General features: G+C 63.3%; 46 protein-coding genes and 1 pseudogene. 19 read left to right on the forward strand and 28 right to left on the reverse strand.

Translation table 11 applies throughout. The annotated features are described in order from the left end of the window. Positions 1-222, forward strand: a 222-nt coding sequence (locus tag LO50_RS25055) for a hypothetical protein (RefSeq protein ID WP_336434160.1), incomplete at its 5' end; no start/stop codon positions are given. Between the two features lie 18 nt (positions 223-240). Here LO50_RS25055 and LO50_RS03575 read toward each other — a convergent pair. Next, positions 241-1,086, reverse strand: a complete 846-nt coding sequence (locus LO50_RS03575; protein WP_044314128.1) for a GNAT family N-acetyltransferase — start codon at positions 1,084-1,086, stop codon at positions 241-243. Between the two features lie 155 nt (positions 1,087-1,241). Between LO50_RS03575 and LO50_RS03580 the strand changes: the two genes are divergently transcribed. Next, entirely contained in the window at positions 1,242-3,179 is a 1,938-nt protein-coding gene (locus LO50_RS03580; protein ID WP_044314129.1) for a sodium:solute symporter family protein, read from the forward strand. A gap of 271 nt (positions 3,180-3,450) precedes the next feature. Continuing rightward, a pseudogene (locus tag LO50_RS25630) lies at positions 3,451-3,967 on the forward strand (hypothetical protein). 112 nt (positions 3,968-4,079) lie between these two features. On the opposite strand, the gene LO50_RS03590 reads toward LO50_RS25630, so the two are convergent. From LO50_RS03590 to LO50_RS03600, 3 genes are all read right to left on the reverse strand, one after another. Further along, complete coding sequence (locus LO50_RS03590) at positions 4,080-4,871, reverse strand: SIR2 family protein (RefSeq protein WP_044314130.1); 792 nt, start codon at positions 4,869-4,871, stop codon at positions 4,080-4,082. A gap of 6 nt (positions 4,872-4,877) precedes the next feature. Next, positions 4,878-5,426 carry a non-canonical purine NTP pyrophosphatase gene (locus tag LO50_RS03595; protein ID WP_042925699.1) on the reverse strand — a complete coding sequence of 183 codons (549 nt, stop codon included), beginning with the start codon at positions 5,424-5,426 and terminating at the stop codon, positions 4,878-4,880. Between the two features lie 185 nt (positions 5,427-5,611). After that, positions 5,612-6,052 (reverse strand): group II truncated hemoglobin, encoded by a 441-nt coding sequence (locus LO50_RS03600; protein ID WP_044314131.1) that lies wholly within the window; start codon positions 6,050-6,052, stop codon positions 5,612-5,614. A 135-nt stretch (positions 6,053-6,187) separates the two neighbouring features. On the opposite strand from LO50_RS03600, the gene LO50_RS03605 reads away from it, so the two are divergent. Next, positions 6,188-6,619 carry a universal stress protein gene (locus LO50_RS03605; RefSeq protein WP_003299314.1) on the forward strand — a complete coding sequence of 144 codons (432 nt, stop codon included), beginning with the start codon at positions 6,188-6,190 and terminating at the stop codon, positions 6,617-6,619. 21 nt (positions 6,620-6,640) lie between these two features. Here the strand turns inward: LO50_RS03605 and LO50_RS03610 are convergent, their stop codons facing one another. Together LO50_RS03610 and LO50_RS03615 are read right to left on the reverse strand one after the other, a co-directional pair. After that, on the reverse strand, positions 6,641-6,985 hold the full coding sequence (locus LO50_RS03610; RefSeq protein ID WP_003299313.1) for a YajD family HNH nuclease: 345 nt from the start codon (positions 6,983-6,985) through the stop codon (positions 6,641-6,643). 93 nt (positions 6,986-7,078) lie between these two features. Continuing rightward, positions 7,079-7,777 carry a YebC/PmpR family DNA-binding transcriptional regulator gene (locus LO50_RS03615; RefSeq protein WP_014819936.1) on the reverse strand — a complete coding sequence of 233 codons (699 nt, stop codon included), beginning with the start codon at positions 7,775-7,777 and terminating at the stop codon, positions 7,079-7,081. 215 nt (positions 7,778-7,992) lie between these two features. On the opposite strand from LO50_RS03615, the gene LO50_RS03620 reads away from it, so the two are divergent. Next, the gene (locus tag LO50_RS03620) at positions 7,993-8,877 is read left to right on the forward strand and encodes an O-acetylserine/cysteine exporter (protein WP_014819937.1); all 885 of its coding nucleotides are present in this window, start codon (positions 7,993-7,995) and stop codon (positions 8,875-8,877) included. Positions 8,878-8,915: 38 nt separating this feature from the next. Here LO50_RS03620 and LO50_RS25015 read toward each other — a convergent pair whose 3' ends face one another. From LO50_RS25015 to LO50_RS03635, 3 genes are all read right to left on the reverse strand, one after another. After that, on the reverse strand, positions 8,916-9,182 hold the full coding sequence (locus LO50_RS25015) for a hypothetical protein (protein ID WP_041013570.1): 267 nt from the start codon (positions 9,180-9,182) through the stop codon (positions 8,916-8,918). A 186-nt stretch (positions 9,183-9,368) separates the two neighbouring features. Further along, positions 9,369-10,082: an MOSC domain-containing protein gene (locus LO50_RS03630; protein ID WP_044314132.1), complete on the reverse strand. Its 714-nt coding sequence runs from the start codon at positions 10,080-10,082 to the stop codon at positions 9,369-9,371. Continuing rightward, positions 10,079-10,276: a hypothetical protein gene (locus tag LO50_RS03635; RefSeq protein WP_014819940.1), complete on the reverse strand. Its 198-nt coding sequence runs from the start codon at positions 10,274-10,276 to the stop codon at positions 10,079-10,081. Before LO50_RS03635 ends, LO50_RS03630 begins: the two co-directional genes overlap by 4 nt. Positions 10,277-10,383: 107 nt before the next feature. Between LO50_RS03635 and dgt the strand changes: the two genes are divergently transcribed. Both dgt and LO50_RS03645 read left to right on the forward strand, forming a co-directional pair. Beyond that, entirely contained in the window at positions 10,384-11,880 is a 1,497-nt protein-coding gene (gene dgt, locus LO50_RS03640) for a dGTPase (protein ID WP_044314133.1), read from the forward strand. 280 nt (positions 11,881-12,160) lie between these two features. Next, on the forward strand, positions 12,161-13,369 hold the full coding sequence (locus LO50_RS03645) for an ammonium transporter (RefSeq protein ID WP_014819942.1): 1,209 nt from the start codon (positions 12,161-12,163) through the stop codon (positions 13,367-13,369). Positions 13,370-13,403: 34 nt separating this feature from the next. Here the strand turns inward: LO50_RS03645 and LO50_RS03650 are convergent, their stop codons facing one another. Further along, complete coding sequence (locus tag LO50_RS03650; RefSeq protein ID WP_044314134.1) at positions 13,404-14,336, reverse strand: 2-hydroxyacid dehydrogenase; 933 nt, start codon at positions 14,334-14,336, stop codon at positions 13,404-13,406. 117 nt (positions 14,337-14,453) lie between these two features. Between LO50_RS03650 and LO50_RS03655 the strand changes: the two genes are divergently transcribed. Then, a complete protein-coding gene (locus LO50_RS03655; RefSeq protein ID WP_014819944.1) occupies positions 14,454-14,690 on the forward strand; it encodes a DUF2789 domain-containing protein in 237 nt (78 codons plus the stop codon). Positions 14,691-14,746: 56 nt separating this feature from the next. Here LO50_RS03655 and LO50_RS03660 read toward each other — a convergent pair whose 3' ends face one another. After that, positions 14,747-15,142: a DUF3597 domain-containing protein gene (locus LO50_RS03660; RefSeq protein WP_014819945.1), complete on the reverse strand. Its 396-nt coding sequence runs from the start codon at positions 15,140-15,142 to the stop codon at positions 14,747-14,749. A gap of 143 nt (positions 15,143-15,285) precedes the next feature. Between LO50_RS03660 and LO50_RS24890 the strand changes: the two genes are divergently transcribed. From LO50_RS24890 to LO50_RS03675, 4 genes are all read left to right on the forward strand, one after another. Continuing rightward, positions 15,286-15,438, forward strand: a complete 153-nt coding sequence (locus tag LO50_RS24890) for a hypothetical protein (RefSeq protein WP_156924008.1) — start codon at positions 15,286-15,288, stop codon at positions 15,436-15,438. A 91-nt stretch (positions 15,439-15,529) separates the two neighbouring features. Then, positions 15,530-16,348 carry an inositol monophosphatase family protein gene (locus tag LO50_RS03665; RefSeq protein WP_023443781.1) on the forward strand — a complete coding sequence of 273 codons (819 nt, stop codon included), beginning with the start codon at positions 15,530-15,532 and terminating at the stop codon, positions 16,346-16,348. Positions 16,349-16,536: 188 nt separating this feature from the next. After that, positions 16,537-16,797 (forward strand): hypothetical protein, encoded by a 261-nt coding sequence (locus LO50_RS03670; protein ID WP_044314135.1) that lies wholly within the window; start codon positions 16,537-16,539, stop codon positions 16,795-16,797. A 311-nt stretch (positions 16,798-17,108) separates the two neighbouring features. After that, on the forward strand, positions 17,109-17,522 hold the full coding sequence (locus LO50_RS03675) for an HPF/RaiA family ribosome-associated protein (protein WP_014819948.1): 414 nt from the start codon (positions 17,109-17,111) through the stop codon (positions 17,520-17,522). Positions 17,523-17,562: 40 nt separating this feature from the next. Here the strand turns inward: LO50_RS03675 and LO50_RS03680 are convergent, their stop codons facing one another. Together LO50_RS03680 and LO50_RS03685 are read right to left on the reverse strand one after the other, a co-directional pair. Next, a complete protein-coding gene (locus tag LO50_RS03680) occupies positions 17,563-18,024 on the reverse strand; it encodes a DUF3597 domain-containing protein (RefSeq protein WP_044314136.1) in 462 nt (153 codons plus the stop codon). Positions 18,025-18,121: 97 nt separating this feature from the next. Continuing rightward, a complete protein-coding gene (locus tag LO50_RS03685) occupies positions 18,122-18,490 on the reverse strand; it encodes a SpoIIAA family protein (protein WP_003299292.1) in 369 nt (122 codons plus the stop codon). 296 nt (positions 18,491-18,786) lie between these two features. On the opposite strand from LO50_RS03685, the gene LO50_RS03695 reads away from it, so the two are divergent. Further along, positions 18,787-20,382, forward strand: coding sequence for a methyl-accepting chemotaxis protein (locus tag LO50_RS03695; protein WP_044314138.1), 1,596 nt, complete (start codon positions 18,787-18,789; stop codon positions 20,380-20,382). 96 nt (positions 20,383-20,478) lie between these two features. Here the strand turns inward: LO50_RS03695 and LO50_RS03700 are convergent, their stop codons facing one another. Continuing rightward, entirely contained in the window at positions 20,479-20,760 is a 282-nt protein-coding gene (locus LO50_RS03700) for a peptidylprolyl isomerase (RefSeq protein WP_014819951.1), read from the reverse strand. A 154-nt stretch (positions 20,761-20,914) separates the two neighbouring features. Here LO50_RS03700 and LO50_RS03705 point away from each other — a divergent pair, with 154 nt between their 5' ends. Next, complete coding sequence (locus LO50_RS03705; RefSeq protein WP_044314139.1) at positions 20,915-21,142, forward strand: hypothetical protein; 228 nt, start codon at positions 20,915-20,917, stop codon at positions 21,140-21,142. Then, positions 21,139-21,426 carry a cell division protein ZapA gene (locus LO50_RS03710; RefSeq protein ID WP_023443783.1) on the forward strand — a complete coding sequence of 96 codons (288 nt, stop codon included), beginning with the start codon at positions 21,139-21,141 and terminating at the stop codon, positions 21,424-21,426. The genes LO50_RS03705 and LO50_RS03710 overlap by 4 nt, the downstream gene beginning before the upstream one ends. Before the next feature lie 9 nt (positions 21,427-21,435). On the opposite strand, the gene glpD is transcribed toward LO50_RS03710, so the two are convergent. The 6 genes from glpD to LO50_RS03740 all read right to left on the reverse strand — a co-directional run bounded on the left by glpD (position 21,436) and on the right by LO50_RS03740 (position 30,096). Continuing rightward, complete coding sequence (gene glpD / locus LO50_RS03715; protein ID WP_044314140.1) at positions 21,436-22,971, reverse strand: glycerol-3-phosphate dehydrogenase; 1,536 nt, start codon at positions 22,969-22,971, stop codon at positions 21,436-21,438. Positions 22,972-23,369: 398 nt separating this feature from the next. Continuing rightward, positions 23,370-24,128 (reverse strand): DeoR family transcriptional regulator, encoded by a 759-nt coding sequence (locus tag LO50_RS03720; protein WP_014819955.1) that lies wholly within the window; start codon positions 24,126-24,128, stop codon positions 23,370-23,372. A 132-nt stretch (positions 24,129-24,260) separates the two neighbouring features. After that, positions 24,261-25,769: a glycerol kinase GlpK gene (gene glpK / locus LO50_RS03725; RefSeq protein ID WP_042928053.1), complete on the reverse strand. Its 1,509-nt coding sequence runs from the start codon at positions 25,767-25,769 to the stop codon at positions 24,261-24,263. A 12-nt stretch (positions 25,770-25,781) separates the two neighbouring features. Then, positions 25,782-26,663: an MIP/aquaporin family protein gene (locus LO50_RS03730; protein WP_044314141.1), complete on the reverse strand. Its 882-nt coding sequence runs from the start codon at positions 26,661-26,663 to the stop codon at positions 25,782-25,784. Positions 26,664-26,895: 232 nt separating this feature from the next. Next, entirely contained in the window at positions 26,896-27,660 is a 765-nt protein-coding gene (locus tag LO50_RS03735; protein WP_044314142.1) for a YoaK family protein, read from the reverse strand. A 75-nt stretch (positions 27,661-27,735) separates the two neighbouring features. Next, positions 27,736-30,096 (reverse strand): SUV3 family DEAD/DEAH box RNA helicase, encoded by a 2,361-nt coding sequence (locus LO50_RS03740; protein ID WP_044314143.1) that lies wholly within the window; start codon positions 30,094-30,096, stop codon positions 27,736-27,738. A 577-nt stretch (positions 30,097-30,673) separates the two neighbouring features. Here LO50_RS03740 and LO50_RS25550 point away from each other — a divergent pair. Then, the gene (locus LO50_RS25550) at positions 30,674-30,805 is read left to right on the forward strand and encodes a hypothetical protein (RefSeq protein WP_269078967.1); all 132 of its coding nucleotides are present in this window, start codon (positions 30,674-30,676) and stop codon (positions 30,803-30,805) included. Positions 30,806-30,849: 44 nt separating this feature from the next. On the opposite strand, the gene LO50_RS03750 is transcribed toward LO50_RS25550, so the two are convergent. Further along, complete coding sequence (locus LO50_RS03750) at positions 30,850-31,638, reverse strand: ion transporter (protein ID WP_044314144.1); 789 nt, start codon at positions 31,636-31,638, stop codon at positions 30,850-30,852. Between the two features lie 88 nt (positions 31,639-31,726). On the opposite strand from LO50_RS03750, the gene LO50_RS03755 reads away from it, so the two are divergent. Further along, positions 31,727-32,476 (forward strand): DUF72 domain-containing protein, encoded by a 750-nt coding sequence (locus LO50_RS03755; RefSeq protein WP_044314145.1) that lies wholly within the window; start codon positions 31,727-31,729, stop codon positions 32,474-32,476. Here LO50_RS03755 and LO50_RS03760 read toward each other — a convergent pair. Beyond that, complete coding sequence (locus LO50_RS03760; protein ID WP_044314146.1) at positions 32,473-33,069, reverse strand: hypothetical protein; 597 nt, start codon at positions 33,067-33,069, stop codon at positions 32,473-32,475. The genes LO50_RS03755 and LO50_RS03760 overlap by 4 nt on opposite strands. A gap of 169 nt (positions 33,070-33,238) precedes the next feature. Continuing rightward, complete coding sequence (locus tag LO50_RS03765; RefSeq protein ID WP_044314147.1) at positions 33,239-34,102, reverse strand: SDR family oxidoreductase; 864 nt, start codon at positions 34,100-34,102, stop codon at positions 33,239-33,241. 361 nt (positions 34,103-34,463) lie between these two features. Between LO50_RS03765 and LO50_RS03770 the strand changes: the two genes are divergently transcribed. Further along, positions 34,464-35,654 carry a sugar transporter gene (locus LO50_RS03770; RefSeq protein ID WP_044314153.1) on the forward strand — a complete coding sequence of 397 codons (1,191 nt, stop codon included), beginning with the start codon at positions 34,464-34,466 and terminating at the stop codon, positions 35,652-35,654. A gap of 84 nt (positions 35,655-35,738) precedes the next feature. Here the strand turns inward: LO50_RS03770 and LO50_RS03775 are convergent, their stop codons facing one another. The 5 genes from LO50_RS03775 to LO50_RS03795 all read right to left on the reverse strand — a co-directional run bounded on the left by LO50_RS03775 (position 35,739) and on the right by LO50_RS03795 (position 48,608). Beyond that, entirely contained in the window at positions 35,739-36,464 is a 726-nt protein-coding gene (locus LO50_RS03775; protein WP_044314148.1) for a hypothetical protein, read from the reverse strand. A 27-nt stretch (positions 36,465-36,491) separates the two neighbouring features. Further along, a complete protein-coding gene (locus tag LO50_RS03780; RefSeq protein WP_044314149.1) occupies positions 36,492-38,492 on the reverse strand; it encodes a peptidase U32 family protein in 2,001 nt (666 codons plus the stop codon). A 144-nt stretch (positions 38,493-38,636) separates the two neighbouring features. Beyond that, positions 38,637-39,080: a DUF2846 domain-containing protein gene (locus tag LO50_RS03785; RefSeq protein ID WP_044314150.1), complete on the reverse strand. Its 444-nt coding sequence runs from the start codon at positions 39,078-39,080 to the stop codon at positions 38,637-38,639. A 198-nt stretch (positions 39,081-39,278) separates the two neighbouring features. Next, positions 39,279-47,828 carry a GH36-type glycosyl hydrolase domain-containing protein gene (locus LO50_RS03790; protein WP_044314151.1) on the reverse strand — a complete coding sequence of 2,850 codons (8,550 nt, stop codon included), beginning with the start codon at positions 47,826-47,828 and terminating at the stop codon, positions 39,279-39,281. 378 nt (positions 47,829-48,206) lie between these two features. After that, positions 48,207-48,608, reverse strand: coding sequence for a hypothetical protein (locus LO50_RS03795; RefSeq protein ID WP_014819968.1), 402 nt, complete (start codon positions 48,606-48,608; stop codon positions 48,207-48,209). A gap of 153 nt (positions 48,609-48,761) precedes the next feature. Here LO50_RS03795 and LO50_RS03800 point away from each other — a divergent pair, with 153 nt between their 5' ends. After that, the gene (locus tag LO50_RS03800; protein WP_044314152.1) at positions 48,762-49,598 is read left to right on the forward strand and encodes a CAP domain-containing protein; all 837 of its coding nucleotides are present in this window, start codon (positions 48,762-48,764) and stop codon (positions 49,596-49,598) included. The last annotated feature ends 159 nt before the right edge of the window (positions 49,599-49,757 follow it).

Genomic DNA, 49,757 nt, shown 5'->3' on the forward strand with positions numbered 1-49,757 from the left:
TTTTTTTTTGCCTGCAAGAAACTCCCGCTGAACCGAGTGGCCGGGGCACGGCCTAATGGGAACAGTCCATCAGCGGAGAACCACATGAACGGCGACCAGCACAACGACCAGCCCACCAAAGAGCAGGATGACGTGACCCGTCGGCCGGATGAGGCTGACGAAGATCAGCTCGATGAGGCTATCGAAGAAACCTTTCCAGCCAGCGATCCGATCTCGCCTTGATCAACCGGAGGCGCACGCTCAGACGGCTTGTTCCTTCCCCTCCGTACGCATCAATAGCGCGGGCATGATATGCCTGCGCAACAGCGGCGCCACATCCTCCCTCGCGCAGGGCGCGATCTCCAGCCAACCCAGTTCTTCCAGTTCGGCCTGCACCTTCACTGCGTGGGGCAGGCGTCCGATGAACACATCCGCCTCCACCTGATGGTCCGGCTCGTTGGCAGCCGGTGCGCGGAAATGCCCGAACGACTCGAGATCATCATCCTCGAGCCTCAGGTCGAGTTCTTCATGAAGCTCCCGCTTGACGGTTTGCAGAGGTGTTTCGCCCGGTTCTGCCTTGCCCCCAGGGAGCATGAAGAAGCGGGTGCTGCGTTTGCGCACGACCAGGAGGCGTCCGCGTTCGTCGATCAGACAGGCGATGGCGATGTTCAGGGTTGCAGCTGGCATTGGCATCATCCTTCGGTCATTAAGCAGGGCAATCAGTGCCTTGGTCCGTCGGTAGCGGGCCAGTCGGTCGGCCAGGGTGTCAGGCAGCAGGTCCGTCATGACGAAGCCAAGTCGCGTATAGAAATCCAGAAGTTCCGGTTTACAGAACAGCCAGACCGGTCCGCTGTTCGACATCAGCGCTTCGCGTACAAGCTGCGCGCCGATGCCGCGGCTTCGCTGCGAAGGGGTCACCAACAAGCCGGTCAGAAAATGCCCATCCGCTACTGGCGTCAGGCAGAGCCCACCCAGGATAGCGCCGCGCCGGGCCACCCAGCATGTGGCCTCGGGACGTATGCGGTTACGGCTGTTGTGGGCTCGATAGAACCTGACCAGCAGCGGCTGCAGAGCCTTGGGGAGCGGCGAATAGTCGAGAGTGGGCATGACCGACCGTGGATTCTTCGAGGGCACTAGTCTAGCGCCTGAGCGGCGATCACCATACGCCCTGTATCCGACCGCTGCCGTTCATCCGTTCGCTGCATCTTTTCCGTCGTCTTGGCGCTCTCACCCTTAGCGTTTCCAACGACAGGAATAACAACATGTTGGATCTACTGATTGTGCTCGCATTCGTTTTCTACGGCCTTTCGGCAGGGATGCGCGCCCGCTCCAAAGCCTCGCAGAGCCTTCACGAATACTTTCTTGCCGGACGAACCATCAAGGGCTGGCGTGCAGGTGTGTCGATGTCCGCCACGCAGTTCGCGGCCGATACGCCGTTGCTGGTCAGCGGTCTGGTCGCGACTGCCGGGGTTTTTGCGTTGTGGCGGCTGTGGATATATGGGTTGGCATTCCTGCTGCTGGCATGGGTATTCGCCTCCGGCTGGCGCCGTGCCGGGGTGCTCACCGACGCCGAACTCACTCGTGTGCGCTACAGCGGTCCCGCAGTGGTGCCGTTGCGGCTGTTCAAGGCGATTTATTACGGCACCGTTATCAACTGTGTGGTGCTGGCAATGGTACTGGTCGCGGCCATTCGCATTGCCGAGGTGTTTCTGCCATGGCACGAGTGGCTGCCGGGCGGCGTCTACGCGGTGATCATGGGCGCAGTGGAAGCCAGCGGCATACGGCTTGGTGAGAGCATCAGTGGGCTCGATCAGCTGACGACCAGCACCAACAATCTCATTTCGATCCTGTTGATCCTGACCTTCACGGCGATGTACTCGATCACCGGAGGCCTGCGTGCGGTGGTGCAGACCGATGTCATGCAGTTCAGCGTGGCGATGCTGGGTACGTTGGTATACGCCTGGTTCGTGGTGGACGCAGCCGGTGGACTGGGCGGCCTGACCGATCGGATCGTCGAGCTGTATGGCAGCGAGCAGGCGGCCAAGATGCTTTCGTTCTCGCCGCCGAGCAATGCCGGCGAGGCGCTGACGCCATTCCTGGTGATCGTCGGTTTGCAGTGGCTGTTCCAGATGAATTCCGACGGTACCGGATACCTGGCGCAGCGCAGCATGGCTTGCCCGACAGATCGTGAGGCGCGTATTGCCGGTTTGGTATTCACCTGGCTGCAGATATTCCTGCGCAGCCTGTTCTGGTTGGCGATCGCGATCGGTCTGCTGGTGCTGTATCCGTTCAGTCCAGAAGAGATGAGTGGTGAAGGCTTCACCGCTGCGCGCGAGGCGCTGTTCGTCACCGGTATCGAAGAATTGCTACCGCCGGGTTTCCGCGGGTTGATGCTGGTGGGCCTACTGGCGGCCCTGGCGTCGACCGTGGATACGCACCTCAATTGGGGCGCTTCGTACTGGAGCAATGATGTCTATGGTGGGGTCGTCGCGCCGAAGCTGCTCAAGCGCAAGCCCAAGGACAAAGAGCTGGTTCTGGTTGCGCGTCTTTCCAACGTGCTGATCCTGCTGATCGCGATGGTCATCATGGCCAACCTCGGTTCGATCCAGACGGCCTGGTTCATCTCCTTGCTGTTCGGTGCCGGAATGGGTTCGGTGCTGGTACTGCGCTGGCTCTGGGAGAGGATCAATCTGTACTCCGAGCTGACGGCAATGATCGCATCGCTGATCACCGCCCCCTTGCTGCTCTACTACCTGGGCACCGATCCGGAGCGTGAGTGGATACGTCTGGGCATCATGTCCCTGGTTACCTGCAGCGCCGCGATTCTGGTCAGCTACATCACCCCGCCCACGGACCAGGAGACGCTGGATCGCTTCTATCGCAGGGTGCGGCCGTTCGGCTTCTGGGGACAGACCGCCGTGCGTTGTGGCGTCTCGCGCCGGGAGTCGCTCAAGGCCCTCGGTGTACGCCTGTTTGCGGTAGGCGTTACGGCGCTATCGGTCTACACGTTATTGATCGGCGTGGGGCGGTTGCTGTTTCCACAACCGGAAGGAAGTGCTGTGCTGGCGTGGATATGTATCGCCGTTGGGTTGGCCTTGACACCCGTGTGGATGTATCTCGCGTTCAGCCGTTATTTCGATGATGAACGGGAAGATGATGCGCTTGAACTTCACGAGAAGAGTGCGGATGTGGCTGGCTGATTTAATGGACAGGTTTATATGTATATCACGCAACGATTCTATAATTGCCTTTCTAATATCTATTTGAAGGCTGTCGTGCTGGCATTACAGTATCGCGTTCTAGGCTAATTTTATAAAAATCATCGAATTGACGCTTTTTTTTCTATTGTTTTGCATGAAAAGCCGGTCATTCGTCGATTCCTTTGAGCAGTCTCAGGGTTTACATGCTTGTCTCAGGAATACGCATTGCTATTGCGTATTTCATAACAAGCACAAAAGCAGAGGTGCCGTCATGAATCGACTTTTCAAAACTTCCTTAATGGTTGCCGCTATGCTTCCGGCTGTTGCCGGTGCGGCTCCCATGACGGGTGACAAGGAAATCACATTGGGTGGTGCAGGAAGCAGCGACAAGGACTTTGACGATACTGTTTTTTCCGTACAGGGAAGTTGGGGTCAGTATTTAAGCGAATCTTCTCTCTGGGGGTGTCCGGCAGACTGTCAATGCGCGTGATACCGAGGGAGAAAGTGTCAAGTTCGATGGCTCGACTCGCGTCTTCTATGACTATCACTTCGGCACCGGCAAGGCACGGCCTTTCATAGGTGCGAGCATTGGTGGTGTCTACGGTGACCGGGTAGACGAGACGTTCATGGCGGGGCCGGAAGTCGGCTTCAAGTACTGGGTTCAGGACAAGACGTTCATTACCGCGATGGCGGAATATCAGTTCCTGTTCAAGAGCGGCAGCGATGCACAGGATCGATATGATGACGGAGTGTTCCTCTACAGCATCGGTGTTGGCTTCAACTACTGATCAGGACATGCGCAATGTCACCCGACATCGCGCATGCTAAATTGCCTGTGTCTTCGTCAAAGTGCCGTTTCGCTTGTTTAATGCCGCTTCGCTTGTTTTTGGAAAAAGGCTCTCAGGTTTCAACCAGTTGCTGCAGGAAGTTCTTCAGCGCAACGCCGGGTTCATCGTCTTCCGATGCAATCATGCGAATTCCCCATTGCCTCAACACTTCTTCCTGAACCGGGTTCGGCTTGTGTGAGAACACATATGAAATGGGCCGGACACCGAGCGTCTCGTGTTCGTTCCATATCTTCGACAGCTTGTGAAATAGCAGACGTATATTGGTATCGGAAAGACTGTATCCGATAAACAGAACGGCCTTGCTCAATGTGTCGGCGCGTAACTTGATATCCAGCGGCGTTTCGAACTGCAGGCGCTGGTAGTAGCTGGTCTCGTCAAGCACGATCGAGGCGTCATCATCGAAGTCACCGTGGAACTTGACGATCTGCCTGACGTCATCACGGGCCTTGGTCAGGTCACTGGCGTTGGCGATCTTGATGTAGTCCACCGCATGGGCGTCATGGGCGTACTCCAGCCAACGGTCATAGTTGGTGGTATAGATCGCCGGAAAACGGCCACGCACGATCAGCCGATGAATTTCCGAGTCACGTATTTCGATGTTGCGATGCCACTCGCGGTCCATCCAGCTGCGCAGCGGGCCGATGCTGCCTTTCTTGATCCGGTAGTACTCGGCCAGGGCGAGGAAATTGCCGTAGGTGTTGAACACCTCCGGGTCGTAGTCGAGCTGCACGGCGATCTCGTCGATCAGCTCCTTCCACGGCGGCAAGCCAATGTTGGCGGATACGCCGGAACCGACAAAAAGGATCAGGCGATTGTTCCGGTACGCTTCGCGGAGCTGGTCCATGGTTGCTCAGGACTCCCGCAGATAGGCGACGAAGGCGTCGAGTGCGCGTCGGCGCATGGAAAGGCCGTTCTTTTGCGTGCCCAGCTGCGCGAACGTCTGGGTCTGGCCTTCGGGAATGAACACGTCGTCCCATTCGAAGCCGCCATGCCCGGCTGGCGACGGTGCGATGCGCCCGGCGACCACGCCTTCGAAGAAATGCCGTTTGCGACCGTCGCAATAGCCGATCAGGGTCCGCGCCTCGGCGGCCGGATCGTCCAGCCGCCCGATCAGCTCTGAGAATCGCTCGGCCTGCAGTCGGTCCCAGAAGATCTGCGTCAGCCCGCCGGGAAAGCCGTTGAGGCTGTTGATGAAAAGCCCGGTGTGTTCGACGAAGACCGGTTTACCGATCATTTTGAAGGCGACCAGCAGCTTGTCGCTGACCAGCTGGTGCAGGTCCTCGGTACGCAGCTCCTCGATACGGATGGGAAAGGGCTTCACCTCGATTCCGCTGGGCTGGAGAATCTCGCAAACCTCGAGGATCTTCTGCGGGTTGATGGACGCGAAGCGGATTTTCATGGAACGAGCCAGCTCCGGTTTCGACGGATGAATGCTGCCGCCACGACGGCCGCCCTTGTCTGTATGACGCAAGGTGAGTGGCTCGGTTCTCCTGCCCAGCGGATTAATCGATCAGGCGCGCCTATGGACGTTGCAGCGCCACGTCTTAGACGAATGACATTGCAGCCTCTGGCGGGGAGGGCGCTTCAGCTCCGGCCCGGACGCATCGGGCAGGCTGCCTGCACCTGGCGGATGCGCTCGGCGGGGACGCGCAGCTGCCGTAGCAGGTAGTCGGCGAATTCCGGCGTGAATGGCTGACGGGCGATGGCCTGTTCCATGCAGAACAGCCAGGCATCGCGTTCGGCTTCGCCGACCTGCCAGCGGGTATGGAACTGCGGAATGCTGATGCCGCCATACTTCTCTGCGTATCGCTTCGGGCCGCCCAGCCAGCCGCTCAGAAAGCTCGCCAGCCGGTCCCGGGCGTCGCTCACGTCCGCCGGATACATTGCACGAACGCCCGCGGCCTCTGGCGCCAGGTCCATCACCTGGTAGAAGTCCGCGACCAGCCGTTGCAGGCCCGGTTCGCCGCCGGCTGCCTGGAACGAGGCGTCGCCGACGCCGAATGCGGGACCTTGATCGGGGTTCATCAGACTCGTCTCTGTCTCGTTGAAAGGGCGCGAGATGATGCGCGCTTGTGCCAGATCAAAACAAGTGCGAGCAGGGCCCGCAACGCGCAGGCAGCTGGTCTAAGCTGAAGGTCCACACAACAGCGGAGACAGGAAATGCGCAGGCTTCTGGTTGCATACGATGGTTCGGACAACGCCAAGCGCGCCCTGCAGTATGTCGTCGATCTGGCGCGGGATACCGGGATCGCGCTACAGGTGCATGTGGTCAACGTTCAGCACGAACCGATCATCTACGGCGAATACGTGACGTCGGCGATGATCGATGAACTCAACAACGGCCTGATGGCCAAGGCGCGCTCCGTGCTCGACGAAGCGGCAGCCGTGTTGCAGGCCGGCGGCCTGAGCTGCGAAACCCATGCGCTGCTGGGCAATGTTGCCGAGCAGGTCAACGACGCGGTCAAGCGGCTGGGCTGCGACACGGTGGTAATGGGCACTCGCGGTCTGGGCAGCTTCACCGGGATGCTAATGGGCTCGGTGGCGAACCGGGTGATCCATGAGGTATCGGTCCCGGTGCTCTTGGTCAAGTGAGCTGAATGCCGGTCTGGCCGATCAGTCCTGCTTACCCTTGAGCAGATCGGCCAGGTTGGCGAAGGCCTTGAAGGTTTCCTTCGGGCCCAGGTCGCTGCCCGGCCTGGCTTCGGCCTGGTACTGGTTGTCGGTGTAGCGGGAATGCTCGTTGTCGTGGCAGTACAGGCAGAGCAGCTCCCAGTTCGAGCCATCCTCGGGGTTGTTGTCGTGGTTGTGGTCCTTGTGGTGGACCGTCAACTCGCTCAGGCGCTTGCCGGAAAATTCCCGCGCGCAACGACCGCAGACCCAGGGATACATCTTCAGTGCTTTTTCCCGATAGCCTTGTTCGCGCTGACTGTAGGGCGTGGTCGGTTTGCTGCTGCTCATGGTGAATGCTCGCCGGGTTCGTTGTTCGTCAGGGCCCACCCCCGCGTCGGCATCGCCACGCGCGGGAACAGCCCCAAGTAAAGTCGATGGCTGTCAGCCCGCCAAGCCGACGTAGACGTTCTGCACGTCATCGTGGGCGTCGATGGCCTCGAGGAAGGCTTCGACTTCTTCCAATTCGGCACCGGACAGGCTGACCGGATTCTTCGGACGATAGCCCAGTTGCGCGGACTGCACGGTAAAGCCGAATTCCGGCAGCGCCTTGCACACGGCGTCGAGATCGGTGGGTTCGGTGATGAACAGCGTGCTGCCTTCGTCGGCTGCTTCGAAATCCTGCGCACCGGCCTCGATCGCGGCCATTTCCGCATCGGCGTCGCCTTCAGGCGCGGCTTCGATCATGCCGACGTGGTCGAAGTCCCAGCTCACCGAGCCGGAGGAGCCCAACTGGCCTTTGCGGAACAGTACGCGGATTTCGGCAACGGTGCGGTTGACGTTGTCGGTCAGGCACTCGACGATCAGTGGCACCTGATGCGGCGCGAAGCCTTCGTAGAGTGTGCGTTCGTAGTGGACCACCTCACCGCTGAGGCCTGCGCCTTTCTTGATGGCGCGCTCCAAGGTGTCCTTGGGCATCGAGGCCTTCTTCGCCTGTTCGACGACCAGGCGCAGGCGCGGATTCATGTCGGGGTCGGCACCGCTGCGGGCTGCGATCATGATTTCCTTCGACAGCTTGCCGAAGATCCTGCCCTTGGCGTTCGCCGCCGCTTCCTTATGCTTCGCTTTCCACTGTGCGCCCATGCTCGTCCCCGTCTGAAGTGATGAAGTCAGGCGCGGATTCTATAGCGTATTCCGGCCTTGCGTCGCCGGTGGCGGTCGAGCCTGACCTGTGCTGCCCGTGTCAGGGCGATGGGCGGTTGCTCCGCACTGTGCCGCTCATTTTGGCGATCACTGTATGGAGCGCTCACCCGAAGCGGCGTCTTTAATGCACCTTTTACGCAACAGGGTGCGTTGCCATGTCGCCTCGGGATCTGCTGCTCGCGCTGGTCGTCATCGTCGTCTGGGGCATGAACTTCGTGGTGATCATGGTCGGCCTGCACGACGTGCCGCCGATGCTGCTGGGTGCGTTGCGTTTCATGCTGGCGGCCGTGCCGGCGGTGTTCTTCATCAAGCGTCCGCAGGTGCCGTTGCGCTGGATGCTGGCCTATGGGCTGACCATCTCGCTCGGGCAGTTCGCCTTTCTGTTCACGGCGATGAAACATGGCATGCCGGCCGGACTGGCCTCGCTGGTGCTGCAGTCGCAGGCGTTCTTCACGCTGTTCTTCGCGGCGCTGTTTCTCGGCGAGCGATTGCGCGCAGCCAACTTGCTGGGACTGGTCATCGCGGCCTGCGGTCTGGCGATGATCGGCGCGCAGACCGGCCTGGGCATGACCCTGAGCGGTTTCGTGCTGACCATCTGCGCGGCGTCGATGTGGGCGCTGGGCAACATCGTCACGCGCAAGGTCGGCAAGGTGAACCTGGTCGGGCTGGTGGTATGGGGCAGTCTGGTGCCGCCGCTGCCATTCCTGGCGCTGTCGCTATGGCTCGAGGGGCCGGCGGTGATCGAGGCGGCGCTGCGCGGCATTGGTTGGCAGACGATTCTGGTGCTGGCCTATCTGGCATTCGGCGCGACGATTCTCGGCTATGGCCTGTGGAGTCGCTTGCTGTCGCGTTACCCGGCGAGCCAGGTGGCCCCGTTCTCGCTGCTGGTGCCGGTGGTCGGGCTGACGTCAGCCAGCGTGTTGCTGGGCGAGCGGCTGGGGACGCTGCAATTGGGTGGGGCGTTGCTGGTGATGCTCGGCCTGGGGGTGAATGTTTGCGGTAGCTGGTTGTTCGGTCGGTTGCGTCTGGCCAGGGTCTGAAACGCCCGGCATCAGACCGGGCGTCGCAGCGATAAGGCTCAATGGGTGGCGGCGTGGGCGCCGAGCAGCGTAGTGCCCGAGCCACTCTTCTTGTCGCGCTTGGCCATCCGTTTTTCTTGCGCCGTTTTCATCGGCTTTTTCTTGCCGTTCTTCTTTGCGTCCATTCCCTTGCTCATGGTGTTCACCTCTGATTGCTGGCTGGACATGTCCTGATGTGCGAAGGCCTGACTGTCGCTGCTGGAGCGAAGCCTGTTTCCGGCCTGTGTCTTCCATGACCGCTGCAGTATGGCACTGCTGGGCTGCATTGCACGCACTGCTTTGCTTAGGGTCTGTCCCCGTTTCGTCGCAAGCCGCGTTGCTGCGCTAAATGGCGCCATGGCCGGGCGGCGTTCCGCAGGCGCGGGACGCAGGTAATGGTGGCTCCCTTGCCAAGTCCCGCAACGCCGGATGGCGCCATTTGCCGCGCACGAAACGGGAACAGCCCCTAGGTATCAGTCGAACAGGCTGTGCTGGTCGCGCTGGGCGCGAAGGGCGTCGTAACGCTGGCGGAAGATCGCCCGATAATGCATGGCCAGACGCGGCAGCTTCGCCAGTTGCTGCAGGCTGTCTTCAGTCAGGTTCTGATCGAGAAAGCAGCGCCACAGGTGCGCGACGCTGATCTGTGGGTGCGGGCGCTCGAGCAACTGCAACGTGTCGCCAGGACGCACGGTGCCTGGCTCGATGGTCCGGTAGAGCCAGCCGGTGCGGCCGCTCGCCGACAGCTCCCGTGCCAGGCCACGCACACCGTGACGGTTGTCCAGCCTGATGCAGGGCGAGCGCGGCTGGCTGATCTCGATCAGCGCGGTGCCCCAGCGAAGAAGATCGCCGATGCATACCTGCTCTTCGTCCAGCGCCTGGCTACCTAGGTTCTCACCGAAGGCGCCGAGGCCAAGCCGCGCGCGCAGCGGCGGGAAGCGCTGCGACCAATACTGATAATGCTGGGTCGGGTAGTGGCAGAGGCTGCGATCCGGCCCGCCATGAAAACGCCGATCGGCGATCCGATCACCCTGCAGGCCATCCAGGCCCAGCCACAACGGGCCGTCGCTGGCTTGCTTGTCCATGGCGGTGGCTCTGCGACTATCCGGCAGCGGCGAAAACTGACGGCACAGCAATGGGCCGTCGACGGTCCAGGCTCCGAGCGAGATGCGTGGCGCCTGCTGGGTCACGGCTGCTGTGCTCGGTTGAGCTGCTCCAGTTCGCGGCGGACCATGGCGGTGTATTCCGGTGGGCTGAGCTGATACAGCTCGGTAGCAACCCAGGCCAGCCAGCGCGAGCCCAGGGCCGCTTGCCGGTCCAGCAGGCGTTGGGCTTCGGCGCGGGCGCGCTCGGCATTGTTCTGATGAAAATCTGCTCGACTCACGAATCGTCTCCGTCGCCGTACTCGGCGATGAAAGGGGCAGCGATGGTAAACCCGGAACGCTCGCGTTAGGCTCGATGGCTATTCTTTTTGCGCCGCGAGAACGATGCATGTCGGTGTCCATGAACTTCAAGCACAAAATCTCCCGCCAGCGCCCCTATGGCAAGGCCGAAGCGGACCTGCGGGCCAGCGATGGCAGCCTCGACGCCGTGCTGGACCAGCTGGAGAGCGATCGCGGGCGCATCATCAACTCGGCCGCGGTGCGCCGCCTGCAGCAGAAGACGCAGGTGTTTCCGCTGGAGCGCAATGCCGCGGTGCGCAGCCGTCTCACCCATTCGCTGGAAGTGCAGCAGACCGGCCGCTTCATCGTTCGCACCCTGTACAAGCAGCTCGGCCACCGCGCCGCGGAGTTCGGCCTGGACGGACTCGAGCCGGCGTTGCAGAGCCTGGTCGAGATGACCTGCCTGATGCACGATATCGGCAATCCGCCGTTCGGCCATTTCGGCGAGTACGCCATCGGCGAGTGGTTCGAGCGCAATCTCGACGCGCTGTTCACGGCCGCCGTGACGCCGGGGCAGGGCGATGCCGAGCTGCGCAAACGGATGCTGGTCGATCTCAAGCACTTCGAAGGCAATGCCCAGGCGGTTCGCCTGGTGGTCTCGCTGCAACGCCTCAACCTGACCTATACGCAGACCGCCGGACTGCTCAAGTACGTCCGTCCGGCCTATCAGGCCAAGCCCGCGAAAGGCACGCCAGGCGCCTACCTGCTGAAGAAGCCCGGCTTCTATCTGTCCGAGGAACCCTTCGTGCGTGCGCTGCAGGCGGCGCTCGATCTGCAGCCGTGCACGCGTCACCCGCTGGCTTACGTGATGGAGGCCGCCGACGACATCGCCTATTGCCTTGCCGACATCGAGGATTCGGTGGAGAAGGGCATCTTCAGCATCGAACAGCTGGCGCAGCTGCTGCTCGCCAAGTTCGCGCTGCATGGTTCGGTCGATGCCCCGGTGCCGGGCCCGGAGCGCAGTTTCCGGGGCATGGTCAACTACGCGCTGGAGCGCGCACAGAAGGAGCCGATCAACAAAGCCGGCGAGTTCTTCATCTGGCTGCGGGTGAACATGATCCACCCGCTGGTGCAGCACGCTGCGCGGCAGTTCATCGACAACATCGACGCGGTTTATCACGGCACCCTGGATCGCGCGTTGCTGGAGGACGACAGCCTGCCCAACGCCATCGTGCAGACCTTCAAGGATGTCGCGATGGAGCACGTGTTCTGCCACCGCGAGGTGGAAACGTTGCAACTGCAGGGCTATCGCATTCTCCAGGGCCTGCTCGACTTCTATGCGCCGCTGCTGCGCGTGCCGGCCACCGTGTTCGATGCACTCAGCCTCGGCACCTGCCGCAGCGAACCTCACCTGCAGATGCTGGCGCGACGCCTGCCCAACCAGCTGGTCAAGGCCTACCACGAAGCGCTCAAGGAGCACGCTGAGCAATCGGCGGATTGGCCTCTGTGGGAGTTCTACTACCGCAACCGGATACTGCAGGACTACATCAGCGGCATGACCGACCAACTGGCTCAGGACGAGTATCGGGCCCTTTCCGCCCTCTGAGGGTGCGCTGCACCAGAGCTGCCGCTGCGCTTGGTACGCGCCTTGCTTTTGCTTGGTGCAGCAGTCGTCGTGCGAGCCCCGCAATGGCGCACGACGGATTTCCGGTAGTTTCCTTAACCTGTTGATATCAAAGGTTTCATGGCGCTTCAGCGTTTCGCTGCAAGCAAGCTCCGGCTGCAGGTGGCGGTGGCCCGACATGGCGCGGTGATGCATCTCGGTGCATGCGTCTGGCGGAGGTAACCGTTTTGGTGCGATTTATCCGCTGAGGCTGTAGTAACCCATGGAAAACCTCAACAGCGCCGTGGAAACCCTGGTCCACGGTTCGAATACCCTGTTCATCCTGATGGGCGCGGTGATGGTGCTGGCCATGCACGCCGGCTTCGCCTTTCTCGAAGTCGGTACGGTACGTCTGAAGAATCAGGTCAACGCGTTATCGAAGATCATCACCGACTTCGCAGTGTCGACCCTGGCGTATTTCTTCATCGGCTACTGGGTCGCCTATGGCGTGACCTTCATGCAGCCGGCCGATCAGCTGGTGGTGGACCACGGCTACGCGCTGGTGAAGTTCTTCTTCCTGCTGACCTTCGCCGCGGCCATTCCGGCGATCATCTCCGGCGGTATCGCCGAGCGCGCGCGGTTCGGCCCGCAGCTGTGCGCCACGCTGCTGATCGTCGCGTTCGTCTATCCGTTCTTCGAGGGCCTTATCTGGAACGGCAATTTCGGTTTCCAGGGCTGGCTTGAGCGCCAGTTCGGTGCGTCCTTCCATGACTTCGCCGGCTCCGTGGTGGTGCACGCCATGGGCGGCTGGCTGGCATTTGGCGCGGTGGTTTTGCTGGGGCGACGCAACGGTCGCTACCGGGACGGCAGGCTGGTGGCATTCGCGCCATCGAACATTCCTTTCCTCGCTTTGGGATCGTGGATTCTCATCGTCGGCTGGTTCGGCTTCAACGTCATGAGCGCGCAGACCATCGAGGGTATCAGCGGGCTGGTTGCGGTGAATTCGTTGATGGCGATGGTTGGGGGCACTGCAGCGGCATGGCTCGCCGGGCGCAACGACCCGGGCTTCCTGCACAACGGCCCGCTGGCTGGCCTGGTGGCGGTCTGTGCCGGCTCCGATCTGATGCATCCGGTCGGCGCACTGGCTACTGGTGCGATCGCCGGAGCACTGTTCGTCTGGACGTTCACCGCTACGCAGAATCGCTGGAAGATCGATGATGTGCTGGGTGTCTGGCCACTGCACGGCCTGTGCGGGATCTGGGGCGGGGTGGCCTGCGGCATCTTCGGCCAGTCCGCGCTGGGCGGTCTGGGCGGCGTGAGCCTGATCAGTCAGGTGATCGGCAGCGGCATGGGCATGCTGGTGGCGCTGCTCGGCGGCTTCGGCGTCTACGGCCTGCTCAAGCTGACTACAGGTATTCGCCTGAGCCAGGAGGAAGAGTTCAACGGCGCGGATCTTTCCATCCACCGGATCGGCGCGCTCAGCCAGGATTGAGCCGCTTGCTTATGTCCGGTTGTCGCAGTCGCGCTCAGTAGCCGCGGCTGCGCTCTACCAGATCATGCAGCGGTTCGCCGTCACGCAGCGCTTGCAGGTTAACGGCGACGATCCAGGCCGCGCTGCGCATGTCCGTTGCGGCTGCGATGTGGGGCAGCACGGTCACCTGTGGATGCTTCCAGAACGGATGCTCTGCCGGCAGCGGCTCGCTGCGAAACACGTCGAGCACCGCATGGCCGACCTGGCCACATTCGAGCGCCTGCAGCAGATCAGCCTCGACCAGGTGCCCGCCCCGTGCGAGGTTGACCAGCCCGGCGCCGGGGCGCAGAGCTTCGAAGAAACGCCAGTTCAGCAGATCGCCAGTCTGTGGCGTCAGTGGCAGCAGGTTGATGACGATGTCGCTGCATGCCAGCAGAGGCCAGAGGGCATCCATGCCGTGCTCAAGCGCGACGCCCTCTGCAGCGCCGCTGCGAAGCTTCCAGCCAGTCACGCGGTAGCCCTGGGTGACCAAGCGCTGGGCACATGTCCGGCCCATCTGGCCCATGCCCAGCAGCGTCACCTGGATTTCGTCAGCCCGCCGCTGCGGCAGTTGCCGCCAATCGCAGGCGTGCTGCTGCCGGGCGTAATCGTAGAAACCCCGATGCAGCGAGAGAGTCGCCCACAACGCGGTTTCGGCCATGGCCGCGCTCATGGTCGGGTCGACCATGCGCGCCACCGGCACGTCCGGCAGGCTCGGGTCGCTGAGCAGGCGGTCCACGCCGGCCCAGAGCGACTGGATCAGCCGCAGGTTGGGCAAGCCTTGCAGCAATCCCGCGGGTGGGTTCGCGACCACCGCCGCGGTGATCAGCCCAGCGTTCTCCGCCGTCGCGGACAGGTGCCAGCGGGCTTGCGGCAAGGCGCGCTGCAGCTCTGCGAGCCAGGCGTCGCGCTCGTTATCGTCGAAGCTGCCGCAGAGCAGGATGTCCATGCAGTCGTTCCTCATCGGTCCAGGCGGAACTGTAGTCAGCCGCAGAGTCTCTGAATAGGCAAGTAGCGGAACGCGCGACGCGCCTTTCAGCCTGTTGACGAGTCTAAGGAGAACATCATGGAACTACCCAACAAAGACCTCGGTACCCTGTTCGAGCAGCTGGGTCTGGCGTCAGACCCGGCGAGTATCGATGCATTCATCGGCAAGCATGGGCACCTGCCGGAAGACGTTCGGCTGGCCGATGCGCCGGTCTGGAACGAGTCGCAGCGCGCGCTGCTGCGCGATGAGTGGGTCGAGGATGCGGAGTGGGCGCCGATTGTCGACGAGCTGAATGTGCGCATGCACGAGCATTGATCACCAGCGCGAGCTGCCGCAATCGCTGCAGCTCGCCTGTCGCCCCTCGAGGCAGATCAGTCCAGCAGATCGGCTGGTACGTTGCCGCCATTCTCGGCCAGTTTGTTCAGCACCGCCTTGTGCAACCACATGTTCATCTGCGCCGAATCCCCCATCTTGTCAGCCGGGCAACCCAGCTCGGTAGCCAGTTCCTTGCGCGCGGTGAGGCTGCTGTCCAGGCTGAGCAACTTCAGCAGGTCGACGATGGACGTGCGCCAGTTGAGTTTCTCCGGGTGATTCTGCGCCATGCCGTCGAGCTTGGCCGCGACGTCCACCTGGTCCACTGCAGGGCCCGTGGGGGCGCCGGCACCGCCTGTGGAGGCCTCAGGTGGTGTGGTGGGCGCTGTGCTGTCGGGTGCGGCATGTGCCTGGCCGAGGCCGATCTTTTCCAGTATCGAGTTGAACAAGCCCATGGGGATCTCCTGTCTGCGTGAATGATGAGCCGTGGCTCGCAGATTAGGACCGCACGTGTATCGATTCGTCGCGTCCGTATTGAACGGGGCGTTCCGGCGAGTGGCGTGGGGAAATTGGGCTTTTGGGCGCCCTGGGTGGACCCATGTCATTCATCGTCTTGCCCAGTCGATTCCCGGCATCGCTCGTGCTGCAACAGGTGCATGTCGAGTGGCCTGTTTGGCAAGTTCAGTTGGTCAATTTCGGCGCCCATGGCCCCGATACAGCGTTGCTGCTCCTTGCCATAGCCCCGCTATGACTCGTCGCAGGGAGCCCTGATCATCCGAACTTGCCTCAACCAACTCACCAAACAGTCCACTAGAATGCCGCTTTTGTTTCAGGAACCGACCATGAGCGAGTCGACCCAGCAAGACCTCGATATCGATGCCCGCTACGCCTGTGCCAAGAGCCTCGCGCTGGAAGCCGCGCAGCTGGGCATGGATTTCTATCGGCAACGCGAGACGCTGGATGTCGAGCACAAGGGCAACGACCGGCAGGATGTGGTCAGCATCGCCGACAAAAACATCGAAGACTTCATTCGCGCACGCCTGGCCGAGCGCTTCCCGCAGGACGGCTTTCTTGGCGAGGAAAGCGGCTCGGCCGACCTCAAGGCCCGCTGCGTGTGGGTGATCGATCCCATCGACGGCACCGCCTGTTTCGTCAACGGTCTGCACAACTGGTGCGTTTCCATCGGGCTGCTGATCGACGGGGAACCCCACATCGGCGCGATCGCCGACCCCAACCATGACGAACTCTTCCATGGCTGTCTCGGCCGCGGCGCCTATGTCAACGAGACGCCCATCACGGCCAGCGCCGCCAGCCATGTGCGTGATGGCCTGACCGGCGCGGGCACCTTTCATCCGCGCGGCAAGGAGCATTTCATTCCGTTTCTGGAAAAGCTGCTGGCCGAAGGCGGCATGTTCATCCGCAATGGCTCCGGCGCGCTGATGACGGCTTACGTCGCCGCAGGGCGACTGATCGGTTACTACGAGACCGAACTCAAGAGCTGGGATTGCCTGGCCGGGCTGGTGCTGGTGGCCGAGGCGGGCGGGCTGCGCAACGATTTCTTCCGCAACGATGGGCTGCTCAGGGGTAACCCCTATCTGGTGGCGGCGCCCGGCGTGTATCGACAGCTGGCCGAGCTGATCGGCCCTTCGCTGGATGGCTGAGGCGTTGTGCGTTCGTCAGTCAACCGTGCACTGCCAGGCCCGAGTCGGGCAGCCTGTGCTATACCGTTCTGACGCGCTGGGGCCGGCGAAACGGCCCTGTTCATCAGGGGGGGAACAATCGGCGGCCCATCAGCCTGAGCCAACCTGCGTGATCTGATGGCTGCCCGAATAGAAGCGAGGTAACGATCATGACCATGATGCAATGCACCCACCGCGACCACCTCATCACCGCCGAGGTGATTGAATATCCCGGCACCCCGACACCCTGGGCTGGCGGTTGCCGGATTACCGATCCCGCCGGGCACGTGACTCGCCGTATGCCGCTACCGCTCGAGCATGCGTTCATGGACGAGCTGGAAAAGGCCCAGCGACTGTCCATCGCCCATGGCAAGTGGCTGGTCGATCAGCATCTCGATCACGGCCGCGAGCTGTTCCAGAAGGCCGCCTAGCACTGCTCGAAGCGTCTTTTCATGCGTCGGATGTCCATCGTCCGACGCATGCCTTGAGCGCGCCGAGTGAGCGTGCGGTTCTTCGTTCCTGCACACACAATTAGCTTCGCAGTTGCCAGCGCACGAATCTGTACCGTTTGCGGCAGGAACGCCGGCGAACCGGCTAAGTTTCGGATAGCAAAGCGAAAAGTTCTGACGGGCAGGACTGCGTCGGCGGCATTTTGCCCGTTGCTTAATAAGTGAAACGGTGGCATAGCTATCACCAAGCCACCGGAGACGGTGGTGCTCATAAGCGGAAGTAAGGACGACTTATGCAAATCCAGGTTCACAGCGATAACCACATCGAAGGCAGTGCCCGTCTGGCTGATTGGGTCAGTGCCAGTGTCGCAAGCAGGCTGGACCGGTTCGACGACGAGCTGACGCGCGTCGTCGTGCACCTCAACGACGAAAACGGTGACAAGGCCGGCGCCCATGACAAGCGCTGCCAGATCGAAGCGCGACCGAAGGGGCTGCAGCCGATCTCCGTCACCCACAAGGCCGAATCGCTGGAGTTGGCGATCGACGGCGCGGTGGACAAGCTGAACAATGCGCTCGCTCACCAGTTCGGCAAGTTGCGTAGCAAGCGCTCCGGAGCCCAGCCGCAGATGATCGATGGCGCGGTGGCCGAGCGTGACGCGCTCTTGGAGGAAGATTTCCTCGCGGACGAGCAGGTCCGCAATTCATAAGCCGTAAGCAAGGGCCTTCCTCGGAAGGCCCTTCACACATCTAGTGCAGCAATTCCGGCGGAATCCTGCCGCCATTTTCGGCAAGCTTCTTCATCACCGTCCGGTGCAGCCACATGTTCATCTGCGCCGAGTCCGCCATCTCTGCCGGCGGGCAGCCTAGTTCCGTAGCAAGCTCCCGGCGTGCTTCCAGGCTGCTGTCCAGCCCGAGCAACTTCAGCAGATCGACGATCGAGGTGCGCCAGTTCAGCGCTTCCGGGTGTGCCGCCGCCTTGGATTCCAGTTGTGCCACCACATCCACGCCACTCGCCGTGGCTGATGACTGATTCAAGTCCTGGTGCGGCGCGATAGTCGCGTTGTCGGTGGCGGTGGGCCTTTCTCCCAGCGTGATGCCCTCGGCGCTCGAGCGGGTAGCGTCGGCTGGTGGTGCATCAGCCTTGTGTTGCGCCTCGTTGGAAGCATCACCCAGGCCGAGCTTGGCCTTGATCGTATCGAAAAGTCCCATGTCCGTTCTCCTGACTGTTGATGTCCATATTCGACAGCAGCCCAGGACAGACCATTCGCTCCCGCAGGTCGGGTAATTGTCGGCCTGGCGTGGCCCCTCAGCCGTGCTCCAGCCAGGCGCTGGCTTCGGCTTCCTGGTGCAGGTCGAAGGCCTTGATGGTCAGCCCGGGGATCAGCGCGCCTTCCACCTCACTGGCCTTGCGCAGCCATTCCTTGCCGGCGACCACCGCGCAGCGGTCGAAACGGCGTATGAAGCGAAACAGGTGCGGAAGCCGTGACAGCTCCACGCCGACGGCGCCGAGCGTAGGCAGGTCGAAGTCGCCGATGCGATAGAGCATGCGGCCATGGCTGATGCCTTCGGATTTGAACAGCAGGTCATCCAGCGCAGCGCGCATGGCCTGACTGTCCAATTTGCCGGAGAAGTCGATATCGATGCGGTTTTCGCCTCGGCGCGATACGTGAAACATGCGCAGACCCTCGTTTGTTCGGTGTTTTATGCGAGTTGCCCCGCGTTACCTGACCATAGACGTTGCGTCGTGACCGAGCCAAAAAAACAGGTGCGCAAGTGCCGTTTCGTTGATCTGCGTCAGTGCGTGGGGCTGCGTTGCGTGAGCGCCAAAAAAGGCGCGCAAAGCCAGCAATGGCGAGGCTTGCAGATAGTTGATAAACGGTATCAAGTTGCCCCTGGCGCCGCCGAGAACAGTGTTAGCTGCGACGCCATTCGACGCTGGCATCGCTTTCTCTCCCTGTAGCGGATACCCCCATGACCAGCACCTTGGCGAACGTCATTCAGTCCCTTTTGCGCGGACTGGGTCTGCGCACCATCAACCATCAGTTCTTCTTCTCCTACAGCCTGATCTTCCTGTGTGCGGCCCTGACCGCTGCTGTGCTGTTCATGTCCGCCAAGGACGCCAGCCAGATCGACATGGCCGGAGCCCAGCGCATGCTCAGCCAGAAGATGATGAAGGAAGCGCTGCTGGCGGCGCAGGGCGTCGGTGACAAGACCGCCGTCGACAAGACCATCCAACGCTTCGAGCAGTCGCATCGGCTGCTGCTCAACGGCGACCGCGCCCAGGGCATCGCACCGGTGGAGCTGACCAGTGCACAACCGCACCTGCAGCGCGTCGATCAGATCTGGCAGCGTTATCGGCCCGCCGTACAGGCACTGGCCGCAGGTCAGAGCGCTGACGTGAACGCCATTGCCACCGACTCAAACGACATCCTTGCCGCTTCCAACGAAGTGGTGCTGCTGATTTCCGCTGAAGCCAACCGCAGCGCGTCGCAGCAGCTCTGGGTCGCCCTGGGTTCGACCCTGTGCATCCTGCTGATGGTCGTGCTGGGACGGATCGCTGGGATGAACTGGCTGATGCTGCAGATCGACGAGCTGCGGGGGCGTCTGGAGCGGGTCAGCCAGGGCGACTTTTCCGCGCCGCTGCAGGTGCGGCACGCCGATGACGAGATGGGCATGATCACCCTGGCGTACAACCGCCTGCTGGGGCAGGTTGGAGAGATGATCCGCGGTGTGCGTCTGGCCGCTGACGAAGCCGATGGCCAATGCGTGCGCATGGCGAATCTGGCCGGGGACAGCGCGCGCAACGTCGAGGGGCAGCAAGCCGAGATCGATCAGGTCGCCACCGCCATGAACGAAATGCTCGCCACCTCCCAGGAAGTCGCGCGCAGCACGGTCGAGGCCGCCAATGCCGCAGATGTCGCTGAGCAGGAGACCAACTCTGGCAGCGCGGTGATGAATGAGTCGGTCGGCGCCATCCGCACCTTGAGCGGTCATGTCGACAGCCTGTCCGATGTGATGCAGCAGCTGGTGCAGGACAGTCACGAGATCGGCAAGGTGCTGAACGTGATCAGCGGGATCGCCGAACAGACCAACCTGCTGGCGCTGAATGCGGCCATCGAGGCGGCGCGTGCTGGCGAGCAGGGCCGCGGTTTTGCGGTGGTTGCCGACGAAGTCCGTAGCCTGGCCAGCCGCACGCAGAGCTCGGCCAAGGAGGTAAGCGTGCTGGTCGAGCGCTTGCAGAGCCAGGCCACCCGCGCGGGTACGGCCATGGATGCGTCGCGTCAGAGCAGCTCGGTGACGCTCACCCAGATCGAAGCGGCGCAGCATGCGCTGGGGCAGATCGTCGGCGCGGTGCAGACCATCCGCGGCATGACCAATCAGATCGCCACGGCGGCCGAGGAGCAGTCGCAGGTGGCCGAGGACATGAACCAGTCGCTGACGCGCATCGCTCAGGTCGCCGATCAGGCTGCCGGGGTTACCCACGACACGGCTGCGTCGGGCAATACCATCATGCAGAGCATGAAAGGCCTCAAGGCACTGACCGGGCGTTTCCGTCTCGAGGCGTGATCAGGTCGGCGTGAATCGGGGGAGGGGAATGCTGGCGGAGGGCGCCTGTCCGGCGCTAGGGCATCCCCGCCCATGAGGGGCGGGGACTGGGGGTAATCAGTCCTGACGGCTGGTCACTTCCAGCAGGTGATAGCCGAACTGGGTCTTCACCGGGCCTTGCACCTGATTGAGCGGGGCGCTGAATACGACGGTGTCGAATTCCTTGACCATCTGACCCGGGCCGAATGAACCCAGGTCGCCGCCCTGACGGCTGGAAGGGCAGCTGGAGTTTTCCTTGGCGACCTCGGCGAAGTCGGCACCGCCTTCGATAGCGGCTTTCAGTTCGTTGCACTTGGCTTCGGTGGAAACCAGGATGTGGCGGGCGGTAGCGCGTGCCATGGGGACTCTCCTCTTCAAATAGGCTGCCGAGGCTACCGCAAACCGGTGGCATTGGCGACCGGACCGCGTGGCATTGAAGGCTTAATGAAGGCCCCCGGCGGCCTTCCTTTCGGGTACTCTCGCGCGCTTTTTCATCGGACCCGGAAAACGCTCCATGCTTGATACCACCCTTGCGCAACTTGAAAACGTCATCAACGATCTGCTGCAACGCAACCAGAACCTGAGCGAGCACTGTGTCTTGCTCGAGCAGCAGCTGCAGCAGGCGCGTGAGGAAAATGACAATCTGCAACTGGCTGCGCTGGAGCAGGAAGACAGGCAGGGCGCTACCCTGGCGCGGCTGCAGGCGCTGGTGGAGCGTGCAGCTGGCAGTAGCGCCGCATGACGGCGGATGGCGTTCAGGTGCTCAGGGTATTCGGCCGCGAATACTCGTTCCGCGCGCCGCCCAGCCAGGACGCTCTCCTGCAGGAGGCGGCGGCCTTGCTGCAGCAGCATCTGGCCGACAGCCAGCGGCAGTTTCCCAACGCCACGGGCGATAAGCTGCTGGTGCTCACCGCACTGAATCTCTGCGTGCCGCTGCTGCAACAGAACGAGCAGATGCAGGATGTCGAGCAACGCATCGCCGCCAGCGTCGCCCGTATCAATCAGCAGCTCGCGGCGCAGGGCTGAGCGGCTGCCTCAGGCTGCGTCGCTGCTGCGCGTGGTTTCGCTGACCGGGCGCTCTGTCAGATAACGCTGCAGGCGAGCCTTTTCCGGCTCGCTGAAGGCCAGCCCGAGTTTGGTGCGGCGCCAGAGGATGTCATCCACCTGGGTTGCCCACTCTTCGCGCCGCAGGTAGTCGACTTCCTGCGCATACAGCTGCTGGCCGAGGTCTTCGCCCAGTGCATCGAGCGAGCGCGCTTCGCCTAGCATGCGCCATACCCGATTGCCGTAGAGGGTTGCCCAGCGCTTGGCCAGCGGCAGTTTCAGCCCCTGTACCTTGGCCACCAGCTCTTCGGTGAGTGCATCGGCCGTGCTCATGCCTTCACCGCCAGGCAGTGCCGCTAGCGCCGTCCAGCTTTCACCCATAGCCGGGAAGAACGGCTTGAGCTGCGCCATCGCCGACTCGGCGAGCTTGCGATAGGTGGTCAGCTTGCCGCCAAACACCGAAAGCAGCGGTGCCTGCTTTTCTTCCGCCGCCAACGACAAGGTGTAGTCGCGGGTGACGGCAGAGGGGTTATCCGATTCGTCGTCGCACAGCGGCCGGACCCCGGCGAAGGTATGCACGATGTCCCTGGGTTCGAGTTGCTTGCGAAAGTGCGTATTGGCCACGCCCAGTACGTAGGCGATTTCTTCCTCGCTGATGCGCACCTTGGCCGGATCGCCGCGATATTCGCGGTCGGTGGTGCCGATCATGGTGTAGCGATCCAGGTAAGGAATGGCGAAGACGATACGCCGATCCTCGTTCTGCATGATGTAGGCCTGCTCACCTTCATACAGCTTGGGCACGATGATGTGGCTGCCCTGAATCAGGCGGATGCCGTACGGCGAGCGCTGTTGCAGGTTTTCGCCGATGAACTGGGCGACCCAGGGACCGGCCGCATTGACCAGTGCCTTGGCGCGCAAGGAAAAGCGGCTGCCATCCTCGCGCTGCAGTTCGACATGCCAGATACCACCCGCACGCTTGGCGCTCAGGCATTGGGTGCGGGTGTGGATATGCGCACCTTTCTCCCGCGCCGCCATGGCGTTGAGTACCACAAGCCGCGCATCGTCGACCCAGCAATCGGAGTATTCGAAGCCACGGGTGATGGCCGGCTTCAGCGGGCTTTCCTTGCCAAAGCGCAAGCCCCGCGATGCCGGCAGCTTCTTGCGCATGCCCAGGTTGTCGTAGAGGAACAGGCCGGCGCGAATCATCCAGGCTGGACGCAGGTGCGGCCGGTGAGGCAGTACGAAGCGCATCGGCTTGACGATATGCGGTGCCTTGGCGAGCAGCACTTCGCGCTCGGCCAGCGCTTCGCGGACGAGGCGGAACTCGTAGTGCTCCAGATAGCGCAGCCCGCCATGGATGAGCTTGCTGCTGGCCGATGACGTATGGCTGGCGAGATCGTCGCGTTCACAAAGGAACACCGATAGCCCGCGACCAGCTGCATCGGCAGCAATGCCGACACCATTGATACCGCCGCCGATTACGGCGACGTCATAAAGCTCGGAGACGGGCTGAGCGGAATGGGGCACGGGCTTCTCCTCGAAAACGAAAGATCATGTTCGGTTTTGAACATGCTATTCGTAAAAGAATCCGTATGAAAGTAAAAATGTTCGAAATAGATTAAAAGGAAAATATTCGAAAACTACAGATGGGGATATCCACTGTTGAGCACAGCCGAGCGCCCGCTTATATCGGCATCCGCATGCATCTTGTAGTGGTTGCCCATGCTGGGGCGACGCCCTCGAGCACCTGGCTACGCCGCGGCGCGGCGTGTCGTAAGGCAGCGCTCTCCGCGGACTATGGGAGCGCTCAGTCAGTAGATGCTGCGTGTTGGCTGTTTGTTGGCTGGCTGCGATTCGCGGCCGAGACCGCTGCTACAGGTTCAGCGTCGCCGGGTGGAAAGCTGACCACGAGGGAGGCGGTCCGCCTACTCGGCGATTTCCAGCTGCACTTTGTGGCGGGCCAGCAGCTCGGCGAACACCTCCGACGGTGCCGAGTCGGTGAACAGGCAGTCGATCTGTTCCAGCGAGCCCAGGCGCGTCATGGCGCTGCGGCCGAATTTGCTGGAGTCCGCGGCGAGGAAGACCTTGCGCGAGTTATGGATGATCGCCTGGGAGACGCGCACTTCCTGATAATCGAAGTCGAGCAGGGTGCCGTCCTCGTCGATGCCGCTGATGCCGATCAGGGCGAAATCGACCTTGAACTGGCTGATGAAATCGGCGGTGGCCTGGCCCACCACGCCGCCGTCGCTGCGCACGTTGCCGCCGGCGATCAGCACATCGAAGTCTTCCTTGGTGCTGAGAATGCTCGCCACGTGCAGATCATTGGTGATGATCTTCAGGTCACGGTGGTTGAGCAGGGCGCGGGCGATCGCCTCGGTGGTGGTGCCGATATTGATGAACAGCGAAGCCTGGTCGGGGATGCGCGCGGCCATGGCGGCAGCGATACGCAGTTTCTCGTCGCGCATCTGGTGCGCGCGCTGGCTGTAGGCGGTGTTCTGCACGCTGGAATCGTAGGCCGCGCCGCCGTGGTAGCGCCGCAGCAGGCCGGCGTCGCCGAGCTGGTTGATGTCGCGGCGGATGGTTTGCGGCGTGACGGCGAAGTGCCGTGCCAGCTCGTCGATGCTCACGTAGCCGCGCTCGCGCACGAGTTCCAGAATGTTCTGCTGTCGGGGCGCCAGGCTCATGAGGCTTCCTTGTTCGCTGTTGTGCGGGAAGCATGCCGTAGTCTGGCGTTCGATTAAAGCGCTGCCTGTTCGAATTCGCACATGCCAGGCCTGCCTCCGAAACCTCCAGAGGCAGGCCTGTTGTTCGTCAGATCAGTCTTCGGCCCAGTTGCGCGTACGGTCGACCGCCTTCTGCCAGCCGCGATAGAGCGCTTCGCGCTGTTCACTTCCGCACGCCGGTTCGAACACCCGCTCGATGCTGCTCTTGCTGCGCAACTCGTCGAGGTCGCTCCAGAAACCGGTCGCCAGTCCGGCCAGGTAGGCCGCGCCGAGCGCCGTGGTTTCCTTCATCTGCGGGCGTTCAACCTGAGTACCGAGCATATCGGCCTGGAACTGCATGAGGAAGTTGTTGGCTACCGCGCCGCCGTCCACGCGCAGGGCGCGCAGGCGCTCGCCGGCGTCCTGCTGCATGGCATCGAGCACGTCGCGGGTCTGGTAAGCGATGGATTCCAATGCTGCTCGGATCAGGTGATCAACCTTGACCCCGCGGGTCAGGCCAAACAGTGCGCCACGGGCACGCGGGTCCCAATAGGGCGCGCCAAGGCCGGTGAACGCCGGCACCAGGTAAATGCCGTTGCTGTCCGGCACCTTGGTGGCGAAGTATTCCGAATCCAGCGACTCGTTGAGCACCTTCAGCTCGTCACGCAGCCACTGCACGGTGGAGCCACCATTGAAGATGGCGCCTTCCAGTGCGTAGTTCACTTCGCCACGCGGTCCGCAGGCGATGGTCGTCAGCAGGCCATGTTCGGATTGCACCGCCTTGGTGCCGGTGTTCATCAGCAGGAAACAGCCGGTACCGTAGGTGTTCTTCGCCTGGCCTGGCTCGACGCACATCTGGCCGAACAGAGCGGCTTGCTGGTCCCCGGCGATACCGGCGATGGGGATGCCGGTGCTCTGGCCCGAGCCAAGGTAGGCGTGACCATAAACCTCGGAGGACGAGCGCACATCCGGCAGCATCTCGCGTGGGATATCCAGGGTTTCCAGCATCACTGGGTCCCAGTCCAGCTTGTGGATGTCGAACAGCATGGTCCGTGAGGCGTTGGTGTAGTCGGTGACGTGGGCCTTGCCCTGGGTCATCTTCCAGATCAGCCAGCAATCGACGGTGCCGAACAGCAGTTCGCCGCGGCGGGCGCGCTCACGGCTGCCCTCGACGTGGTCGAGAATCCACTTGATCTTGGTACCGGAGAAGTAGGGGTCGATCACCAGGCCCGTAGTCTTGCGGATGTGATCTTCCATGCCGTCGCGCTTGAGCTGGTCGCAGATCGGCGTGCTCTGGCGGCTCTGCCAGACGATGGCGTTGTAGATCGGCCGGCCGGTGATCTTGTCCCAGACGATGGCGGTCTCGCGCTGGTTGGTGATACCGATGGCCGCCACCTGCTCGTTGGTGATGCCGGCCTGGGCCAGGGCTTCGACGAACACACCGCTCTGGGTCGCCCAGATTTCCATGGGGTCGTGCTCGACCCAGCTCGGTTGCGGGTAGATCTGTGCGAATTCGCGCTGAGCGATGGTCACCACGTTGGCGTTGCGGTCCAGCACGATAGCGCGGGAGCTGGTGGTGCCCTGGTCGAGGGCGACGATGAATTGCTTGTTCTGATTGCTCATGGCGTCGTTTCCTTAGCGAACTTTGCTGATATCGGGCTGGGCGGAGCCCATTTCGGCAGAGGCCTTTTCCTTGGGTTTTGGTGCATCGCAGGCGGCCGATCCAACGCCTGGCAGGTGCCGGCAGATGAGTGCCTTGTAACCTGCAGCGCCGAGGCAGGCGCCGAGAATCGGGGCGAAGATCGGGACCAGGAAATACGGAATGTCTCGCCCGCCAGTGAAGGCCACATCGCCCCAGCCGGCAAAGAAGGTCATCAGTTTAGGCCCGAAATCCCGTGCGGGATTCATCGCGAAGCCGGTCAGCGGTCCCATTGCACCGCCGATCACGGCGATCAGCAGGCCGATCAGCAAAGGTGCGAGCGGGCCGCTGGGCAAGCCGTTGCCGTCGTCGGTGATGGCCATGATCATCGCCAGCAGAATGGCGGTGATGACGACCTCCACCAGAAACGCCTGGCCGAACGACAACGAGGCGTGGGGGTAGGTGGAAAAGATCGACGCGAGTTCAAGGCTCTCGACACTGCCGCGAACCATCTGCTGGGCCTGTTCGAAATCGAAAAACAGACTGCTGTACAGCCCGTAGACCAGCGCCGCAGAACAGAAGGCGCCGGCCACCTGCGCCAGGATGTAGGCCGGAACGCGGTGCCGCTCGAATGTGCCGAACAGCCACAATGCAATGGTGACGGCCGGGTTCAGGTGGGCACCGGAGACGCCGGCGGCAAGGTACACCGCCATCGAAACGCCGATGCCCCAGATGATGCTGATTTCCCACAACCCCAGGTCGGCACCGCCGAGCTTGAGTGCTGCGACGCAGCCGGTACCGAAAAAGATGAGAAGGGCAGTGCCGAGAAATTCGGCGATGCATTGTCCCTTGAGCGTCGGGACGATGGGCGTACTCATGCGCGGAGCCTCGTTCGTTGTTTTTGTTTTATTCCGAGCACTGCGGTCGTTCGGAATTGTTCGGAAACGAAAACTTAGAGGCAAAGAATGCAGCTGTCAAAGTAAAAATTCGAACATTTTACGGGCGCGCTGCGGGAACAAACGATGGTGCTTGCTGTCGCCACGGTCGCGAGTCTTCGCCGTGACCGATGAAGCCTTGCCAACCGGGAGGGCGTTGGAACCCGTCGGTGCCTTAGCGCCGACGCCGCCAGAGGCGCCAGCCGAGCAGCAGATCGTCAGCCATCGGCACCAGAGCCAGTGCCAGCAGCAAGGCGGCCAGCGGGACCGTGGCGATGAAGCCGAAATGCTTGAAGCCGGCTGCGCCGCTCAATCCGCCGACGAAGAAGCTCATCACCATCAGCAGGTTGATACGCAGGCGCTGTCGGTTGGCCCGAACCGGTGGCATGTCGTCATGACGATTGCGGTTGAAGTAGATTAGCCTGCCCAGCTCGATGCCGATGTCGGTCACCATGCCGGTGATATGGGTGGTGCGCACTTCGGCATTGGAGAGTTTGGTGATGATCGCGTTCTGCAGGCCCATGATGAAGCACAGCAGGACCACGGTCAGCGGCACGAAGAAACCCGGAATCGTCATCAGCCGTGCGCCGAGGATACCGAATAGCAGCAACAGTCCGGCTTCCAGCGCCAGCGGTAGCGCGTACTGGCTATGCAGGCGGCGACGCCGCGAGAAATTGATCATCAGCGTCGAGCACATTGCGCCAAGAACGAACGAGAGCAATGCACCGAAGCCTGCCAGCGCCAGATCGGCGGCACCGAGGGCCAGGTTGTCGGCCATTGCCGAAACGATACCGGTCATGTGCGAGGTGTACTGCTGGACGGCGATGAACCCGCCGGCATTGGCGGCACCCGCGACAAACGCGAGGCACAGGCCGAGCTGACGATTGCTATGGGCGGACCGTCGGCGATCGGTCAGACGACGGGCGTACTTGATCGGCATGGCAGGCTCGCGCTCGGCAGCAAAGCGGCGATTATAGAGCGGCCGGCCTGGCTGGATCGTGGTTAGTGGATATTCTCAGCGTCGTCGACCGGCCTTGCGGCCGCCGCCGCGTCGTGCAGCCCGCGGTTTGCGCTGGCGTGACAGTTCACGGGTGATGGCGTCGTTGAGCAGCTTGCGCGCGTCTTCACCGTCGTCGTGCTCGGGAAAATGCTCGGGCAGGCTGCGGGCCAGATGCAGGTAGGTTTCCACCACATGCAGGGTACTTTCCAGGCTGGACAGGTCGCTGCCGAGCAGCAGCTTGGGCATCGGAATGGCGTGGCCTTCGGCGACTCGCTTGATCCAGCGTTGGGCATGCTGACTGGCCGGGCTGCCGAAGCCGCCGCGGATCGGCGTGCAGGCGAACGTCCAGCGCAGCCAGAGCGGAATCTTCGGGTCGTCTATCAGCTCGATCCATTCGGCCAGTTCGTCCGGCAGCACCGAGATAAATGCCTCGCCGTAGTTTATGTTGCGGTTGAAGGTCAGCCAGGACCGCAGCAGGCTTGGCTCGCCCATCAGTTCGGAAATGGCGGACAGGTGATCGATGGATGGGCGCACCTGGAACTGACTCAGGTCCACCGGCGCGTCCGGACTGTTGAACAGGCGGCGGATGGACTTGAGCGTCTGCGGGTCCAGCGCAGTGATCTCGCCGCTGTCGTGGTGACCGAAGCGCCCGGCGCGGCCGCCGATCTGCTTGACCTCCTGCACCTTGAGCTGGCGATTCTGGATGCCGTCGAATTTCTCATCGGTATAGAAACACAGCGTGTGCGCCGGCAGGTTGAGGCCCATACCGACCGCATCGGTAGCGACCATGATGTCCGCCTCGCCCTCGCGGAAGCGCCGGGCCTGCTCGCGTCGGACCTCGGGCGAGAGCGCACCGTAGACTACCGAGACGCTCTTGCCGGCGCTTTCGAGCATGCCCTTGAGCTCCAGCACCAGCTTGCGGCTGAATGCCACCAGCAGCGAGCCGGGTTCCAGGCGTTCCAGCGTCGTGGCGTGGCGGGCGACTTCAACCGGGGACAGGCGCTTGGTGCGCTGCACCACCAGCTTGTCCTTGCACAGATCGCAAAGCGTGCGCAACGAGGGTTCGATCAGCGCTGGCCCGGTCATCATCAGTTGCGGCGTATGAGCGCTGACCAGTGCATCGACCCAGGCCCAGCCACGTTGCGAGTCGGCCATCATCTGTACCTCGTCGACCACCACCACATCCCAATGCTGATGGCGGAAACGCGCGAACTCCTCCACGGTGCAGCAGAAGTGTGTGGCGCCTTCGCGGATGATTTCTTCCTCGCCGGTGACAAGTGAGCAGGGCACGCCCATCGCCTCAATGCGCTCCTGGTTTTCCAGCGCCATCAGGCGCAGCGGCGACAGATAGATGCCGTGTTCGGCCGCCGCCATCGCCTCGATAGAGCGATGGGTCTTGCCGCTGTTGGTCGGGCCGAGCAGGGCGGTCCAGCGTCGCGTCAGGCGCCGGGCCGGGTAGAGCTTGTGGTAGTGGACGAAGCGCGGGTTGTTCTCCAGCAGCACGGCAAACGCCATTTTTTCCTCGTGCTCGCGGCGGGCTGCGCGAATCGCCTTGCGCATGCGGCCGGGTTCCAGAGCGATGAGCTCGGTAAGACGCTTGTGCCCGAGCAGTTGCAGGTCGAAATCGCCGGCGAGCTCTAGCATGCGCTCGAAGGTGGCCTGCAGCTCGTCGCGATCCTGGCGCTTCCACGTCTCGACTTCCGCCACGCTGAGCAGATGATCCTGGCCGGAAGGAACCCGCCGCGGCAATTCGAGGGTGAGATTGCCGCGCTGCAAGGCCACCACGTAGCGCAGCTCATGGTGAATCTCGTTGAGGGTGGCGATGGCATGCGGCAGAAATTCATCAACCCGTGGCAGTTCCGGGCGGATGCGCGCCAGGCACCGCTGCCGCTCGTCCTCGTCCATTTCGGCGAAGGGCCGTTCGAGCACCTGCAGCCGATTGCGCACATAACGCTGTACGGCCTGTTTCAGGTTGTCGGCGAAATCGTCGCGCCGCGGGCTATCGTCCAGACGCAGCGCCCAGTCCGGCTCCAGCAGATGGACCGGCGAGCCCAGGCTGAAGGTCTTCTCGCTGCCGAACACATCCACGCTGCAATGGATCTCGCCGAGATCACGACTGACGACCCGATCGAGCAACTCGTCTGCAGCAGGTGCCGCCAGCAGTTCATCCACCGCCTGCCCATGCAGCCCCAACCAGAACGCTTTGGCCGTGCGAGCCAATCCGACGATGGGATAGCCGACGTACGGGGTGAACCACTTTTCCTGGTGATGCTTCTTCGCGGTGAATTCCGGATATCGCGCCGTTGCCCAGTCGAGGAAGCGCGCCAGACGTTCGAGCCTGATGGATTTGAACTGCTTGCCCCCGGTCTTGGCCATGATCGACACCTTTGCTGATCAGTCTTCTTTGTACGACTCGCGTTGCGCTCGTTTGCTCGGCGGCGCGCATGGCCGGCCGGAGATTATAGAGGCCGGCGCTGGCTTTTCTCTCGCGCCTGACTGCAATCAAGAAAGCAAATTGTCCGTAAGGGTGGCGGTTGGCCATTATTCATAGATGCCCTATAGTGCGCGCCGCAATGGATGGCAAACAGCCCGGTCGAGCCGGCTGGATGAGAGCTGTCGATTTTTGATGGACAACAGGGAATTACAGATGAACGCCAACACATTCTTGCCGTAGCCGTTGCTGCCACACTGCTTTCGGCCTGCAACGCCACCACTTCGCTGCGCTCCACCGATCCGGACCTGGCAATCAAGATCAACCAGGACGCGCCGCTAGTGCTGAAGAACCCCGTCAGCAAGACCTACAAGGCCACCAGCTTCGGCCAGTACCGCTTCCGCGCCGAGAAGCCGGGAATGGAGCCTATGTATGGTCTGATCCCGTTGAAATTCAACAGCGGCTATCTGGTCGCCGACATCCTTTTCTTCGCAACCTGCCGCGTTCTACAACCTGCGCGAGGTGTACCCGTTCTACGAGTTCGACGTAGAGAAGAACGAGGTCCGCTACAAGAAGAACGTGGGTGATCAGTGGACCGTGTACAAGCCGACACCAGCGGAAGTGGCTCGCGCTCAGGCGTACTTCGCCAACTGATCGCAGCCGGTAGCCCTTGCGTCTGTTGACGCAGGGGCTCCGAATCAAACCCCTCGCTCTGCCGGATCGCCATCGTCACGGCGATCGTCCCCCAGCTGCAGCTTCAGGCTGCGCACTTCTTCAGTCAGGCATTCCACCTGTACCAGTAGTCGCTGCAGGGTTTCGCGGTCGGCCAGCTGGTCGCGGTTGTCTTCCTCGTTGCGGTCGGCGACGAACAGCGAACCGATGTAGGCGGCGAAGCTACCGAACAGACCGACTCCGGACACCATCAGCAGCACCGCGACGATACGGCCCAGAGTGGTGACCGGATAGAAGTCGCCGTAGCCGACCGTGGTCACGGTGACGAACGCCCACCACAGTGCCTCTTCCGGCGTGTTGATCGAGCTCTCTGGGTTCGGCGCTTCCACCAGCAGCATGGTCAGCGCGCCAAACGCTACCAGCAGCATGGTTGCCGTGGCGGCGGAGGCGACGATGCCTTCGGCGCGGTTGCGGAACAGGATTCGCCAGATCAGCCGCAACGACTTGATCGCCCGCAGCACCCGCAGAATCTGGAAGGCCCGAAACAGCTTGGCCGCCTGCAACCCGCCCGCCGGTACGCTGGCCAGCAAGTCGATCCAGCCCCAGCGCATGAAGCGCAGCTTGTCGTCGGCTTCCTGCAGGCGCATCCAGAAATCGATGAAGAAAAAGAAGCACACGATGTTGTCCAGATACCCGAGCAGAGTCGATACGTCGTCGGGCAGGTCGAACACCAGATCGGCCACCAGCGCACCGATCACGTAGACCGATAGCAACAGGATGAATATCTGAAAAGGTGTGACGGCGCGCTGCTTCATGAGTCAACCGGGTTTCGTGGGGCAGGTGGGCGCAAGTTTAAAGCACACCGCGGTAATCGGGCCGGAACGATGGGCAGGAGTGTTGGGGATGGAAGTGCGCAAGATGATTGGTATCGGCTGTGCCGGCTGGAGCCTGCCGCGCGAGGCGTGGCCGGCATTCGCTGAGCAAGGCACGCACCTGCAGCGCTACAGCGGAGAGCTATCGGTGGTCGAGATCAACAGCTCGTTCTACCGACCGCATCGTCCGGCCACCTATCGCAAGTGGGCGGCGAGCGTGCCGGAGGACTTCCGCTTTTGCGTGAAGATGCCCAGGCAGATCAGCCATGAGCTGCGCTTGCGCGAGTGTGACGAGGCGCTCGAGCGCTTTCTCGGCGAATCGACCGAGCTGGCTGAAAAGCTCGGCTGCCTGTTGCTGCAATTGCCGCCATCGCTGACCTTCGATCCTTCAACGGCGGAGGACTTCTTCGCTGCCATGCGCGCACGCTACGACGGTGCGCTGGTACTCGAACCGCGGCATGCGAGCTGGCTGGACGCCGGTGAGCTGCTCGAGCATTGGCGTATCGCACGGGTGGCGGCGGATCCTTCGCCAATTGCAGGAGCAGAGCAGGCGGGCGGCTGGTCGGGCATGCGCTACTACCGACTGCACGGTTCGCCACGCATCTACCATTCTGCGTACTCGGCCGAATGGCTGGAGCGGCTGGCTGGCGAGTTGCGGACTTCTGCTCGGTCCGGCGTGCCGTGCTGGTGCATCTTCGACAATACCGCCAGCGGCGCTGCGGTTAGCAATGCGCTGGCACTGCAGGCGCTGCTGGCAGACGAAACCGCCTGGTCGCCCTAGCGCGGGATGATGCGTACGCGACCCGCGGTGTTGTCGCGCCGGGCAGCCTTTTCGTTTTCCGCGCGGCCGGGAATCGAGCCGAGATCCGCACCGCGATCCGGTGTCGAGCTGCCGTCCAGTTCGCGCTCATCGACGCTGATCGAGGTGGCGTCCGGGTAGCCGGTGGTCAGCGTCTCGGTGCTGGCTGTCACCGGGGTGGCATCGTCGTCGCCCCAGTTGGCGCTGCGCTCGTCGATATCGATGGCGCCGTTGCGCTCCATGACACGCTCGACTGCGGAAACCCGGCTGTCGTCCTCCAGCGTTACGGTGACGATGGTCGATCCGCGGCGGGCCGCTTCGGGGTAACGACCGGCATGCTGGCTCGATTCGTCGCCGAAGACCTTGTGAAAGAAACTGCTGATCTTGTCGGCCACTGTTGCGTCTTCACCTGGCTCTTCGCCGACCACTTCCACACGGCTGCTGTCGACGGTGTCGCTGTTGAAGGATGCCGATATCTGGATGTCGTCGCTGGACACTCCCTCGCTCACGAGTTCGGCTTTCACTTTCTCTGCTTCGGCATAGCGGTCGAAAGCGGCAATTAGAATCTGGGTCATGACTTCACCTTTCATATGCAGCGAGGCTGCGGTGGCGGGCGTCTGGACCGATAGCGGTCAACGCATGGGTACTGATCCTTGGGCGCGGCGAGCCGCACGATGGTTCCGTGCGGACTCATTACCCGATGCTTCGCCTGGAGCCGCGCCGGCCCGGGCTTTCCACCGCCGGCTAGCCGTTAACCACCTTGCCGCCATTGATGTGAATGGTCTGGCCGCTGACGTAAGAGGAGTCGTCGCAGGCCAGATAGACATAAGCCGGACCCAGTTCGGACGGTTGGCCGCAGCGGCCCATGGGCATCTGGCTGCCGAAATCTTCGAGCATCTGCGGGTCGTGCTTGCCGAGCGACGGTGGCTGCAGCGGCGTCCAGATCGGGCCTGGCGCGATCTGGTTGACGCGGATCTCGCGCTCGATCAACTGCTGTGACAGCGCACGGGTAAAGCCATCGATCGCGCCCTTGGTCGAGGTGTAGTCGACCAGTAGCGGGTGACCGATAAAGGAGTTGATCGAGGTGGTGTTGATGATCGAGGCGCCGGCCTGCAGATGGGGCAGGGCGGCACGGGTGAGATAGAAGTAGCCGTGGATGTTGGTGGCGAAGGTCTTCTCCCACTGCTCGTCGGTGATGTCCTCGAGGCGGGTCTGCACCTCCTGGCGGCCGGCATTGTTGACCAGCACGTCCAGCCGGCCGAAGGCCTTCACGGTTTGTTCGACGGCATCGTTGCAGTGGCGGCTGTCGCGGATGTCGCCAGCGATCAACAGGCAGCGCTGGCCTTCGGCCTCCACCATCCGCTGGGCGTTTTCGGCGTCCTCGTGTTCGTCGAGATACATGATCGCGACGTCCGCACCTTCACGGGCGAAGTGCACCGCTGCCGCGCGACCGATGCCGCTGTCGCCGCCACTGATCAGCGCGACCTTTCCGGCCAGCTTGCCACTGCCCTTGTAGCTGTCGCGGATGAACTCGGCCTGCGGGTGCATTTCGGTTTCGCGACCGGGTAGGCGGTCCTGCTGCTGAGCGGGAATTTTCGGGTAAGCCATACGTACTCCAGTCCTGAAATGGGTTCTGTAGGTACGGCTGGCGCTCGCCTGGAAAGTTTCGCCAGGATGCCGAACGGAAGTCAGGCAGCGGCAGAGCGCAGTGACGAACCACCGGCAGCGCCGACGCCTTTGCGGCCGCTCGTCGTGGCGCACGTTTGCGACCTGACATCAGTGGATGGCGGGCGTAGAATCCGCGCCGCTTCTACTGTCCCGTCCCTCACTCCATCCGCTCCCGCTGCCTTCCTGCTCGCTTCGCGCGTGCGGGCCGCGTGTGTCATGGCATTCGGGCAGGAACCGTCGCCCTTACACCCTCATTCGTCGCGCTTTGCTTCGACTGAATCGCTACCAGACCCACTTCTCCATGAACGAATCGCAAAGCTCCCCGGCCGGGAGCTGGCTCAGCGTTATCGCACTGGCGCTGGCCGCCTTCATCTTCAACACCACCGAGTTCGTCCCTGTGGCGCTGCTAAGTGACATCGGCCGCTCGTTCGACATGCCGCCATCCCAGGTCGGGCTGATGCTGACCATCTACGCCTGGGTGGTTGCGCTGATGTCGTTGCCGATGATGCTGCTGACGCGCAATTTCGAGCGGCGCACACTGCTCGTCTTGGTCTTCGTGGTGTTCATCGGCAGCCATCTGGTTTCGAGCGTGGCATCGAGCTACGGCATGCTGATGCTCAGCCGGATTGGCATCGCCCTGGCGCACGCGGTGTTCTGGTCGATCACCGCATCGCTGGCGGTGCGTGTCGCGCCCGCAGGCAAGCAGGCGCAAGCCCTGGGCCTGCTGGCGACCGGCAGTGCGCTGGCGATGGTGCTGGGCATCCCGCTGGGGCGCGTGGTGGGCGAGGCGCTGGACTGGCGCACCACCTTCCTGGCCATCGGCGTGATCGCCGCGCTGGTGCTGGTCGTCCTGGCGCGGACACTGCCATCGCTGCCGAGCCAGAATTCCGGTTCGTTGCGCAGCCTGCCGGTGCTGTTCAAACGCCCTGCGCTGTTGACCGCCTATGTGCTGACCGCGTTGGTCATCACCGCGCAATTCACCGCCTACACCTACATCGAGCCCTTTGCGCAAACCGTCGCGCACCTGAGCGGCGACATGACCACCGTCCTGCTGTTGCTCTTCGGCGGTGCCGGTCTGCTCGGTTCGTTGCTGTTCAGCCGATACAGCGCGCGCTATCCGAGGGGCTTTCTGATCGCGGCGATCGCGGTCATGGCGATCTGTCTGCTGGTGTTGCTGCCGGCTTCGCGCGAGAGTTCGCTGCTCGGTGCGGTGGTGGTGATCTGGGGTATCGCCGGGATGTGCTTCGGCCTGGCCGTGCAATCGAAGGTACTGAACCTGGCTTCGGACGCGACCGACGTTGCCATGGCCATGTTCTCCGGCATCTACAACGTCGGAATCGGCGGCGGCGCCTTGCTCGGCAGTCTTGTTGTCAGCCATCTGGGGTTGCGTGAGATTGGCGTCGCCGCCGGCTTGCTCGCGGTCGCCGGCCTGTTGCTTTGCAGCCTTGCGACCTATCGCTTAGCCAGGCCTGCCAGCGGCACGGCGGTGTAGCTGGGCTACGTGTGATCCGCTGCCGGGCTTGGTTGTTGCGGTGGGATCAGCAGGCTTCCGCAGAGTTAGCTCGGAAAGCTGCGGCTATTCATGCGTAGCGGTGCTTTCGAAAGATGCCTGCGGTGTGCTGTAGGCGGCCTGGGTGCGTGCGATATCCAATGCCGCACGCTCCAGGCAGCGGCCGATTACCCGGTCACGATGCTGGTTGCTGCGGATGCCGTCCAACAGGGCTAGAACCACATATGTAACCGTGGCTAACGCCAGCACGAATACGATGCCTTTTCCGGCGATCCAGGTATCGGTCAGCTTGATGACGTCCGTCGACAGACTGACGATCGCCGAAACCAGCATGACGATGACGAGATTCTGGGAGACCCAGCGTTCCTGAGGTGGCGGGCCGGCGATCTCGGCGATGCGCGCCAACTCCTGAATGTCCGCTGCGTTGAGCCCGCGCTCTACAAGGGTATTTCGGAACAGTGCGTAGCGCAGCAGTTCTTCGCGGCGTAGAAAACCGTAGCGGTTCAGCGTTTCACGGGCATAGATATCCCGGTAGTACCACGCGCAATAGCGCTCCCGGGCCAGCAGCATGCCAAACAGAGCAAGCAGTGCGCCGGCCATGGCAGCCAACCCCTGCAAAGGTGACTGGCTATTGAGCAAGGTCCCAACCAGCAATATGCCTACAGCGATCGTCAGCGCCCAGGACGGCCAGACCATGCGCAGCCCGCCATGCGTGAAGCTCGCCGTGAACACGCCGGGTTGGCATTGTCGATAGAGCGAGCGGATCTCTGCCCATGTCGCAAGTACAGTCACGGCAGCGCCTCCCCGGATGTATGGACGTCAGGCGTGCGGCTTGTTGCGGATGGTCTTCATCAGATCGTCCGGCGTGATGTGCCCGACCACGCTGCTGCCGCTGCCCGGCAGCGGCAGGTCGAGGATATGGCCCTTCATCTTGCCCACCACGTGCATCTCGCAGGGCTTGCAGTCGAAGGTCAGGGTCAGCACTTCATCGCCATGCACCAGCTGCATCGGCGCGACCTTGGTGCGCACCCCGGTGACGCCCTTGGCCTGCTTCGGGCAGAGGTTGAAGGAGAAGCGCAGGCAGTGCTTGGTGATCATCACCGGCACCTCGCCGGTTTCCTCGTGGGCCTCGTAGGCCGCATCGATCAGCTGCACACCGTAGCGGTGATAGAAGGCGCGGGCCTTCTCGTTGTAGACGTTGGCGAGGAACGACAGGTGCGACTCCGGGTAGACCGGCGGCGGCACGCTGACCGGCTTGCGCCCGCCGCGCGGACGGATGGCTTCGCGCGCTTCGCCCAGCGCCTCGATGGCTTCGCGGCGCAGCGCCTTGAGTTGCGAGTTGGGGATGAAGAAGGCCTGCGGTGCATCCACTTCGACTTCTTCGGCGTGGTAGATGGTGGTGCCCAGCTGACTCAGCAGATCGGCGATCTGGCCGGGCACCTGCTCGGGCTTCTTCGCTTCGCCGAACGGGCCGGCCAGCGACACGCTGGCATAGGCGCCTTCCTCGCTGGTGACGTGCAGCTCCAGCTCATCGGCGCGCAATTTTGCCAGCCAACGTACGCCGATGCGGCGCTCGGCGGAGGTCTTGAACAGCGCGTTCTGCCAGTTGTGGTCCAGGTTGCGATTGAGTGGATGGTTCGGGCGCACCTGACGCATGGCGGCGGGCATTTCGTTGGGTTCGACGCGGTACTGCCAGAACGACTGACCATCTTCCTCGAACTGCTTCAGCGGCTCGACCACGCTGGCGCGGAAACCCACCACCTCGCGCTTGATCAGCACGTTGAGGCCGTCACCGTTGGACAGCGGCTCGCGGGTCTGCACGGTCAGATCATGCTTGCCGACCTTGAGTACTTCGCCGACGGCGAGGCCGGTGAAGGTCGGCGAATCGAAGGCGCCGATGTCGATCTTGCGGTCGGTGACGAAGTAGTCGGTGCTGCCGCGGTGGAAGGTCTTGTCCGGGTCCGGCACGAAGAAGTGATCAGTGCGGCCGCTGGAGGCGCGGGCCAGGTCAGGGCGTTCGGCGAGGATGCCGTCCAGGCGCTGGCGGTAGTAAGCGGTGATGTTCTTCACGTAGCTCACATCCTTGTAGCGCCCCTCGATCTTGAACGAACGCACGCCGGCGTCGACCAGGGCGCTAAGGTTGGCGCTCTGGTTGTTATCCTTCATCGACAGCAGATGCTTTTCGAAGGCCACCACGCGGCCCTGATCGTCCTTCAGCGTGTAGGGCAGGCGACAGGCCTGGGAGCAGTCGCCGCGGTTGGCGCTGCGCCCGGTCTGCGCGTGGCTGATGTTGCACTGGCCGGAAAAGGCGACGCACAGCGCGCCATGGATGAAGAACTCCAGCGTCGAATCCACTTCATCGTAAATCGTGCGGATTTCCTGCAGGTTCAGCTCGCGGGCGAGAACCAGCTGCGAGAAGCCGGCCTTGTCGAGGAACTTGGCCCGTTCCAGTGTGCGGATGTCGGTCTGGGTGCTGGCATGAATCTCGATGGGCGGAATATCCAGCTCCATGATGCCCATGTCCTGCACGATCAACGCATCGACGCCGATCTCGTACAGCTGGTGGATCAGCGTGCGCGCGGTTTCCAGCTCGTCGTCGTGCAGGATGGTGTTGATGGTGACGAACACCCGCGCATGAAACAGGTGGGCGAATTTCACCAGCTCGGCAATGCCCGCGACGCTGTTCTCGGCGTTGTGCCGCGCACCGAAGCTCGGGCCGCCGATATACACCGCATCGGCGCCATGCAGGATGGCTTCACGGGCAATGCTTGCATCCCGGGCGGGGGCGAGCAGTTCGAGATGGTGCTTGGGCAGGGACATGGCGCGGACCGGATTTGAATCGAAAGTCGCGCATTGTAATGGCTTGCGGCCGGTTTGGGACTGGCCGCCGGGCGAGTGGGGGCGTGATGGCCGGTTAGCCGGAAGGGTGTCGAGGTGAGGTTTACCCCACCCCGACGGCTCGGATCAGCGCGCCAGCTTGGTGTTGCGCACGCCTTGTTGGCCTTCGCTTTCAGATACTTCGGTCAGTTTGGCGCCACCGACGAACACGCCCATCTTGATCGACTGACGGACGTAATGGTTCTTGCCGGCCTGGGCGTTCAGCTCAAGCAGGTTGTCGCCGAACTCGGATTCGGTTGCAAGTACATGGGGGCCAGGACTGACAAGGCGATAGAAATAGGTCTTGGCAGCGGTCTCGCCGATGACCTCGTCATCAATCTTGATGGTTTTCTTCACGGCCGCCCCAAGGGACGAGTCGCGGAAGATGTACAGACCAGCCTGGTCCTGCGGCGGTGTCGAGAACGACTTGAGTGCCTGATCCTTGTCCGCTGATTCCATCGGTACGGAGGCGCAACCGGATAGCAGGGCAAAACCCAGGGCCACAGCGCTCATCGTCAGCTTGTTAAACATGCTCTTTCCTTAATGTGTTGACTGAAACGGCCTCACTGGCCGCGGACTTGTATCGGCCGCGGCGCGAGTTTCTTGTAGCCCCCGTTGGAAAAGAATGACGAGCGTCAAAGGCCACGCACATGCATGCGCTGGTGCCATGGCGATCGTTGACCGCCCGAGCAGCAGCGCAGCGAGCCCCGGACGGCTACCGGGCTGGATCTACAGCGTCAACACGACCTGATGTTGCCCTCCATCCAGCGCAAGTCGTACGTATCCGTTCATGCAATCGAGCGGGCCTTCATCCAGCCGCGCGTGCTGGATGCCGCGGTTGGCCTGGCCTGGGTTTTCCACGCGGATGGCGTAGCGCGTTTCGCCCATGGTGATGGTGGCTTCGAACGCCGGCCAGTGGCTGCTGATGCACGGATCGACGATCAGCCATTCACCTTCGCGGCGGATGCCGAGGATGCCTTCGACGCCGGCGCGATACATCCAGCCGGCAGCGCCGGTGTACCAGGTCCAGCCGCCGCGGCCGTTGTGCGGTGCGACGCCGTAGACGTCCGCCGCGACCACGTAGGGTTCGACCTTGTAGCGCTGGCTTTCTTTCGGTGTCAGCGCGTGATTGATCGGGTTCAGCAGCTTGAACATCCCACACGCTGCATCGCCATCACCGAGCTTGGCAAAGGCGAGCATGGCCCACATCGCAGCGTGGCTGTATTGACCGCCGTTCTCGCGTAGGCCCGCCGGATATCCCTTGATGTAGCCGGGCTCCTTCGGCGTCTTGTCGAATGGCGGGGTGAACAGCAGGGCCAGACCGTCATGCTCGCGGATCAGGTGGTGCTGCACGGAAGCCATGGCCTGTTTCGCGCGAGCGGGGTCCGCTGCGCCGGACAACACCGCCCAGGACTGGGCAATGGAGTCGATGCGGCACTCGTCGCTGTCTTTGGAGCCCAGCCAGGTGCCGTCGTCGAAGGTTGCGCGGCGGTACCACTCGCCATCCCAGGCCTTTTCTTCCAGCGAATCAGCAAGTGCCAGGGCGTGTTCGCGCCAGCGTTCGGCGCGCTGGGCGCCAGCCACGCTGCCTCGCTGCTCAGCCAGCGGCGCGAAGAGTTCGATGGTGCGCAGCAGCAGCCAGCCGAGCCAGACGCTCTCGCCCTTGCCGTGTTCTCCGACGCGGTTCATGCCGTCGTTCCAGTCGCCACCACCGATCAGCGGAAAACCCAGCTCGCCGGTCAGTTCCAGGCACTGGTCCAGCCCGCGGGCGCAGTGTTCGAACAGTGAGGCAGCCTCGTCCGCGATCATCGGCTGGAAGAAGGCATCGTGCTCGCCTGGCTTGAGCAACGGTCCTTCGAGAAAGCTCACCGGCTCTTCGAGAATCGCTGCGTCGCCGGAAACCTGAACATAGGTTGCCGTGGCGAATGCGAGCCAGACACGGTCGTCGGAAATGCGCGTGCGCACACCCTGACCGGAGTGCGGCAGCCACCAGTGCTGTACGTCGCCTTCGGGAAACTGGCGACTGGCCGCGCGCAGGATGTGGCTGCGGGTGGCCTCTGGCTGCGAAAACGTCAGTGCCATGCCGTCCTGCAACTGATCGCGAAAGCCATAGGCGCCGCTGGCCTGATAGAAAGCCGAGCGCGCCCAGATGCGGCAGGCGAGGGTCTGATACAGCAGCCAGCCGTTGAGCATGATGTCCATCGCCCGGTCCGGCGTTTTCACCTGTACCGAGCCAAGGGCGCGGTGCCAGTGGTCCGTGACTTCACGCAGCACTGCGTCGAGATCGGCTTGGCGATAACGCTCGACCAGCGCACGCGCCTCATCAGCCGACGCGCACTGGCCAAGGAAGGCGACGATCTCGACGCTCTCCCCAGGGGCGAGCTGGACCCCGCACTGCAATGCCGCGCAAGGGTCCATGCCTGCGCCGACGCTGGCGGATAACGGTTTGCCAGTAAGCAGCGCCGCCGGCGTGGCGGGGCCGCTGTTGCGGCCAAGGAATTCACTGCGATCAGCCGTCCAGGCCGTTTGTCGTCCACCCAGATCGGCGAATGAAATACGCCCGGGAAAGGCGCTGCTCCACGGGTTGTGCGCCAGCAACAGGCCGCTGCTGGCGTCGCGCTGGGTGACGATGAAAGGCCCGGAGGCGCCGCGGGCGGTGCCGAGCACCCATTCGCTATAACTGGTGACCGACAGTCGGCGAGGCTCGGATGACAGGTTGCGCAGCGTCAGTCGGGAAATCTTGATCGGGTCGCCAAGGGCGACGTATTGCAGCAGATCCAGCGCAATGCCTTCGGCCTGGTGCTCGAAGCGGCTGTAGCCGTGGCCGTGCCGCGCCACATAGAGGCCGTCATCGCGGATCGGTTGGGCGGTTGGGCTGAACAGCGCGCCGCTGCGTTCGTCGCGCACATAGAAGGCTTCGCCGCAGGGATCGGTGACCGGGTCGTTGGACCAGGGCGTGAGCTGATTTTCCCGGCTGTTTTCCGCCCAGGTATAGCCGCTGCCCTGCGCCGAGACCTGAAAGCCAAAGCGCGGGTTGGCGATCACGTTGATCCACGGCGCCGGTGTCGTGCTGCCCGACTCCAGCAGTGTCACGTATTCGCGGCCGTCCTTGTCGAAACCGCCGAGGCCGTTGAAGAACTCCAGCCCTTGTGCCAGTTCGCTGCCGGTAGGGCCCGGTGCCGCAACGACCGGCCGCGAGGGCGGGGTAGCGAAATGCGCTGCCACGGTGTCGCCCGGGAGCAATGTGTTGGCCAGCTGCTTGTCGATCGGCCCGCGGCGGGCTATCAGTGCTACGCGAGCGACGCTGCGCAGCAGGGCGCGTGCCTCGCCGCTCAACAGGTCGGCGCGCAGCATGTACACCGATCCCTGGGCAAGCTCGGCGCCGAAGCGCGGACGTGACTGGCTGCTGCGCACCGCGGTTTCGATGGCGATCTGCAGATCCTGCAGATAGGAACTGGCGTGCTCGTTGAGAATCACCAGGTCCACCGCCAGGCGCTTCATCCGCCAGTACTCATGGGCACCGAGTAACTGGCGGACCTGGGCGATGTCCTGGATATCGTCGATGCGCAGCAGCACGATCGGCAGATCGCCCGAAATCGCGTGCGGCCACAGGCCGGATTGGGCGCCGGCACCCTGGATGATCGCAGCCGACGGCGCGCGGAATTTCGGATCGGCATAGAGAATGGGCGCGGCCAGGCGCTGGAAGTCGGCGGCTTCGGCCGGTTTGATGTCGAGATGGCGCAGCTGCACCTGGGCCTGAGTCCAGGCCAGGGTCTTGACGCGGTCGTAGGCGCTGCGGTCGTGGTGCTTCTCGATCAGGCTCAGCAGCTCGTCACGCGAGTCGGCGACCAGGGTCCAGAACGCTACGCGGGCGACCTTGCCCGGCGCCACCCTGACCCGGTACTTGAGTGAGAAGATCGGATCGAGCACCGTGCCGACGCTGTTCGACAGCGGCTGGCCTTCGGCGACCACCGCGGCAGCGGCCACGCTCGGTCGCTGGCCGATGAAGCGGGCGCGATCGGTCTCATACTGCGGGTCGGACAGGATTTCGCCTTCCACCACGGCGAAGTGCGCGGCCCAGATCGGCTGTTCGCCCTCGCTGCGCAGGCGGCGGGTGGCGGTCAAGGCGCCGAATTCGGGCAGGTAGTCGGTCACCACGAACAGTTTGGCGAACGCCTGATGCGCATTGTCGGTGGCCGGCGTGGTCAGCACCACTTCACTGTAGGACGTCAGTTCGATGTCCCGCGCTTCGCGACCGCTGTTGGCGAGCGAGACGCGGCGCACTTCACTGTCGTCCTCTCCGGATACCAGCACGTCCATCGTGGTGGTCAGGTCCAGATCGTGACGAATGAACTCGGCATGATCCTCACCGAATATCACCTCGTGACTGAGCGCATCGCTGCCCAGCGGCTGTCCGCCTGCGGGCCAGACCCTGCCGTCTTCGGTATCGCGCAGGAAGACGAAGGAGCCGTAGTCGTCCCGGCTGACGTCCTCGCGCCAGCGCGTGATCGCGAGGTCGCGCCAGCGGCTGTAGCCGGCACCGGCTGCGGTGAGCATCACGGCGTAGCGGCCGTTGCTGAGCAGATGGGTAACCGGCGCGCTGCCAGCGGCTGAGCCTTTCAGGCGGCGCAGTGATTGCGGATCACCGCCGCCCTCGACGGCGCGGATCTTCACTTCTTCGGCACGCGGGTGGGCGATGGCGACATCACGCGGCATGCGTTCCTGCAGCAGCAGTTCACAGGCCTGGATCATCGGCTCGCGATGGAAGCGTGCGCGCATCTGGCCGTCTTGCAAGGTATTGGCGATGGCGACGATGGTCATGCCCTGATGGTGCGCCATGTAATTGCGCACGATGACGAACGCCTGGCCATCCGGCAGGCGTGTCGGAGTGAAGTCCAGCGCTTCGAAGAAGCCGTAGCGCCCGAGCGCACCCATCTCCGTCATGCGCCGGAAGTTCGCCTGGGCGCCAGTCGCGTCGACCATGGTCGCGAGCCCGGTGGCATAGGGCGCGATCACCAGGTTTTCCGCCAGCCCTCGCTTGAGGCCCAGGCCCGGCACGCCGAAGTTGGAGTACTGGTAGGTGAACTCCATGTCGCGGGCGTTATAGGCCGATTCCGAAACGCCCCAGGGCGCGTGGTGGTCATTGCCATATTCCTGCTGGCGCTGCACGACCAGACGATTGGTCTGCTCCAGCAGGCTGCCCGCCGGGGCGCGCATGACCAGTGACGGCATCAGGTATTCGAACATCGAGCCCGACCAGGAAATCAGCGCGGATGCATTACCCAGCGGTGTCGCCGTGCGGCCCAGGCGGAACCAGTGCCGCGTGGTGACATCGCCCTTGGCAATGGCGAACAGGCTGGCCAGGCGGGCTTCGGAGGCCAGCAGGTCGTAGCAGCTGGGGTCCAGGCTGTTGTCGGCCAGACCGTAACCGATCGACAGCAGCTTGCGCTCGGGGTCGAGCAGAAAGGCGAAGTCCATATCCAGCGCCATCTCCCGTGCGCTGGCAGCCACGCCGCGCAGGCGCGCCTGCATCGCTGCCAGCGACTCGGTGGATAGCTGGCGATCCCGCGCGTGTTCGGCCAGCGTCTGGCACAGGGCGTTGATCCAGAAGTGAAGCGCCTGCGCATCTTCGTCATCCGTGGCGGATGGGCTGATTTCCTGCGTGACGCGAACGGCCTTCTCGGCCAATTGCCGGAGCGTTGCCGAACGGGTGTCGAGCGCTTGCGCGTCGCCTATTTGCGTGGCGATCTCATCGAGCACGCCGAGCAACGGCTGGCCGCGCTCGCCATTGGCCGCCGGCAGCGCGGCGATGGCCTGACGCGCCAGTATCAGGTTGTCGTGCAGGCCCTGGCGGGCATGCGGCACCTGGGGCTGGTCGAGCCATTCTTCGCAGGCATTGGCGAGGGCGATCAGGTGGCCGGCGAGATTGCCGCTGTCCACGGCCGAGACATAGGCTGGTTCCAGCGCGCGCATGTCCTCGGTGGCGTACCAGTTGAAGAAATGCCCACGATGGCGCTGCAGGCGGCTCATGCTGTCCAGCGTCGTCTCCATTCGCTCGAGTGTCTGCAGCGTGCCGGCCCAGCCGAAATCACGTGCGGTGACGGTCGAAAGCAGATACAGGCCCATGTTGGTGGGCGAGGTTCGGCGCGCGACGACCGGCTTGGGCTCTTCCTGGAAATTGTCCGGCGGCAACATGTTGTCGGCGGGGGTGACGAAGGTTTCGAAGAAGCGCCAGGTGCACCGTGCAATCAGGCGCAGCTCCTGGGCATCCGCTTCAGCCAGTTTTTGACTGGGGGCGACGCGAGGTGAGCGACTGGCCCACAGGGCCAGCGCCGGAGCACCCAGCCAGAGCAGGGCGAACGGCAGCACCAGTGGCCATGACCCCGGCGCGACCAGCAGCGCCAGCAGTGCGACGCCGACACCCAGCACGGTGCCGCCGGCCATGCCACGGTAGAACCCGCTCAGTTTCAGCCGCGGGCTGATGGCTGATTGTGCGGCGGTGGTCCATTCCAGCAGGTGGCTGCGAGTCGCATAGAGCCGTGAGAGGGTGCGGATGATGGCATCGCTCATGCGCCAGGCCTGGTCCGGCAGAAACGCCAGGTTCAACAGGGTTTGCGAGGCGGCCATGCGCAGGTCGCCGAGCAGCCGGTGCAGATGGCTTTGCGCACTGACGCCACTGCGGGACGGCAACAGCGTGAAGCACAGAGGCAGGAAACCGGGAATCGCCAGCGCTCCGAGCACCAGCAAGGTGCCGATCAGGGCCGCCGGCAGCGACAGCATCCAGCACAGGGCCAGTGCCAGCAGACTCAGCGGTGCCAGCAGCGAGCGGCGCAGGTTGTCGAGCATCTTGAAGCGCCCGATGATGGGCAATGCCTGGGGGCCGCGGCGCGCGCCGAATATCCACGGCAGCAGCTGCCAGTCGCCGCGGGTCCAGCGGTGCTGGCGCTTGCCCGATACGTCGTAGCGCGAGGGAAACTCTTCCACCACCTCGACGTCGGTCGCCAGTCCCGCACGGGCAAACACACCCTCGAACAGATCGTGGCTGAGCATGCTGTTTTCCGGCACTCGTCCGGCCAGCGCTGCCTCGAAGGCGTCAATGTCGTAGATGCCTTTGCCGGTGTAGGAGCCTTCGCCAAACAGATCCTGATAGACGTCGGATACGGCGGCGGCATAGGGGTCCATGCCGCCGGGGCTGGAGAACACCCGTTGATAGAAGGAGCCTTCGCGGCCCACGGGCAGCGACGGCGTGACACGCGGCTGAAGAATCGCGTAGCCATTGATCACCCGCTGTTCGGGTACGCTGAATCGCGGCCGATTCAGCGGGTGCGCCATCTTGCCGATCAGGCGCATGGCGGCATCACGCGGCAGGCGCGTGTCCGCGTCCAGGGTGATCACGTAACGCACATCCGCGGGAATCCGCTGCGTACAGCCGGCCAGGGACATGTAACTGGTATCGGTCGCGCCACGTAACAGCTGGTTCAGCTCATGCAGTTTGCCGCGCTTGCGCTCCCAGCCCATCCAGCAGCCTTCGCTGGGGTTGTACTGCCGGCGCCGATGCAGAATCAGGAAACGGCTGCCGCCGGGCGCCGGGCCGTAGCGCTGGTTGAGTCGCGCGATGGCATCGACCGCGACCTCCAGCAGCCGGGCGTCGCTGTCGAGAGTTTCCTGGTCGGCGTCCAGGCCATCGGTGAGCAGGGCGAAGGTGAGGTCGCCCCCGGCGCCGGCCAGGTGATGCACTTCGATTCGCTCGATCTGTTCCAGCAGGTCCGCTTCATTGGTCAGCAGCGTCGGCACCGCGACCAGGGTGCGCATCGACTGCGGCACACCGGCGGTGAGGTCCAGGCCCGGCAGCGTGCTGGCACCGAAACGCCAGGTGACCACGCGGTTGACCAGCGCCGAGGCCAGGTCCGTGATCGGCAGAAAGGCGACCAGAGCCAGCAGCGCGAGCCAGCCCGCGCCCACGCCAGCGCCGCCCATGGCCTGCAGCCCGAGGGACAGCAGCAGGGTGGTAACCAGGAGGATGGCGCCAACATAGCCGACGATGCCCAGCTGCACGTGAAAACGGCTCAGGCGCAGCCCCAGTGGTGGGCGGAAGCCGAGGCTGCGTTCGAGACCGAGACGGCCTTCGCCAATCAGGTGGTAGCCGGGGTCGGCCACGCGCTCGTCGTCGGCGATGTCACGGCTAGGTGCGGCGTTGGCGGCGTTGGCGGCGTCCAGCGCGGCGCCGGCTATCTCCAGTTCGCTGGCGCTGGAACCGCGTGCCAGTTGCTCGATGGCACTGCGATAGAGGTTGCGTGTCGGGAAGTCCATGGCGGCAAAGGCACTGCCGCCGCGCAGCCGCTCATCCACCAGGCTGACGTCTTCGAACAGCTCGGTCCAGTCGATATCGGAGATCAACCGCATGCTGGTGATGACGTTACGCACGCTGACGTTGGAGGCGCCCTGACGCTGCTGCGAGTGCTGTACCACCTGTTCGATGGAGGTGTCCTGGCGGCCCAGCTGTTCTTCCAGCCAGCCCAGTGACGGCGTGGTGCGCGGGTCCTGGTCGCGCAAGCGCTTGGCCAGTTCCGCGGCGAAGACCTCGGACAACGGCGCCGTGCCACGCGCGGCAATTTCATCGTCCAGCGCCTTTTCCGGCGAGCTGGCCGAGAGCAGCCGGTTGGCCATCTCGTCGGCGGCCATTCGGGTTGCCCGGCCATCGGTGATCTGATCGCTCAGACGACGCAGGTTCTCGATCAGGACGATGCGCAGGGTAATGGCCACGGCCCACAGCTCGCCGATCGTCAGCGGCTGGACCTGCTGGTAGGCATTGATGAAACGGCGCAGGGTCTCGGGATCGAAATGACTGTCGGTATGGGCCACGAACGCCCAGGCCAGGCCGAAGATGCGGGGATAGCCCACAAAAGGCCCGTCAGCCAGCTTGGGCAGTTGGCGGTAGAAGCCTGGCGGCAGGTCGTCGCGAATCTCGCGGATCTGCGCCTCGACCAGGTGGTAGTTGTCCAGCAGCCACTCTGCGGCGGGTACCACGCTGCGACCACTTTCCAGCTCGGCGGCGCTGGCGCGGTAAGCCGCCAGCAGCACCGTCGCGTTGTCGTTCAAGCGCGCGTGCAGCGGCAGCACAGCCCGAGGGCGAGGGGTGACCGGCTGGGCGGCGGCCAGGCTCCGGGCGTGATGCTCGAGCCGCTCCGGGCCGAACAACTCGTCGCGAACGGGAGCGAGATCGCTCCAGACGGGCGAACGCTGATGGCGCCCGAGGATGTGACGGAAAACTGAGGTCATGAGCGCCTGTCCGACTAGCGGAGATAGGGGAACAGGCGTTAGTGCGCCGGCTCCTGTCGGGAGGAACCACGGCGGCAAGCTTTCGGAACAACGGGAAACCGATTGCCGGTTTCTGCCAAATCGCCGTACGGCCTCTTGCATGCACCAGACCGCGTGGCGGTATGGCAGAGGCTTCAAGAATCGGCGAGCCATGAAAGCGGAGGGCCCTTCGGCCACTCCGTTTGCAGGAAGAATGCTGTCGCAGCAATTGCTCCACGATACAGCATAGGCACTTTTATTGTCGGTGCTTCGCCGCCTGGCCCTCAGGCGCGATCGGCATGCCGGCTCTGGCGAATCAAGGGGGCGAGACCGGTTCGGGCGAGGCTTGTGTTGCCCCTGTCAAAGCCCACCCAGCAGGTCGTGCGCATCGAGCAGGCGCCAGGCGATTTCCGGCTGTTTCTCCAGCCCGCGGCGTACGGCGGCGGCGATGGCGGGGCGGGTCTTGCGGCAGAGACCGGGCTGCTCGGCGAACTCGATGGCGATGCCGCGCATGCTGCGCACTTCGTTGTGCCCGGGGGCGACGGTCATGCGGATGCCGAGCTGGTCGAGCATGCGTTTCTGCACGCGCTCGAGATCGTCCAGGCTCTGCACGTTTTCCAGACGTTCGAGCAGGCGGCGTTCCTCGTGACGGGTCAGCATGAGAATGCGCACGTCGGCGCCGGCTGTTTCCAGCAGCTCGTCACGCCGGCAGGTGCAGGTGCCGGGCGGGCAGGATGGGCGGAGCGGCGGCAGGCTATTCATGGCTTTCGATCATAGCCAAGCCGGCGCAATGCGCACAGCCAGTGGCGTTGTGCCTGCGCGGAGATGACAAGTGTGGCAGCGTCGCGCACCATGGCGCTTCATTTCTGCGCCGGGTGCGCCTCGTTCCGTCAGGGATTTAGCTGGAGAACTGTCATGCGTGTTCTGTCATCCGTCCTGCTGATCGCAACCTTGTGCGTTGCTGGCGCTGCTGTGGCCGAGGAGGCCCGCCTGGTCGAGGCGATCAATGCCTACCGTGGTGAAGTGCAGCGCTGTGGCGACAAGGCGAGCGAAGAGCTGCCGCCGCTTACCGCCGATTCGCGCCTGAATCTGCCGGTCGATAGTGCGGGTGATTTGCAGCAGGCGCTGTCCCGCGCGGGCTATCCGATGGTAACCGTGCAGGCGATCACCCTGTCCGGCCCGCGGGATGCCCAGGCGGCGATGCAGGCGCTGCGCGAGAGCTTCTGTCGGGTGATCCTCGACCCGCAGTTCGCCGATATCGGTGTGAGCCGCAACGACCGTGACTGGCGCATCGTGGTGGCGCGGCCGTTGCTCGATGGTCGGCTGGGTGACTGGCAGGCCGAAGGGCAGAAGCTGCTGGAGCAGATCAACGCCGCCCGTGCCACCGCTCGCCGTTGCGGCAAGCAGGACTTCGCTGCAGCCGGGCCGCTCAGCTGGAACGAGACGCTGGGCAGCACCGCCGAAGCCCACAGCCGGGCCATGGCCAACGGCAACTTCTTCAGCCATCTGAGCGAAGATGGCCGCACCCCCGGCGACCGCGCCGAGCTGGCGGGTTACGCCGGCAGGCAGGTTGGCGAGAACATTGCCGCGGCGCTGCCGACTGCCCGCAAGGTGCTGGACGGCTGGCTGGCCAGCCCCGGTCATTGCGCCAATCTGATGAATCCGCAGTTCAGCGAGCTTGGCGCGGCCTACGCGGTCGATCCGCAGAGCGACGCGGCCATCTACTGGACGGCGATGTTCGGCGCGCCTTGAGCAGTCGTTCAGCGACCACCGCCAAGCCGCTTTCGGCTCGACTGTTGAGCGATCCGGCCGAGCGCGCTGTCAGACGAACCTGTTCCCATCACCAGGGTTGCCCTTGACCGATATCCCTACCCCCGAGCAACTGCCCGCCGTGCTGGCGGGCCCGCTATT

Origin of the sequence: Stutzerimonas stutzeri (assembly GCF_000935215.1) — a bacterium.
Lineage (GTDB): Bacteria > Pseudomonadota > Gammaproteobacteria > Pseudomonadales > Pseudomonadaceae > Stutzerimonas.

Excerpts from the sequence above, each read along its gene's own strand:
- LO50_RS03575 (WP_044314128.1), bottom strand. The coding sequence starts at position 1,086 with ATGCCCACTCTCGACTATTCGCCGCTCCCCAAGGCTCTGCAGCCGCTG.
- LO50_RS03580 (WP_044314129.1), top strand. The coding sequence starts at position 1,242 with ATGTTGGATCTACTGATTGTGCTCGCATTCGTTTTCTACGGCCTTTCG.
- LO50_RS03590 (WP_044314130.1), bottom strand. The coding sequence starts at position 4,871 with ATGGACCAGCTCCGCGAAGCGTACCGGAACAATCGCCTGATCCTTTTT.
- LO50_RS03595 (WP_042925699.1), bottom strand. The coding sequence starts at position 5,426 with ATGAAAATCCGCTTCGCGTCCATCAACCCGCAGAAGATCCTCGAGGTT.
- LO50_RS03600 (WP_044314131.1), bottom strand. The coding sequence starts at position 6,052 with ATGAACCCCGATCAAGGTCCCGCATTCGGCGTCGGCGACGCCTCGTTC.
- LO50_RS03605 (WP_003299314.1), top strand. The coding sequence starts at position 6,188 with ATGCGCAGGCTTCTGGTTGCATACGATGGTTCGGACAACGCCAAGCGC.
- LO50_RS03610 (WP_003299313.1), bottom strand. The coding sequence starts at position 6,985 with ATGAGCAGCAGCAAACCGACCACGCCCTACAGTCAGCGCGAACAAGGC.
- LO50_RS03615 (WP_014819936.1), bottom strand. The coding sequence starts at position 7,777 with ATGGGCGCACAGTGGAAAGCGAAGCATAAGGAAGCGGCGGCGAACGCC.
- LO50_RS03620 (WP_014819937.1), top strand. The coding sequence starts at position 7,993 with ATGTCGCCTCGGGATCTGCTGCTCGCGCTGGTCGTCATCGTCGTCTGG.
- LO50_RS25015 (WP_041013570.1), bottom strand. The coding sequence starts at position 9,182 with ATGCAGCCCAGCAGTGCCATACTGCAGCGGTCATGGAAGACACAGGCC.
- dgt (WP_044314133.1), top strand. The coding sequence starts at position 10,384 with ATGTCGGTGTCCATGAACTTCAAGCACAAAATCTCCCGCCAGCGCCCC.
- LO50_RS03645 (WP_014819942.1), top strand. The coding sequence starts at position 12,161 with ATGGAAAACCTCAACAGCGCCGTGGAAACCCTGGTCCACGGTTCGAAT.
- LO50_RS03650 (WP_044314134.1), bottom strand. The coding sequence starts at position 14,336 with ATGGACATCCTGCTCTGCGGCAGCTTCGACGATAACGAGCGCGACGCC.
- LO50_RS03655 (WP_014819944.1), top strand. The coding sequence starts at position 14,454 with ATGGAACTACCCAACAAAGACCTCGGTACCCTGTTCGAGCAGCTGGGT.
- LO50_RS03660 (WP_014819945.1), bottom strand. The coding sequence starts at position 15,142 with ATGGGCTTGTTCAACTCGATACTGGAAAAGATCGGCCTCGGCCAGGCA.
- LO50_RS24890 (WP_156924008.1), top strand. The coding sequence starts at position 15,286 with ATGTCATTCATCGTCTTGCCCAGTCGATTCCCGGCATCGCTCGTGCTG.
- LO50_RS03665 (WP_023443781.1), top strand. The coding sequence starts at position 15,530 with ATGAGCGAGTCGACCCAGCAAGACCTCGATATCGATGCCCGCTACGCC.
- LO50_RS03670 (WP_044314135.1), top strand. The coding sequence starts at position 16,537 with ATGACCATGATGCAATGCACCCACCGCGACCACCTCATCACCGCCGAG.
- LO50_RS03675 (WP_014819948.1), top strand. The coding sequence starts at position 17,109 with ATGCAAATCCAGGTTCACAGCGATAACCACATCGAAGGCAGTGCCCGT.
- LO50_RS03680 (WP_044314136.1), bottom strand. The coding sequence starts at position 18,024 with ATGGGACTTTTCGATACGATCAAGGCCAAGCTCGGCCTGGGTGATGCT.
- LO50_RS03685 (WP_003299292.1), bottom strand. The coding sequence starts at position 18,490 with ATGTTTCACGTATCGCGCCGAGGCGAAAACCGCATCGATATCGACTTC.
- LO50_RS03695 (WP_044314138.1), top strand. The coding sequence starts at position 18,787 with ATGACCAGCACCTTGGCGAACGTCATTCAGTCCCTTTTGCGCGGACTG.
- LO50_RS03700 (WP_014819951.1), bottom strand. The coding sequence starts at position 20,760 with ATGGCACGCGCTACCGCCCGCCACATCCTGGTTTCCACCGAAGCCAAG.
- LO50_RS03705 (WP_044314139.1), top strand. The coding sequence starts at position 20,915 with ATGCTTGATACCACCCTTGCGCAACTTGAAAACGTCATCAACGATCTG.
- LO50_RS03710 (WP_023443783.1), top strand. The coding sequence starts at position 21,139 with ATGACGGCGGATGGCGTTCAGGTGCTCAGGGTATTCGGCCGCGAATAC.
- LO50_RS03720 (WP_014819955.1), bottom strand. The coding sequence starts at position 24,128 with ATGAGCCTGGCGCCCCGACAGCAGAACATTCTGGAACTCGTGCGCGAG.
- glpK (WP_042928053.1), bottom strand. The coding sequence starts at position 25,769 with ATGAGCAATCAGAACAAGCAATTCATCGTCGCCCTCGACCAGGGCACC.
- LO50_RS03730 (WP_044314141.1), bottom strand. The coding sequence starts at position 26,663 with ATGAGTACGCCCATCGTCCCGACGCTCAAGGGACAATGCATCGCCGAA.
- LO50_RS03735 (WP_044314142.1), bottom strand. The coding sequence starts at position 27,660 with ATGCCGATCAAGTACGCCCGTCGTCTGACCGATCGCCGACGGTCCGCC.
- LO50_RS03740 (WP_044314143.1), bottom strand. The coding sequence starts at position 30,096 with ATGGCCAAGACCGGGGGCAAGCAGTTCAAATCCATCAGGCTCGAACGT.
- LO50_RS03750 (WP_044314144.1), bottom strand. The coding sequence starts at position 31,638 with ATGAAGCAGCGCGCCGTCACACCTTTTCAGATATTCATCCTGTTGCTA.
- LO50_RS03755 (WP_044314145.1), top strand. The coding sequence starts at position 31,727 with ATGGAAGTGCGCAAGATGATTGGTATCGGCTGTGCCGGCTGGAGCCTG.
- LO50_RS03760 (WP_044314146.1), bottom strand. The coding sequence starts at position 33,069 with ATGACCCAGATTCTAATTGCCGCTTTCGACCGCTATGCCGAAGCAGAG.
- LO50_RS03765 (WP_044314147.1), bottom strand. The coding sequence starts at position 34,102 with ATGGCTTACCCGAAAATTCCCGCTCAGCAGCAGGACCGCCTACCCGGT.
- LO50_RS03770 (WP_044314153.1), top strand. The coding sequence starts at position 34,464 with ATGAACGAATCGCAAAGCTCCCCGGCCGGGAGCTGGCTCAGCGTTATC.
- LO50_RS03780 (WP_044314149.1), bottom strand. The coding sequence starts at position 38,492 with ATGTCCCTGCCCAAGCACCATCTCGAACTGCTCGCCCCCGCCCGGGAT.
- LO50_RS03785 (WP_044314150.1), bottom strand. The coding sequence starts at position 39,080 with ATGTTTAACAAGCTGACGATGAGCGCTGTGGCCCTGGGTTTTGCCCTG.
- LO50_RS03790 (WP_044314151.1), bottom strand. The coding sequence starts at position 47,828 with ATGACCTCAGTTTTCCGTCACATCCTCGGGCGCCATCAGCGTTCGCCC.
- LO50_RS03795 (WP_014819968.1), bottom strand. The coding sequence starts at position 48,608 with ATGAATAGCCTGCCGCCGCTCCGCCCATCCTGCCCGCCCGGCACCTGC.
- LO50_RS03800 (WP_044314152.1), top strand. The coding sequence starts at position 48,762 with ATGCGTGTTCTGTCATCCGTCCTGCTGATCGCAACCTTGTGCGTTGCT.